Here is a 57,671-nt window from a genome sequence, read left to right as displayed (position 1 = left end):
CATGCGTTCAATATGAGGCATAAAGCCAACAGCTTCACCTTGATAGGTAGGTACCACTTCATAAATACCGTCGCCGAATAAAAACCCGCGGTCCATAGGTGAAATTTTAGCTTGTTCTTGGGGGAGATATTCCCCATTTAAAAATACGATGCTCATAGTTAAGACTCAAAAAAATAGCATTGGAAGAAGGGCTGTTGAATGCGGATTATGCCACGAATTTTTATAATGAATTAAGCTACTTTGTTAGCAAATTTGAATTTTTACCGTGAATATCCTTCATATCAGGTACAATAAGGTTCGCTTCTATTGCTCAACACAGACAGGTTTTATGCTGCAAATTGGTAAGTTCAACTCATTAAACGTAATTAAACAGGTACCCTTCGGATTTTACCTTGATGGTGGAGACGATGGTGAGGTTCTGCTCCCCACGAAGTTTGCTGCCGAAGATTGTAAGATTGGTGATACCTGCCACGTCTTTATTTATCACGATAGCGACAGTCGCTTGATCGCCACCACGCAAACACCTTTGGCTGAAGTAGATGAATGCGCCTTCTTAAAGGTGGTGAGCGTAAATAATGTAGGCGCGTTTTTAGATTGGGGTATCGATAAAGACATTCTGGTGCCCTACAGCGAGCAAGACTTCCCGATGGCAGAGGGCGTGTCTTACGTGGTATTTGTGTATTTTGATGATGAAACAGGCAAAGTCGCTGCATCCACGCGTTTACGTGACTTTTTATTTGAAGAAGGCCAGAACTTTGCGCCTAAACAAGAAGTCGATTTATTGATTTGCGGTCGCACCGATATGGGATACAAAGCGGTGATAAATGGCAGTCACCTAGGTTTGATATTCAAAGATGAAGTGTTTAAACCTTTGCGTATAGGTGAGCGCACGACAGGCTTTATTAAACGTATCCGTGAAGACAACAAAATCGATCTGTGTTTTCAGTTTCACGATGATGGCGCACGCAAAGATTTAGCAGAACAAATTATTGACGATCTCGAGGCCCATGGCGGTATATCAACCTTAACGGATAAAAGCTCAGCACAAGAAATATCAAAGCGCTTCAATGTCAGTAAAAATGTATACAAGAAGGCGCTAGGCGCTTTATACAAGCAAAAACGCATATTGCTTGATAAGAGCAAAATCACCTTAATTAAATAGAATGTAAGCAGTAGTTATTTGCATTGGAGTAAAAAATGAAAGCGACCGTTAGTTGGCAGTCAGATATGAAATTCGTTGGTGAAACTGACACAGGAAAAACCATCGAAATGGACGGTGATGGCAGTCAGGCGACCCCTATGGAAGCCGTATTATTGGCCGTTGGCGCGTGCTCATCTATTGATGTAGTAGAAATTCTTAAAAAATCACGCCAAAGGATTACCGGCTGCGAATGTCAACTCGATGCTCAGCGAGCAGATGAAGCCCCAAGAGTGTTTACTGAGATTCATGCCCATTATGTTGTCAGTGGCGAAAACCTAAGTGAGAAGCACATTCAACGTGCCGTTCAACTGTCAGCTGAAAAATACTGCTCAGTCATGTTGATGTTAGAAGGAAAAGTTAAGATCACGACCAGTTTTAGTATACAGCCCTAGTTAAAAATCCGAGTACCGTAAACGAGTTGAACAAGGTCGCTACGTTCAACTCGTCATTTATTCATCTCACCAATAAAGTCAGCGGAGACTTACACCAGTGCGGTAAAGGCTTGCTCGAAGTCCGCAACGATATCGTCTACATCTTCAATACCAATCGAAAAACGCAGCATATTATCATTAATACCCATATCGGCTCTTTGCTCGGCAGTGTTCTCAAAGTAAATAGTTTGGGCGACGGGTAAACCTAATGTACGGGTGTCCCCTAAATGTGTTGCGCACAACACTAACTTAAGCTCATTTAAAAATGCGAGCGGGTCGATATGCTCAGCTAGGTCGATACTGACTATTCCCCCATAACCTGTGAATAGCTCTCGCGCTATATAATGTTGTGGGTGGTCCGCTATACCCGGATAGTAAACGTGCTGAACGTGTTCATGACCATGTAAGTACGTCGCCAGACGCAGCGCATTTTGGCAAATTCTCTCTACCCTCAAAGCCAGCGTTTCAATACCTATGGATATGCTGTGGGCCGCATCAGGAGATAACGTTGCCCCCATGTCTCTAAGGCCGCGTTTCTTAATTTGCGTCAGTCCCCATTGCTGGGTATCCGCTGTGCGGTAAATAGGTAATATGTTGTTAAACCCACTCCAGTCGAATAAACCAGTGTCGACAACGACACCGCCCAGCACATTACCGTGCCCTGATACATACTTAGTTAATGAAGCGATAGTCAGTGAAGCCTTGACGCTTTTGGGATCAAAAATATTGGCAGGCGTCATGGTGTTATCAACGATAAACAGCAATTTTTGTTCGTTACATAACTGACCTATGGCACTTAAATCAGATACTTGGGTGGCAGGGTTGGCTATGGTTTCGGCATACACTAATTTGGTATTTGGCTTTATAGCTGCAATCACGTTTTGCACATCTGTTGCGTCAACGAAGCTGATCTCTATACCCAGTCCTTGTAATGTGCTGGCAAGGCTGCTGGTATTGCCAAACAAGAATTGGCTCATAATGATGTGGTCGCCAGCGCGAAGCAAACTTAAAAACGTTGCACTGATGGCTGCCATTCCCGTAGAAAAGGTAATGGCACCCACGCCACCTTCTAATTCATTAAGAATATTTTGCAATGACACACTTGATGCAGAGGATGAGCGTGAATATACGTGACCTGCTGCTTTGCCTTGAAATACATCGACTAGGTCTTGCGCGTTATCAAATGCAAACAAAACGGAATTATTTGTTGCTTGATGCACCGCTCCGTTTTGCGGTTTATTGATTACTCTATCTGCGTGTACTAAACGGGTGGTAAAACCTTTGTCTTTCAATCTTTGTCTCCGCTTGGGGGCGTTAAGTTGGTCGCTACTTTATCAGGGAATTTAGCATGCACAGTGTGATAATGCTGATAAATGCGTTGTAGTTCTAATGGTATATTTTCACTTATTGTTAGCACAGGGCCTAATTCAATTCGCTTTTTCTTATAATCAAATGCGACTAAGAACACGGGCATGTCAGCTTTATAAGCGATGTGTAAAAAGCCTGTTTTCCAATTTTCGCGTTTACCGCGCGTCCCTTCAGGGGCGAGGCACAGAATCATGTTATCTGCTTGGCGAGCTTCTTCCGACATTTGTTCTACCATGCCATGTGCTTTTTGGCGCTTTATAGGTAGCCCACCCCAGCGACGGAGTAACACCGAAAATGGTGGAATAAATAAGCTGCTTTTCGCGAAGAAAGTAATTTTAAGCTTGAGTGTAAACGCGACGGCTATTCCGATCACGAAATCCCAGTTCGAAGTATGTGGAGCCACGGCGATTATCATCTTTTTGTGTTTGGGAAATTCACCACTAAATTGCCAACCCATAAGTTTAAGTGTTGCTCTGCCGATCGAACAACTAAAGGCGTTACCAATGCGCGGTAAATCTTCACTTAACTCAGGAGTATTTAATTTGTTAGCCATTTCTTTCTTAGCTGTACCACTTTACACTAGATGAATGATCCGTCATGTCATCGGCATTGTCGAGTGCCAATCCTACTTATGCACTCCTGCGGCTCCAAGATATAATAAAAAAGGAATATAGAATTTTGAGATATATGTTTTTCGCGCTGGCCTTATACAGCGCAATGGGCTTTGCTCAGCAGACGGCGCAAAATCTTTTTAGCCATTACCAAAGTGCACTATATCAAATTCGAATTATTGAATTGGGTTCAGGTAACAAGTCTTCAATTGGCTCTGGGTTTCAAATAAATGACTCAGGTGTGCTGGTAACGAATTACCACGTTGTCTCTGAATTCGTTTATTTTCCTGAAAAATATCGTATTGAGTATCTCGCTGCTGATGGCTCTGTTGGTGATTTGTCGCTGGTTAACATTGATGTGGTTAATGATCTTGCGTTAGTGCAGGTCAAAAGTGGAAGTAGCAGCGCGGATTTCTTCTCATTATCTGCCTCATTACCCGAGCAGGGTAGCAGTATATACTCACTTGGTAACCCGCATGACTTAGGCATGATTGTGGTACCAGGTACCTTCAATGGTATTAAAAAGAACAGTTTCTATCAGCGTATTCATTTCACTGGCTCGATTAACCCAGGCATGAGCGGCGGTCCTGTTGTGAACCCTGAAGGCCAAGTTGTTGGTGTCAATGTCGCAACAGCGGGTAACCAAATCGGCTTTCTAGTGCCCTTGACTAAAATCCAAACATTAATTGACGCAGACGATTTCACCCCGTTAGCGCCAGACGATTACAAGAAGGTTATTGCCTCTCAGCTAATGGTGAATCAACAACGTTTGTTTGAACGCCTTGAACGGGGTGTATGGAAATCAAATGAATTAGGCGGCGCGAAAATACCCACCCTAGAAGGCGCATTACTTTCTTGTTGGGGAGATTCAAACAGCGCGGATCAAGAAGCGTTATATTTGTCAGTAGAAAATAGATGCAGTTTAGATGAAGAAATATTCCTTCATGGCGGTCTTCGTACTGGCGGTATAGAAATAGAATTTGAATGGCTTGAAAGTGGCGAATTTGGTGCACACCGCTTTTATGACTTCTTTAGTGGCAGCATTTCAGGTGCTGGTGCGGGTAATCAAGCTAGCAAAAATGATGTGAGCAACTATCAATGCAAACAGGATATTGTAGCCAATACTCACGATGTTAAAACCAAAAGTATTTTATGTTTAAGGGCATATAAAGAATTCGCACATTTGTACGATGTTTTATATATAGGAGCCACATTGAACCACGAGTCCCAAGGGTTGATAAGCCACTTTACCCTAGCTGGGGTGAGTCAGGAATCGGCTACGCGGTTTACTAAGCAATTTGTGGGAGCAATAGCATGGCAATAGTGCTTGAGTTGCTTTCACGTAAAGACCAAACATTAAAATACTTTAAATTTAATAAGTCAGAGATTTTGGTGGGTCGTGATCATCATTGTGATTTGCGTTTGGAAGACCCTTATATTAGTGCCGAGCATGTGCGCATAACGCAAGACAGCCAAGATCAATCTATCTTCTTTGAAGATTGCCAAACGATAAACGGCACGTTGGTAAATAAGCAGTTAATGACGAGCGGTAAACTGCACGGTAACGATATTTTAAAACTGGGTCGTACACGCTTAAAAGTCGTCAATACGAATCAGCCAGTGTCAGCCGCTTTACCATTGAGCCAGTTAGAAGAGAGTTTGAATTGGTTGTCCAGTAGTGCAGTGGCGATTTTGCTTACGTTAGCTTATTTAGTGTTGTCCATGGTGTTTGAGTTCACCAATAGCGTTGAAGCCTACAATGTATTTGACATGTTACCTAAAGAGATGGGGCAAATGGCTTTGTTAAGTGCTTGGCCTATCGGCTTCGCTGTAATGGGCAAGGTTTTTAACAAAGAAAGCAGAGTAGTGAGTCAGTTTTCTATTCTCTGGCTTACATTGTTTATATTTTACGGCTTATATTTGTTAGGGAAATTACTTTCTTTTAACTTTAATGCACCTGAAGCATTGGTATGGGTTGAGCTAATTGTGTATTCACTGGTGTTGTTTGGTTTTATTTGGTTGTCTTTGTTTTTTGCTTTTCACCAAACCAATACACGGCGCAATCTCGTGGGTTCAATGATGACCTTAGTAATAGTAGTACCAGTGGTCAGTATAGGTATGTTAGGTAGCAGCGACTTTAGCGCTAAGCCTGATTACAACAGTATCATGTTGCCACCTATCTATCAGCTGCGCCCAGCATCAGATGTAACGACATTCGTTGAAAATTCACGGACCTTGTTTACGGAACTTGATGAACGTATCGAACGTGAAGGCCTAGCTGAGCAAAGCGCCAATGATTAGCACATCAAACAAGTAGTGTATTTTTATGTGTATTTTATTTATTGCTGTAAATCAGCACCCTGATTATCCTCTTATTGTTGCAGCGAATCGGGATGAGTTCTTTGAGCGACCAACACGCGAGTCGTGTTTTTGGGAAGGGCAGCCGAACATTCTAGCTGGGAAAGATCTGCGTGCTGGTGGTACTTGGATGGGTATTAATACCCAAGGTAAACTTGCAGCACTAACCAATATTCGCGATCCCAAGCGTAATCTAGCTAATGCAGTGAGTAGGGGGGAATTGGTTAGCCAGTATCTGCAACACTCTCCTAGAAGCGACGTTTACCTTTCCAAGATGTTAGCGGATGCCGAGAACTATAATGGCTTTAATTTATTATATGGTGATTGGAATAACTTATATGTATTTAACAACCATACGCTTCAATCTGAGAAATTAACAACGGGAGTTTACGGCTTATCCAACGCAAAGTTAAACACCCCTTGGCCAAAAACTTTACATGGCATGGCACAGTTAACCGAATATTGCCAAAACCCTCATACGTTAGAAGTTGAAAGCTTATTTGCTTTACTTAAAAACCAGACCAAAGCCCAGGATGATATATTGCCGCAAACCGGTGTGCCTCTCGAGTGGGAGCGTAAGTTATCCTCGATTTTTATACAAAGCCCAGAGTATGGCACTCGTTCATCCACGCTACTTTTAGTGGATAAGCAGCAGCGTGTATCATGGCAAGAACGAACCTTTAATCATGAGGCTCAATGTATTGCTGAAAATAGCTATCATTTCGATATAAATTAGCAGTATTTTAAGTTCGAAAAATCATCAGTCGGTGGCATAATGTCTGCCGTTTAGCCTATCCAACATAAATTTAGAGGAACATCATGTTTGAAGTATTGCCCCAGTTACCCGCCGATCCTATTTTGGGATTATCAACTGCATATAAAGCGGACCCTAATCCACTGAAAATTGACTTGGGCGTAGGCGTTTATAAGGACGAGCAAGGGCATACACCTATTTTATCTTCTGTAGCCAAGGCTCAGCAGATATTACTAGCCAAAGAAGACTCTAAAACCTATATCACACCTCAAGGGGTGCCAGGGTATATTGACGGTATGCTGCAATTGTTACTAGGCAAGGGCAGCAAGGTGATGCTTGAAGATCGCGTAGCTGCGGTTCAGGCGCCTGGTGGTTGTGGTGCACTGCGTATTCTGGCTGAGCTTATCAAACGCTGTGACAGTGAACTCACTGTTTGGGTAAGCGATCCAACTTGGGCAAACCATATTCCGCTCATTGGTAATGCAGGCCTTAAAATTGAGACTTACCCCTACTTCAATAAAGCGGATGCGAGCATCAATTTTGACGGTATGGTCGAAACTTTAGCGCAAGTGAAGTCAGGTGATGTAGTGTTATTACATGGATGCTGTCACAACCCAACGGGTGCCGACTTAACACCAGAGCAATGGAAAACTGTATTAGAGCTCGCACAAAAAACCGGTTTCATCCCATTTGTAGATGTTGCCTATCAGGGATTCGGCGATGGTCTTGAGCAAGATGCTTATGGACTTCGTTTACTAGTCGAAAATTTACCAGAAGTGATAATCGCCGCTTCATGTTCTAAAAACTTCGGTTTATATAGAGAGCGTGTAGGTTTAGCTGCGATGATTACGGCCAACACACAAACGCGTAAAGCGATTCAAACTCAAATTCAGTCAATTGCTCGTGGTATATACTCTATGCCACCTTCATACGGTGGGGCACTAGTTGATATCATATTGAGCGACGAATCTTTGCGCACAGAATGGCAAGCAGAAGTAGAAGCAATGCGCACGCGAATGAAAACACTACGTGGCTTATTGGTAGACAAGCTCAAAGAGAAAGGTGCCCAGAGAGACTTTAGCTTTGTGAATCAACAAAAGGGCATGTTCTCTTATTTATGTATTACTCCTGAGCAAGTTCAAGAGATGCGTAATAAACATAGTGTTTATTTCGTTGATTCAAGCCGCGTGAATATTGCAGGTATCAGTAAAGGTAACGTTGACGCATTAGCCACTGCATTAGTATCAGTACTATAATTATCGATAGTCAGTTACGTCAAAACACAAAAAAGCCGATGCATGCATCGGCTTTTTTATTATCTACGTATTATAGCAGTGGCTTATTCTTCGACTTTGTCTTTAGCCATGCGTACTTTCAACGTTCTTTCTTGAAACTCAGAATCATTCAAGTTTTGAATCGCTTTCTCAGCACCAGCAGCTGTCATTTCTACAAAACCATAGCCCTTGCGTTTACCTGTGCGGCGATCTTTCATCAAACGAACGGAGTGAACCTGTCCTTGCAATTCAAAATGTTGTTGAACAGCTTGTTCATTCGCACGATAAGGCAAGTTGCCAACATATAGTGTTTTACTATTTTCTTCATCGGCCTGTTGTGCAACAGAAGAAGTACCAGAAAATTGGCTACCAATGATGGGGACGAGAATACCGCCAAGCAATAAACCAATAGCTAGCGCGAGGCTAGGATCAAGGTTAGCCGCCATGACAGGTAGTAGTAAATAGCCTGCAACAGCAAGAACGACGGAAAGAATTATATTTATTATAGTGGGTGAGTTCATGTATCTACCTAAAAGATTGTGTGTTTGTAAGAATATAAGGCTTAGCTATGTTAACCATTTATTACAAAATCGCCAACTAATAAGCCTTTACATTTATCCATATAGAGTTAAATACCATCATATAGGCCTAAAGTTAGTCAGTTCGTTTGTTAAATCAGCAGTTGAACATTTTTTTGAAATAAACACTTGCGATCAAAAAAGGGATCTCTATAATGCGCCTCTCGCTTCGGGACAGCCGCTAAAACAGCTGCACTGACACTGGTTTTCACCAGGTGAATTAAGCCTTTTATAAAGACTTTAATCAGCGTGATGTAAGGCGGTTTAGTTTGGTTTTTCAGTTTGTGATTCACGTCATAAATTGATTTGAAATTAAATAAAAATAACGCCTTGACATCGAAACTTGAGAGCGTATTATACGCCTCCCGCTTAAGAGGGTCCACGGACAGCATCTTAAGCCGCTTCTAAGGAAGCACGCTACTTCGGTAGCACTGTTCTTTAACAATTAATAACAAGACAATCTGTGTGGGCACTCACTTGATGAGTGTCTACCAAAAAAAATTCATGTTCGATAAATATTTAATTGAAGAGTTTGATCATGGCTCAGATTGAACGCTGGCGGCAGGCCTAACACATGCAAGTCGAACGGTAACATTTTTAGCTTGCTAGAAGATGACGAGTGGCGGACGGGTGAGTAATACTTAGGAATATGCCTTTGTGTGGGGGATAACTATTGGAAACGATAGCTAATACCGCATAACGTCTTCGGACCAAAGGGGGCTCCGGCTCCCGCGCAAAGAGTAGCCTAAGCGAGATTAGCTTGTTGGTGAGGTAAAGGCTCACCAAGGCGACGATCTCTAGCTGTTCTGAGAGGAAGATCAGCCACACTGGAACTGAGACACGGTCCAGACTCCTACGGGAGGCAGCAGTGGGGAATATTGCACAATGGGGGAAACCCTGATGCAGCCATGCCGCGTGTGTGAAGAAGGCCTTCGGGTTGTAAAGCACTTTCAGTTGTGAGGAAAGGTTAACGGTTAATACCCGTTAGCTGTGACGTTAGCAACAGAAGAAGGACCGGCTAACTCCGTGCCAGCAGCCGCGGTAATACGGAGGGTCCGAGCGTTAATCGGAATTACTGGGCGTAAAGCGCACGCAGGCGGTTTGTTAAGCTAGATGTGAAAGCCCTGGGCTCAACCTGGGAATTGCATTTAGAACTGGCAGGCTAGAGTTTTGGAGAGGGGAGTGGAATTCCAGGTGTAGCGGTGAAATGCGTAGATATCTGGAGGAACATCAGTGGCGAAGGCGACTCCCTGGTCAGTAACTGACGCTCATGTGCGAAAGTGTGGGTAGCGAACAGGATTAGATACCCTGGTAGTCCACACCGTAAACGCTGTCTACTAGCTGTTTGTGGATTTAATCCGTGAGTAGCGAAGCTAACGCGATAAGTAGACCGCCTGGGGAGTACGGCCGCAAGGTTAAAACTCAAATGAATTGACGGGGGCCCGCACAAGCGGTGGAGCATGTGGTTTAATTCGATGCAACGCGAAGAACCTTACCTACTCTTGACATACTAGAAACTTTTCAGAGATGAATTGGTGCCTTCGGGAATCTAGATACAGGTGCTGCATGGCTGTCGTCAGCTCGTGTCGTGAGATGTTGGGTTAAGTCCCGCAACGAGCGCAACCCCTGTCCTTAGTTGCCAGCCTTAAGTTGGGCACTCTAAGGAGACTGCCGGTGACAAACCGGAGGAAGGTGGGGACGACGTCAAGTCATCATGGCCCTTACGAGTAGGGCTACACACGTGCTACAATGGCGAGTACAGAGGGAAGCAAACTTGCGAGAGTAAGCGGATCCCTTAAAGCTCGTCGTAGTCCGGATTGGAGTCTGCAACTCGACTCCATGAAGTCGGAATCGCTAGTAATCGCAAATCAGAATGTTGCGGTGAATACGTTCCCGGGCCTTGTACACACCGCCCGTCACACCATGGGAGTGGGTTGCAAAAGAAGTAGCTAGTTTAACCTTCGGGAGGACGGTTACCACTTTGTGATTCATGACTGGGGTGAAGTCGTAACAAGGTAACCCTAGGGGAACCTGGGGTTGGATCACCTCCTTACTATTAGGTTAGGCCTCATCAGGCTGAGTGTTCACACAGATTGTTTTGTTGTTAGTAAAGAAGAGCAAAAAAGAAGTGCTTGGGATATTCAAGCAACTTGTCGCAATGTTCGAAAGAAGATTGCGAAGTGGATTTGTTATTGAGGCAACGCCGCGAAGAATTTGTCGCCGGGAGTTAACGTCTGTTAATGACCAAGCAAATTCTGCAGCAAGGCAGTATCAATGACAAAGACCGAGCAAGAGGCTTGTAGCTCAGCTGGTTAGAGCGCACCCCTGATAAGGGTGAGGTCGGCAGTTCAAGTCTGCCCAAGCCTACCATTTCGCATTTATGCGGTGTTGGACACCTCGTCGTTTAGCAGGCTAAACGTCCTCGGTATCCGCCTAGCCTAAATACGAACTGGCCAAAAAATAAAATCCTCAATGATTTTTGAGGGGCTATAGCTCAGCTGGGAGAGCGCCTGCCTTGCACGCAGGAGGTCAGCAGTTCGATCCTGCTTAGCTCCACCACTTTCTAAGAAAGTGATTTTTGCTCAAAAAGATTAAGTAGCCTTAATCAATACGCATTACATTAAATGTTTATTGATTAAGGTTTTTTAAACCTTAATTGTGCGTACTTCGGTATCACAATGTTCTTTAACAATATGGAAAGCTGATAAAAGTAATCAAAACTAAGAGAACTCTTTAAGAGCTTACTCTATCTGATTTGAAAATGAATACTTGTCACGCATACACAGTAGATACGCTGATAACTTCGGTTATGAGTAACGTCTATACGTCAAATATTGAAGGTTATTTGGGGTTGTATGGTTAAGTGACTAAGCGTATACGGTGGATGCCTAGGCAGTTAGAGGCGATGAAGGACGTGTAAGTCTGCGAAAAGTTGTGGGGAGCCGACAAAATGCTTTGATCCACAAATGTCCGAATGGGGAAACCCACCGCTTCGGCGGTATCATACAGTGAATACATAGCTGTATGAGGCAAACGAGGGGAACTGAAACATCTAAGTACCCTTAGGAAAAGAAATCAACCGAGATTCCCCTAGTAGCGGCGAGCGAACGGGGATTAGCCCTTAAGCTAATAATAAGCGAGTGGAAGGTGTTGGAAAGCACAGCGATACAAGGTGATAGCCCTGTACACGAACGCGAATTTTAAGTGAAATCGAGTAGGTCGGGACACGTGTTATCTTGACTGAACATGGGGGGACCATCCTCCAAGGCTAAATACTCCTAACTGACCGATAGTGAACTAGTACCGTGAGGGAAAGGCGAAAAGAACCCCTGTGAGGGGAGTGAAATAGAACCTGAAACCGTATACGTACAAGCAGTGGGAGCAGACTTGTTCTGTGACTGCGTACCTTTTGTATAATGGGTCAGCGACTTATATTTTGTAGCAAGGTTAACCGAATAGGGGAGCCGTAGCGAAAGCGAGTGTTAACTGCGCGTTTTAGTTGCAAGGTATAGACCCGAAACCCGGTGATCTAGCCATGGGCAGGTTGAAGGTTGAGTAACATCAACTGGAGGACCGAACCGACTAACGTTGAAAAGTTAGCGGATGACTTGTGGCTGGGGGTGAAAGGCCAATCAAACCGGGAGATAGCTGGTTCTCCCCGAAAGCTATTTAGGTAGCGCCTCGGACGAATACCACTGGGGGTAGAGCACTGTTAAGGCTAGGGGGTCATCCCGACTTACCAACCCTTTGCAAACTCCGAATACCAGTGAGTACTATCCGGGAGACACACGGCGGGTGCTAACGTCCGTCGTGAAGAGGGAAACAACCCAGACCGCCAGCTAAGGTCCCAAAATTATTGCTAAGTGGGAAACGATGTGGGAAGGCTAAGACAGCTAGGAGGTTGGCTTAGAAGCAGCCACCCTTTAAAGAAAGCGTAATAGCTCACTAGTCGAGTCGGCCTGCGCGGAAGATGTAACGGGGCTAAGCAATATACCGAAGCTGCGGACGCAAAGTTTACTTTGCGTGGTAGGGGAGCGTTGTGTAAGTGGCTGAAGGTGAACTGAGAGGTTTGCTGGACATATCACAAGTGCGAATGCTGACATGAGTAACGATAATGCGGGTGAAAAACCCGCACGCCGGAAGACCAAGGTTTCCTGTCCCATGCTAATCAGGGCAGGGTAAGTCGGCCCCTAAGGCGAGGCAGAAATGCGTAGTCGATGGGAAACGGATTAATATTTCCGTACTTGGTATATCAGTGATGGGGGGACGGAGAAGGTTATGCAAGCATAGCGTTGGTTGTCTATGTGAAAGTGTGTAGGGTTGAATCTTAGGTAAATCCGGGATTCTACATGCCTGAGACACGAGACGAGATTCTACGGAATTGAAGTTGCAAATACCCTGCTTCCAGGAAAAGCCTCTAAACTTATGATATATCGAACCGTACCCCAAACCGACACAGGTGGTCAGGTAGAGAATACTAAGGCGCTTGAGAGAACTCGGGTGAAGGAACTCGGCAAAATCGTACCGTAACTTCGGGAGAAGGTACGCCCCTGTTTGTGATGAGACTTGCTCTTTGAGCGAATGGGGGCCGCAGTGAAAAGGTGGCTGGGACTGTTTATTAAAAACACAGCACTGTGCTAAATCGAAAGATGACGTATACGGTGTGACACCTGCCCGGTGCCGGAAGGTTAATTGATGGGGTTAGCGCAAGCGAAGCTCTTGATCGAAGCCCCGGTAAACGGCGGCCGTAACTATAACGGTCCTAAGGTAGCGAAATTCCTTGTCGGGTAAGTTCCGACCTGCACGAATGGTGTAACCATGGCCACGCTGTCTCCACCCGAGACTCAGTGAAATTGAAATCGCAGTGAAGATGCTGTGTACCCGCACCTAGACGGAAAGACCCCGTGAACCTTTACTATAGCTTGGCACTGAACATTGACCCTACATGTGTAGGATAGGTGGGAGACTTCGAAGCGTGAACGCCAGTTTGCGTGGAGTCAACCTTGAAATACCACCCTTGTACGTTTGATGTTCTAACGTTGTTCCCTTATCGGGAATGCGGACAGTGCCTGGTGGGTAGTTTGACTGGGGCGGTCTCCTCCCAAAGAGTAACGGAGGAGCACGAAGGTTGGCTAATCCTGGTCGGACATCAGGAGGTTAGTGCAATGGCATAAGCCAGCTTAACTGCGAGACAGACACGTCGAGCAGGTACGAAAGTAGGTCATAGTGATCCGGTGGTTCTGTATGGAAGGGCCATCGCTCAACGGATAAAAGGTACTCCGGGGATAACAGGCTGATACCGCCCAAGAGTTCATATCGACGGCGGTGTTTGGCACCTCGATGTCGGCTCATCACATCCTGGGGCTGAAGTCGGTCCCAAGGGTATGGCTGTTCGCCATTTAAAGTGGTACGCGAGCTGGGTTTAGAACGTCGTGAGACAGTTCGGTCCCTATCTGGTGTGGGCGTTGGATGATTGAGGGGAGCTGCTCCTAGTACGAGAGGACCGGAGTGGACGAACCGCTGGTGTTCGGGTTGTTTTGCCAAAAGCATTGCCCGGTAGCTACGTTCGGAATCGATAACCGCTGAAAGCATCTAAGCGGGAAGCGAGCCCCAAGATGAGTCATCCCTGGCAGTTTAACTGTCCTAAAGGGTTGTTGAAGACTACGACGTTGATAGGCAGGATGTGGAAGCGTTGCAAGGCGTTAAGCTAACCTGTACTAATTGCCCGTGAGGCTTAACCATACAACGCCCAAATGACTTTGGATGTTGTTTGTATGACAAGTATTAAAATCAAGAGTAAGACTAAAGAGATTTAGCGATGATTACAGCCAGACCTTAACAGGAACGGCATCAGCTTTTACATATTGATTTATTGAGCTACGGCTTGATAAATAACAGTTTATGTCTGGCGGCCATAGCGATGCGGCCCCACCTGATCCCATCTCGAACTCAGAAGTGAAACGCATTAGCGGCGATGGTAGTATGGGGTTTCCCCATGCGAGAGTAGCACACTGCCAGACTCCCATTTAGAATGAAGCCACCTAATCGGGTGGCTTTTTTCGTTTCTGCTATAGAAAAATCAACTGTAGTCGAAATCGCATTTTAAAGCTTGTTAACGAAGTAGACGCCTAGGTGTCATACTTCCCTGTAGTTCAGTCCAGCCCGACATCCATGTCGGTCGTTCAAACGGCTGGAGCGGTGCTCCACAGAGCCGCGTTTTCATCCATCAAGGGCTTTCAACTCTAGTGCTTTGCATGAAAGCTGAAGAACAACCCATCCCTGGTGTTGCGCACCAGCCACGCCATCCATGGCGTGTCGTTCAGTCGCGCAAAGCTGCGCTTCGCAAAAGCCTCCGCCTTCGCCCCCATGCGAGAGTAGCACACTGCCAGACTCCCATTACACGAAAAGCCCTGACCAAAAAAACGGTCAGGGCTTTTTCGTATATGCGCTTCGCGCAAAAGCGACTCAGCAACAAACCTTCAGGGGTGTATCAACTACGATATAAACACGTCCATGATGAAGCATTCCCCGCAACAAAGTGGCAGCCACGCCTTCCTTGGTGTGTCGTGCGGCTGGACGTTGCTGTGCAACTAAAGATACCAGCCTTACCCAGACTCCCATTTAGAATGAAGCCACCTTAATAGGGTGGCTTTTTTCGTTTCTGCGACACAGAAAATACCAAAGGCAACCGAGACTACACCTCCAAGGTGACTTCATTCTAAGCGCTGTCGCGCAACGCTACCCACACATGGATAAACCAAATCCCTCGAATGTCATGCGGGGCATCCCATGCAATAGCTGAGAAAATATTAAGCTACTCGTTGCCACCCATCCATGGGGCTACCTCCAGTGCAGCATCCATGCTACCCGTTCAAGCTGTAGGAACTACGCTCCTAAAAGCCCCGCTTTCACCCCCATGCGCGGCATCCGATGCGCCAACCGCGTTGCGCTTGCATTCCAACAACTGCACTGTGCAATCAGCGTTGCAGATCACTTGATGCGGGGAAACAAATTCGCGAGGGACGAGATTTTCGCACAGAAAGCATCAAAGCCCGTTTTTCAATTCGTCTGATAGTATGTATGTCAGAGAGTATGAACCTCAACCACGTGGCTCAGTCGGGCTTTTATGATCCGTCTGAAACGATCAGCAAGTTCTCGAAAGAACACTCGTGACGGTGAAGTGTTTCGCCAAGCGAGGGCGTGTTGGCGTAAAATAGGCTTGTTTTTTATTTCACATACGTGAAGTGATTCGGGTACGTGCATTTCTGAGTGTACATACAAACCCGGTAGAAAAGCTGCCCCCATACCCATAACCACCATTTGCCTTAGGGTATCTAGACTGGTTCCTTCATAATCACGTTGAAGCTCGGCACCCAATTCATTGCAAATATCTAATACCTGATGATGAAAGTGATGTTTATCTTCAAGCGTTAAGATCCTCTGTCCTCGCAGATGCTTGGGTTCAATAAGTACATCCTTGCTCATGGGGTGCTCACTCGAAAGCACTAGTTTTAGCGGCTCTGTAAATAAAGGCTCCACGATGAAGTCGTTTGGCATGCCTGCAAGGGGAGAAATAATTAAGTCGTAATCCCCCTTATATAAACCTGTGTGCAATTCGCTAGGGGCTGATTCTCTTACATAGAATTTTAATTTGTCGTATAGCTGATGCAATTGCGGTAACACGAAGGGTAATAAATAAGGCCCTAAAGTGGGAGGAATGCCTAGTTTGAAGGTCGTTTTGGGACCTTGAGCGAGCTCTCTAGCAATACTTTGGAACTCTGTCATCGTTTGCAGAATATGCTCTGCGTGATTTAACAGCTCACGACCATCAGGCGAGAGCATAGTGCCATTTCGTGATCGTTCAAACAGGGTTAGCCCTAAACTTTCTTCGAGCTTAACGATCTGATTCGTCAATGTGGGTTGACTGATATGCAATTGATAAGACGCTCGTCTAAAATTCAGTGTGTGGGCGACTGCGACAAAGTACTTCAGCTGTTTCAAGGAAGGCTGTAGATGAGAATTCGGCATAATCAGGATGTCCAAATGTGTCTTTGATAGAAATAGGCTATCACGAGCCTATATATTTTTCTATAAAGCTATCAGGCAATATGGCCTGTATATATTGTGATAACGGGTTTTACCGAATTTTAACATTAGGAGTTGGTTATGGATCATGTGATCTCAGGTGTAGCGAAGTTTCAACGTGATGTTTTTCCAAAAAACAAAGAAGTCTTTCAGAAACTAGCGACGAGTCAGAATCCAGAAGTTTTATTCATTACTTGCTCTGATTCACGTATTGACCCGAACATGGTCACGCAAACAGGTCCCGGGGATTTATTTATCTGCAGAAATGCGGGTAATGTAGTGCCCCCTCACAGCAATCAAACTGGTGGCATGACCGCCTCAATTGAATTTGCTGTGGCTGCATTGGGCGTTGAGCATATTGTTATTTGTGGTCACACAGACTGCGGAGCGATGAAGGGGGCTTTAGCGCCAGAAGCATTAGATGAATTGCCACATGTAAAAGAATGGTTGGGTCATTGCCGTGGTGCAACTGAAGTCGTTAAACACAAGCATGGCAGTGTGGGCAGTGAGCATCTCGACGAAGTCACCAAAGAAAACGTCTTGTTGCAGATACAACATCTTAAGACACACCCCTCTGTTGCAGGGCGACTAGCGTGTAAGGAAGTGCAAATTCACGGGTGGGTCTATAGTATCGAAACGGGAGAAGTCCTCTGTTACGACAATAAATCAGAAAGCTTCAAGCCTATGGTTGAATGTTACGCTAGCGAAACAGCGTTTAAATCGGCCATTGGTCTTTAGTAAACTGCAGGATATTTAAATAGATGAAATTCGATTTATCAAATTTACGAGGTGATGTAACGGGTGGTATCACCGCCGGTATCGTTGCTTTACCGTTGGCTTTAGCGCTAGGTGTTGCTTCAGGATTAGGTCCTTTGGCAGGCTTGTACGGCGCTATCGCAGTGGGTTTCTTTGCGGCCCTATTTGGAGGTACACCTTCACAAATTTCTGGCCCTACAGGGCCGATGATTGTTGTGCTTGCAGGACTATTTGCAAGCTTGTCTGGTAATGTTGAGCTTATATTTACCGCGGTGATGTTGGCCGGTGTTTTACAGGTGCTATTTGGGTTCTTAGGCGTAGGTCAATATATTCGCTTGGTACCCTACCCAGTGATATCTGGTTTCATGTCAGGTATCGGTGCGATCATTATCATTTTACAGTTCGGTCGTTTACTTGGTCATGAGCCTCCTGGTGGCACATTAGGAGCATTATCATACTTGCCGCACGCGCTTGCCAACACCAACTTTGTCACGCTAGCACTGGGTGGCCTTACACTGGCTATAGCATATTATTGGCCAGCTAAATTAGGTAAGTATTTGCCTGGCGCACTTGCCGCGTTGATCATTGGCACGCTTGTGAGTTTAGCAGTAGCCAGCGTACCAGTTCTAGGTGCAATACCAAGCGGGCTTCCTAGTTTACACCTGCCGGTGTTTGAGCAAAGCCATTTTTGGCTAGTGCTGGAAGCCGCGTTTATTCTTGCCGTATTAGGCGCGATTGATAGCTTGTTGACGTCTTTGGTGGCTGACAACATGACGCGTACACGCCACGACAGTAGCAAAGAGCTAATTGGCCAAGGTATTGGTAATACGATTGCTGGCTTGTTTGGTGGTATTGCAGGTGCTGGCGCTACCATGCGCACGGTAGTAAATATACGTTCAGGAGGTAAAACGAAGATATCGGGCATGGTACATGCGCTAGTGCTTCTTGCTGTGGTACTAGGGTTGAGCCCACTTGCAGCTAATATACCTCACGCTGTATTAGCAGGTATTTTGGTGAAAGTAGGTCTGGATATTATTGATTGGCGTTACATCAAGCGCGCGCACAACGGTCCGCGTTGGGATTTCGCATTAATGATATTAGTACTGGGTTTGACAGTCTTTGTTGACCTAATAACGGCTGTTGGGGTCGGTGTTGTACTCGCTGCGCTAGCGTATGTACGCCAGATAGCACAGATTCAAATTACTGAATTACGCGCATTGCCTGAAGCTTCTAACAAGCCAGAAGAAAAAGCGTTGCTGGAAGAAGGGCATGGCAGAGTCAATGTGTTCAACTTCTCTGGCCCATTAAGCTTTGGCGCTGCTGCTGACTTAGGGCATCACGTTCGTCAGCATGTCGAACCTGGGTCTGAAGTTCTAATACTCGACTTCTCTAGAGTGCCGGCAATGGACGTATCTGCGGCGATGGCCGTGGACACTATCGCATCAGATAGTCATGCTGCGGGTAAATTACTGTATATTTGCGGTATGAATGAGGAGGTCAAAGAGGTGTTAATTGCAATTAATGGTAGTACCCTTGCTGACTTCGAAAGTGATACCTTGATTGATGCACTTAATACTGCGCTCAAAGCGATAGAAAAATAGCCTCTGTAAATGGTCAATAAAGCGTCGAATATGCTTATAAATTGATCATCCTAGCCGTCTCCTTCGAGGCGGCTTTTTTCATTTTATAACCCACATATTTAGAGCATTTAATGCAATATACTCGTCCGGTTAGTATATTATACATATGTATTTCATATAGTTACGACTAAAGTTTAGTAACGCCTCTGTTTTTTGTAAGTGTATTATATCTGTACAATAATAAAAAAAGTCTAATACCAATGAAAACTATCACCTTAATAGCACTTTGCCTTTATTTGTCTATTGGCCAAGCTCAAGCTGGATTAATTCAATGGGATGCTTTCAACGCTGGTGACGAGTTGGCGGTGAAAGATGAATCAACTGGCATTGTTTGGTTAGACTTAACTCTGACAGCAGGCAGGCATCACGACACTGTTAGTTCGCTTTATGAAGGATGGGAGCTGCCAAGCTTTAATATTGTTGAAGAGTTACTAGTGACTGCTTTCTCAACAATCAACATAAGTGGTTCGTTGGGTGAAAGAAACAAGTTTGAACAAGAGTGTTCAAATACGAGTGTCTGCTTTAATAACGCAGAAATATGGCAAGGTTTATTTGGTTCAATATCGGGCGTGAACCGAAGCTATCAGCAATATTCTTACGGATTATATTCAGACAGCGAGAATGTATTAAGAATGGGCGGCACATTCAAAAACGGCAGTGGTAGTGCCAACCTCTACAGCACTGAATTCAACGTGGGTTATAGCTCAGACTATGAAAGCAAGTACGCTAATGGCGATTTCAACTATTTCGGTTTTTTCTTAGTCAAGAGTGAGCCCAACCTTAGCGCTCAGCCTAAATTACTGCCTATCAATGAAGCATCTGCGCCAACTACATCTTCACTCTTTCTTGGGTTGAGTGGATTGCTAATATTGCTGACGAGAAACGTGAGAGCTAAATTTTTCAGTCAACGATGACAGTTAAGTACGCATTTTTAAGTGCTAAATAGCCCGAATACCATGATATTGTAAGCCTCACTGTGTTTCCTCTAGTAGATCAAATTAACGTTAATCTACCGCGTACCACGTCGTTTTTAACAACGTTTACCAAAAGTAGCGGTTTGAACGAACAGTCATCTCATTTGATTAAGAAGTTTATGGTCACCTTTCTTTTATACTAATCCAATTAATAAGCTGTAGCTCATTAACGTGGAATGGTTTTAACGCCTTATAAGTCTGCGAAAATTACGCTCTATAGCAAAGTAAATTGCAGCTTTTAGAGATCGATATTCGACACTTAGTTGGCGACCAAACTTACATATAAGCACATGTCTATACTACTTAAGTAGATTTGCTTTGAATTAGCTATTCGAGCATGATGGAAAAATAATAATAAGAAGAAAAATATCAGTAGTCGTATGTCATCCAGTTTGGCAAAAAATTCGAGCCTAACGCTTTTAGCTAATTTGTCGTTCTCGCTAACGAATTGGTTGCTGTTAGTGGTGATTGCCAAAGTTTATGATGCCGCATTCTTAGGGCAATTTGTACTTGCTCTATCTATCGTCTCCCCCGTTTTCTTATTGTCTAGCCTAAAATTACGCACCCTCATAGTTGTAGATGTCGATAAGGAATATAGCCTCGAGCAGTATTTAGGCACTAGGTTATTACTTAGCTCTATCGGTTTGACACTTTCAATACTCTTAGGGATTAGCTTTTTTGATAATGTGCCCTTTTTGCTAATGTTACTAATCGGAATATATAAATGGTGCGATAGTTGGTGCGAATTATTTTATGCTTATTACCATCGAACTGGTCGGTTCGATACAGCGACCTTTTCACAATGTGGGCGCTCAGTGCTCAGTATCTCCGTCGTTATTATTATCGCGCTGCTAAGCGAGTCTGCCATTTTAATGGTGAGCGGTTGGGTAGCGACAACGGTTATATTTAGCGTTGTCGATACAGTGGTTTTCACAAACCTTCGACGAAGAAGCGAAACCATAAGTACCAATTGGATTTCGCTTTTATCGGTGCAATATGCAGTGCGCACCCCGCTACGTATTCTGAAAAAGTATTACACCCTGAGTTTATCTCTTGTGGTCGGTGCTTTATTCGTCTACATACCCAATTTTGTGATAGAGAAATATTCGGGCGTAGAGGCTGCAGGGGAGTTTGCTGCCGTGAGCTACTTTCTTATTGCAGGAGGTCTTCTCATTCACAGTGTATCGCAAGCGAGCTCACCTCGACTTGCAGTTTTTGCGAAGCAAGGAAACGGGAAAGAACTCATTAACCTTACATTTAAGATGTGCCTTATTGGGGCCGCTATCGGTGTATCTGGTGTGATCGTGGCGTTGGTTGCTGGTGAGTTTTTCCTCGAATTATTTTATAACCCTAAAATAGCTCTTTTATCTGAGGAGCTAACTTGGGTGTTGGTCGCCGCTGCAATTCGATATATCTATATATTCATTGGTACCGCAATGAACGCACTAAAACAATTTCATACGCAAACATATATTTATGCGGTTGGTACTCTATGCGTATTAGTCGCCTGCTTATTTTGGGTGCCCGAATACGGCTCATTAGGGGCGGCAAAAGCAATGGTATTCGCTACCTGCATAGAATGCGTTTTGTTCGGTTTTTTCTTTTGGAGAAACGTGAGAATAAAGGGAAAAACTCATGACTAAAAAAGTATTGCACGTGTTTGGCATTATGAATCGTGGCGGTGCTGAGCTTAGGACCTTATCTACGCTAGAAAAAATGCGCAAGCTGGGCGTTGAATACGAGTTCCTAGTGCTAAGTGGTCAGAAAGGTGTACTTGACCAAGAAATTACTGAACGAGGTAGCAAGGTTCACTATTGCCCTTTAAGTCTCACTTTCTTTTTTCAGTTCATGTCTATTTTAAAAGCGGGAAAGTATGACGTTGTGCATTCTCATGTTTCACTCGTCTCGGGAGTTATATTGTTTATCTCGTGGTTAGGCGGAATAAAAAGGCGCGTTGCACATTTTAGAAGTACTCATGATGTAGAGAATCCAAGTGTATTAAGGCGTATAAGGGACAAGCTTCTTAGGAGATTACTGCTGACTTTCTCGCACTATATTGCTGGTGTATGTGAAGCAACGTTAGATGCATTCTGGCATGTTGACTGGAGAGCAGATAGCCGTTTTAAAGTGATCTATAACGGCTTTGAGCAGCATAATGTCGTGCACCGAGAGAATTTTTGGCAGGATGATTTAGGTATCAGCGCTGATAATAAAATTATTATCAATGTGTCTCGGATGCATGAGCAAAAAAATCATCCTCGGTTAGTCGAAATTTTTTGCGAATACTGCCAAAAAAATAATGACGCCGTTCTAGTCTTGGTAGGAAAAGAAGACCCAGAGATAAAACAGCAACTACAAAGAATGAGTGCTTTAAATAACGTAGACGAGCGCATTTTTTATTTAGGCGAAAAAGCTCAAGTATTACCATTTATGAAGCACGCAGACATAATGCTTTTTCCGTCGAAATGGGAGGGATTGCCAGGTGCGGTATTAGAAGCGGCTAGTTTAGGTGTTCCTGTTTTAGCATCAGACATCCCGGGAGTACTAGAGATCGCACAGCAGCTTGATGTGGTGCATTACTTCCCGTTAGCACAAAGCGATCAGAGCTGGGCGCAGCAGGTTACACAGTTGTTGTCACAACCTGTGGATCACGAGGTAGGACGACAGACCTTTAAAAGTAGTGTGTTCCAGTTAGATAACAACGTTAAACAACTGCATGCACTTTACGCTTGATACGGGATTAATTAAAAAAATAATCGGGATTTGGGTTCTCGCCATGGGCAGCGTGTTTGTGTTCGCTGGGTACATTGACGTTTTTGAGACACCTCGGGCCGAGTTGGAGTCTTTTACCACTTTTACATGGTTGTTAGTGTCAATCATTTTGGCAAATACTTTGCCTAAAGGTATTTGGTCTATTTGCTATATATATTTCATTGTCTTTGGCATTTTTCACGGAGGCTTAATATTAGTTAACTCAGTTAACTTGATTACCGATCACGATACGCTTTATCAAATTAGTTTCTGGTTCAATAGTAACCAAACTGAAAATGCTATTCATATGATAAATCTAGCTTTTTTGGGATTTGGCATTGGCGCAATGGTGTTTTCTAAGGTGGTTAGAACTGAGCAAAATGTTAGCCCAGGGGACGAAGAGTATAACCGTCGTTTGTATCATATCGGTGGGGGCATATTAGTTGTTTTTATTGTTCTGTTTTTTCTCGTCGCTATCGCAACAGGGGCGATATATTCATATGGCGCTTATCTTCGGGTGGTAGACAGCAACCCACTGGTTGGAATTATCTTCACTTACATTTATGTGTTCATATCTTTGGCCTTAGTTTTAGTGGCAGTGGCGCATGACAAAGCGTTTGGTTATCTATATTTTGCTTTTTTTGGTGTATGGGCCTTGTTCGCATTCAAACTGGGCTTACGTGGTGAAGTCATGTTCCCCAGTGCCGTAACAGCATGCATGTTAGGCAGAAAAGGTCGTGTAATGAATGGTTTTTTGTTGCTAGCAATGATTGTCGTATTTTTAGTTGCAGCAGGTATTGTTAAGAACGCTCGTGTCTCAGGAAGTTATGAAGGAGGTGCGGATTTTAATCCTCTAAACGCTGTTGCAGAAATGGGCTCAAGTTTACGGGCCGTACAAGAAGTGATTAGCTGGCGTGAAAAAGGAGATGATCTATTACTTGGTGCAAGTTACTGGGCGCCTATTGAAAGGCAACTTGCACTCGTTATTCCGCAATTAGATAGAGTAAAAGCTGAAGATGATGATCGGCTTCTAAATGTCAAAGTCATCAAAGTGGCTGGACCGATCGGCTTTTCACCCGTAGCGGAAGCCTATCTCAATTTTGGCGAAAAAGGGGTACTGATTATATTCTTCTTGTTTGGCGGTTTGATGGCCAAGTTAGACAATATGCCCTCTAGTACTAAAACTGATATATTGATTGGTGTTGGCTTGGCGCCGCTATTTATCATGATTAGAAATAGTTTCGCTCATGTACCAGTGCAGATAATATTTGGCTGTGCATTTGCAATGTTTTTTATGTTTTTAGCCCACAAAAGAAAAGAATAATAATAATGGAAGTAGTGGTGACTTGTGAGTTTCGTTTTTATCGAACACCTGATCAAAAGGTTTGGACGAGCAGCGCGTTTTTATATCATTTTTGGCAGAGATACTTAGCTACGTTCAAAAAAGTGATTGTGGTTGCACGTATTCAAAATGTTGACGCTCCTCAGCAAAGTTGGCACTTATCCAGTGGGCTTGACGTTACCTTTGTAGGGCTACCCTACTATGTAGGTTTTGCCGGGTTACTAAGAAACTTTCGCAAAATTCGAATGACAATTAACGCTGTTGTCACTCCTCAAAGAGCTGTTATCTATCGAGTACCCTCTCAGTCAGCAATGTTAGCGAGCTTTGGAACCGCTGCCAAACAAAGGTTTGCATTAGAAGTCGTTGGTGACCCTCTTGACGTATTCAATGCTGGTATAACAAATGGCCCATTAGACAAAATCTTAGGTTGGGTTAGCTACATTGGCCTCAGGTATATGGCAAAAAACTCACTTGCCGCTTGCTATGTGACGAAGGAATACTTGCAACGTCGCTACCCAGTATCAAATGGTGCTCTGAGTGTTGGCTGTTCGGATATAGAGTTACCAGCTGCTAGTTATGTCACCCAAGCTAGGGTGTTTAATACTCCAGGAAAACAGTTAGTTTTCGTGGGTTCTTTTTCGCAAATGTACAAAGGGCCCGACCTTCTCATCCACGCTATTTCGCATCTTAAAAAGCAGGGGCTGACCTATAACGTCACTATGCTAGGTGGCGGGATTTTTTTGCAAGAAATGCAAGCTTTGGCGGAAAAGCTCGAATGTAGCGAACTCATACATTTTGCCGGCGAAGTGGGGCATGCCGACGTTATTCAATATTTGGATAATGCAGATGCCTTTGTGATGCCATCTCGCACTGAAGGCTTACCAAGAGCCTTAATTGAAGCAATGGCTCGTGGCTTGCCTTGCATCGCCTCAAATGTCGGTGGGATCCCCGAGTTACTCGATAACGCCTCTTTGGTTGAAAATAACAACTGGTCGCAACTAGCTGAAAAGATTCAAGGATTACTATCATCGCCAGAATCAATGTCTCAAGCTTCTCAGCGGAATTTGGAATGTGCAAGACGTTATGAAATGGAATTATTAGCTAAAAGACGGGGGGACTTTTATCAATCATATTTTGATTTGAAGTCTAATTACTCATGAAAGTTCTGCATTTATTAAAAACTGCAGTGGGCGCTAGTTGGGCCTTACGCCAAACTTCCGAGTTGGTAAAGCTAGGTATTGAAGTACACCTTGTTTTACCAGAGGGACCGATGGTTGGGCGTTATAAAGACGCTGGGGTCGTGGTGCATATATTCGATCCTTCGATAGTGCTTAAACAGCCATGGAAAAATATCGCAAGGGCTAAAAAACTGCGCCAAATAGTCGAGGAGGTTAAGCCTGATATCATTCATAGTCACTTTGTCGCTACTACGCTACTGATGCGTTTAGCGCTTCGAGGCTACGCTATTCCGCGTATTTTTCATGTACCGGGGCCGTTGCACCTTGAGCATTGGGGCTTTCGCCAAGCCGAGTTAGCCACTGCCAATAGTGATGACTATTGGTTGGCATCCTGCCTTTGGACAAAAAATGCCTATAAGTCATACGGCATTGATTCACAACGGGTAGGATTAGCGTATTACGGTGTAAACGCGGATGATTTTTCATTTACCTCGCCAGCTAATGACAACCTCGCATCTCAATTAGGGTTGGCACAAGATACCTTTATAGTCGGGATGGTGGCTTATTTTTACGGACCTAAAGCGTACCTTGGGCAAAAACGTGGGTTAAAAGGGCATGAAGACTTAATTGATGCTATCGCCATTGTTCGAAAGCGTTATCCGAATGTGAAATGCCTATTTGTTGGTGGTCCATGGGCAGGTGCTGACAAATACTTCACGCAAGTGCAACAGTATGCACACCAGCAAGCTCCTGATAGCTGCGTATTCATGGGCTTACGAAACGATGTGCCTAAGCTGTATCCGCAATTTGATTTAGCGGTTCATCCCTCGCATTCTGAAAACGTCGGCGGTGCAGTAGAGTCAATGTACGCTGGGGTAGCAACGCTGACTTCAAATGTTGGTGGCTTTCCTGATTTAGTTGAAGATGGCGTTACTGGTTATATGGCACCAGCAAAAGCACCTGAACTGCTTGCACAGAAAATAATACAGGCCATTGAGCACCCTGAGGAGCGAAAAAGACTGACTGCAAATGCCAGTATTCGTGTCGCTAATATTATGAATGTGCAGCTTAACGCTAAGCAGATCACTGAGTTTTATCAACAAGTATTGTCTCAAAGAACTGAGCCTGTGGTATTGCCTGAGCGGGGCGACCGAAATGCTTAAACGATTGCTAGATGTACTGCTGGTGTGCATGGCTTTACTGCTGCTTTGGCCTGTTATTCTGACCACTGCTTTACTCGTGCGTGTACTTTTAGGCGGTCCTGTGTTCTTTAGGCAACCACGACCCGGGCGCGACGATCGTGTGTTCAATATGATTAAATTTCGCAGCATGACCAATGAAACCGATGCGAATGGCCAATGGTTACCCGATGAAGTCAGGTTAACGTCGTTCGGACGATTTTTGCGCCGTAGCAGTTTAGATGAGCTCCCCGGATTACTAAATGTACTTCGTGGGGACATGAGTTTGGTCGGCCCTCGGCCACTGCTCGTTGAATATTTACCGCTCTATAATGCAGAGCAAAAGCGTCGCCATGACGTGCGTCCAGGCATTACTGGTTGGGCGCAGGTCAATGGGCGTAATAATTTATCTTGGGAAGATAAGTTCACACTCGATGTGTGGTACGTGCAAAATCGCAGTGTTGCACTGGATATTAAAATTCTATTTTTAACCATTCTTAAGGTCCTACAAAGGGCTGATATAGAACAAGATGGGCACGTAACCATGGCCAAATTTACTGGCTCTGGAAATACTAGGGGCGAGCAACATGATCAATAAACTCATTATTATAGGAGCAAGCGGTCATGGCAAAGTCGCGGCTGACTGCGCTGAAGTGAGCCGCCGATTTAGCGATATCCGCTTTCTAGATCAAGCCTACCCGCAGCAGCAAGCGAATGCCCACTGGAACGTGGTAGGGCATGCGGATGACGCCGCGAAATATGTGGCAAGCGATACGTTATTTTTTGTGGCCATTGGCAATAATGCCATCCGTGCGAAAGTAACGGCCGAATTGCTAGCGCAGCATTGCTCTTTTGCCACGCTGGTACACCCAAGTGCGCACGTCAGCCGGCACAGTGAAATTGGCTTGGGTTCGCTTATCTGCGCCAATGCGACAGTCAATATCGCCAGTAAAGTAGGTCAAGGGTGCATTATTAATACAGCGGCCAGTATTGACCACGACTGCGTGTTAGGTGACTTCGTGCATGTTGCCCCTGGCTCACGGCTGGCGGGCAATGTGACTGTAGATGAGCAAAGTTTTATCGGCATAGGTAGTGCCGTTATTCAAGGTTGCACTATTGGCCAACGCAGTATAGTGGGAGCCGGCTCCACTGTGCTTTCAAATGTTTCTGACCACACGGTTGTAGCTGGTAGTCCAGCTAAGAAAATTAATAATAATAATTAAGCATCTTAGATGATGCGAGGTAACACTATGTTAAACGGACCTTTTTCCCCTTGGCCGAACTACGATGAAGCTGAGAAGTCAGCGGTGTTGTCAGTCCTTGACTCTAATAAGGTAAATTACTGGACGGGGCAGCAGTGCAGAGAATTTGAGAAAGCATTTGCGCATTATACTCATTGTGAATATGCGGTCGCAGTGGCAAATGGGACCGTCGCATTAGATTTAGCATGGCAGGCGCTGGATATGCCAAAAGACAGCGAAGTCATTGTTACCTCACGCACGTTTATTGCGTCTATTTCATCCATTGTTTTGGCCGGTTTAGTGCCTGTTTTCGCAGATATAGAGCTTGACTCTCAAAATATCAGCGCCGAGACCATACGTCAGAAAATTACTCGCAACACCAAAGCTATTCTGTGTGTACATCTGGCTGGTTGGCCTTGCGAAATGGACGATATTTTAGCCTTAGCGAATGAGCATGACCTCTATGTGGTAGAAGACTGCGCCCAAGCGCACGGCGCGACCTACAAAGGCAAGCCGGTAGGCAGTATCGGTGATATCGGCGCGTGGTCTTTTTGTCAGGATAAAATCATGACGACGGCCGGTGAAGGTGGCATGGTAACGACCAACAATAAGTCACTCTGGGAAAAAGTCTGGGCATTTAAAGATCATGGCAAATCTTGGTCAGCGGTATATGAAAAAGAGCATCAACCTGGCTTTCGTTGGTTACATGAAAGCTTTGGTACTAACTGGCGAATGACTGAAATTCAGGGGGCTGTAGGCTTACAACAACTGAAAAAAATGCCAACTTGGATGCAGCAGCGCCAAGCGTACGCTAAACAAATTTTTGCAACCGCCGGAAAGTCTGATGCCTTGTATGTTCCGCAAATTCCCGCGTATATCGAACACGCGTTTTATAAGTGCTATGTGTACGTGCGACCTGAAAGTCTCAAACCCGAGTGGAGCCGTGATCGTATTATCGATGCAATTAACAAGCTCAATGTGCCGTGTTTCTCCGGCTCCTGCTCAGAAGTTTATCTAGAAAAGGCCTTTGATGATTCAGGCTATCGCCCAGCACAGCCTTTAGTCAATGCAGTCACTTTGGGTCAGAACTCGTTAATGTTTCTGGTGCATCCCACATTAACCGACGATGAGATTTCGCGCACTTGCCAAGCCATTGAGCAAGTGATGGACGAGGCTACCCAATCATGAAACTCGATAGGCTGTTTTCACTGAGCTCTCGAGCTAAATTTTCACTGTCTGTTGGATGGGACTTAGGCGCATTGTTTGCAAGTATTTTGGTGGCATATTGGTTACGAATCGGCATCGAAGACTGGCATTTTGCTGCAAGTGAGTGGTTGGTCATCATTTTGAATTGTATTTTCGCCTTGAGTCTTATGACGTTTTTCGGCCATTATCAACAAATGGTGCGTTACATCGACTTACGCGCGATTTACCTTATTTTTATCGCGCTGAGTTTATCCGCCTTGTATTTATTTGCGGCGCGCTATGCCTTTCAGGCTTTTGTTCCCACCACGGTACCTTTCATCTATTTGACCTTGGCGATGTTCTTAATTGTCGCTCCACGGTTGCTGATACAAACCACTGTTCAAACACAAAATTATAAAATTCGTGAAAAATGTATTATCTTCGGCGCCTCTCAAGCAGGGCGCTCTTTAGCCCAAACGCTGCGTACGGGTAATGATTTGTTGCCCGTTGCATTTGTCGATGACAAGAAGCTTTTTCAAGGGAAGCAGGTGATGGGGTTGCAGGTGTATGCTCGAGAAGATATCCCCGAGCTGGTTCGAAAGTATGGCGTCAACAAGATGTTACTAGCCGTAAATAACTCATCCCATGGGCGCCGAAAAGAGCTTATCGCCGAGTTAGAACCCTTTGCCATTGAGCTGTTGAGTATCCCAAATATTCAAGATATTTTGTCGGGCAAACGAAAAATCGATGAGCTGCGGGAAATCAAGATTGAAGAACTGTTGGGACGCGAGCCTGTGCCACCGATCGTTGAGTTACTGGATACCAATATCCGTCGCAAGCGGGTTATGGTGACCGGGGCTGGTGGGTCTATTGGCAGTGAACTGTGCCGACAAATCGCTATGTCTAACCCCGAGTCTTTAATATTATTTGAGTTATCAGAATTCAACTTATACCAAATTGAAGGTGAGCTTTCTAAGCTTTACCCTGATATTAAGATTGTTCCTATTTTGGCCAGTATTCAAGACAACGAAATACTACGAAGCGCCATTGACGCCCATAAAATACAAACTATCTACCACGCGGCAGCGTATAAACATGTGCCTATGGTGGAGTCGAATCCTTTGGCTGGGCTGCGTAACAACGTATTTGGCACCGCGAATGTAGCGCTAGCAGCCATAGAGTTTGATGTGGAAAAATTCGTACTGATTTCAACGGACAAAGCGGTGCGCCCCACCAATGTAATGGGCGCCACTAAGCGCTTTGCGGAATTGATCGTACAAGGTATTGCCGATCTCGAGTCTTCCACTCAGTTCGCCATCGTCAGATTCGGTAATGTCCTTGGCTCATCAGGCTCGGTTGTGCCCTTATTCACTCGGCAGATACAAGCAGGCGGTCCTATCACCGTTACCCACCCGGATATTATTCGCTTTTTTATGACCATTCCAGAAGCCGCTCAACTGGTGATCCAAGCTGGGGCAATGGGCAAAAAAGGCGAAGTGTTTGTGTTGGATATGGGCGACCCAGTGAAAATAGTCGATTTAGCGCAAAAAATGGCGCATTTGATGGGACATACGCTGAAGACTGAAACGCAGCCAGATGGAAATATAGAGCTTAAATTTTCCGGTTTACGACCAGGTGAGAAGCTCTATGAAGAGTTACTAATTGACGATGCTGATACCACTACAAAGCACCCCAGAATTATGGGCGCCGATGAGAGTAAATTGCCTTTCGAGGAAGTAGTGATGCTGCTAGATGAGTTGAATTATGAGTTGACCCAGCAAAATGAAGCTAAAGCGAAGGAAATCTTAATTGATGCGCCACTTGCTTATGCGCCAGCGGCGCATTAATTGTCATGTATGTCGTTCTATGGTCGATACAATCAGGATGTGCTCATTATCTCACTGCTAAGGCCTAGATTTTTGCGAATACGTATTTTATTCATAATCATGCTGTGTATCTCAACGCTCTCGCAGGCTCAGGAAAGTACGTTTTTCATGGGCACTGGAGACGTTATCGTGATTAACATTTATGGTGAGCCAGATTTGAATCAACGTGTGCGCATTGATAAAACGGGTGACATACGTATGCCTTTTATCGGAATGGTAAATGCCATCGGTAAAACCGCCAGTCAACTCGCCGCTGAAATAGAGGCTGCCTATCTCGATGGTTACCTTGTTGAGCCAAATGTGAATGTGGTAATCGAGCGTTTTCGCCCTTTCTTTATCAAAGGAGCGGTAAAAAACGTGGGTGCTTACGATTTTCAGTTTGACCTCAGTATTGATGAAGCAATTGCTGTTGCGGGTGGCCTTAAAGAGCGAGCGTCTAAAAGTAAATGGTTCATTATCCGCGGCGCAGATAAAAAACGTATCCCCGTACAAGCAGAGAAAATGGTGCACCCAGGTGACATTATTATTATCGAAGAAAGCCTATTTTAACCATGGATGCCAATCGAGACTTTACCTTAAAGCAGGAACGTTCATTAGATATCTTCGATATCTTGACTTTCTTGTGGCGTAAAAAGTTTCGAATCATCATCACAGCTGGGCTGCTGGCATCGTTAGGTGCTTACTACGTCATCCATCTACCAAAAATTTACGTTGCCAGCAGCATCCTGCTATTGAGCGCCAAAGACAGTGGATTGACCTTACCCTCAAGCCTATCTGCCATTACCAGTGGTGAAGACACTCGCCAAGATACCTACATTGAATTCATGCGCTCTCGCCAATTCGTGCAAACTGTTGTGGATGATTTAGCTCTGTACAATTTGCATGAATATCAACAGTCGACCGACGGCGGCTACGTCTCAGAGAAAGACTATGCGACTACCAAGTTACTTAAACAATTCAGCGTTTCAAAACTAAGCAATACTGATATGTTGAAGATCACGGTTGAGTCGTTAACACCCAGCAGTGCCGCTGAGATTGCTAATCACATAGGGCCAGCCTTTTTTGCTTATTATGCGCTTATCAATCGTCAAAAAGCAGACTCGAAATCCCAATGGTTAAATGACCAATTAAATGAATTAAAAACCAGTTTAAGTCAGTCAGAAGAAAGGCTACTGACGTTCTTGCGCGATAATGAATTGGTTGATGTAGAGAGCCAGGTGGACCTGGCAAAAAGTGAGATTGCAGGGCTCATCTCTCAGAAAATTCATATTGATAGAGCGGTCGCTGAATCACAAGGCAGTATGGTGCAATTAGCGACTATCTCGGGAGGGCAACAAGATTATTTGCAGATACCCGCTATTCAAAACAACGCTCTCATCCGTGATTTGCGTATTCGCCGAGGGCAACAGCAATTACTCATGGAAGGGGTAACGAAACGGTATTTACACAAACACCCTAAATATATTGCCGCAAAAGCCGGGCTAGAGGCGATTGATACTGAATTTACTATGCTGATAAACCAATTGGTTAACGGTTTACGCAATAGCAATGAAACACTCAGAGCGCGGCAACGCGACATACTCGCGCAAATTCAAAAAACCAAAGAGCGCCACGCCAATTTAGGTAAGCATTCCATGCAGATATCTCGCATGCAGCGTGAAATCGAGTCAACACAGCATTTATATGAAATGTTTCTGTCGCGCTTGCAAGAAACTGAAATTCTAAAAGATCTAGATGACGGCGATGACTTTGCCATTGTCGACTCCGCATCGGAGCCAACGTTTCCCGCTAAGCCAAAAGTGGTTATGGGTATCGCACTGTCAGTTATATTTTCATGTGTATTTAGTTTTGGCTTTTGGCTTATTTTGCACTTGATCAGTGACAAATATACGCGTTTCAAAAGTATGTTATCTAACTTGGATGTGCCCATTTTGAGTATGGTGCCAAGAATTAAGCAGACCAAAGCTAATAAAGGTAAACCATTTGCACTGTCAATGCATTCAGAGGGGGAGCGCAATTATCAATATTTCGAAGCTATACGCTCATTGCGTACTGGACTGCTGGTAAAAAATAATCAGCATAAAAATGCGGTTATTGCCGTGACAAGCATTGGTGAGCGAGACGGCAAAAGTGAAATATCGACCAGCTTGGCTGATTCATTCAGCAGGATGGAAAAAACTTTGTTAATTGATGTGGACTTACGAAAGCCTAAAATTGCTGAAATGTTTGACATTGATGCTAATTTACCCGGGCTTACCAGCTTTTTGGGAAATAAAAGTAGCTTCAGCAAATGTATTCATGCCGTTCACAGTAGCCCATTGATGTTAATGCCTAGTGGCCCTCTACCACCAGATCCATTAGCCTACATCTCTAAACCCCGATTTGCGGCATTTTTACGTAAACTAAGAGGGTATTATGAGCGCGTGGTAATAGAAACGCCGCCAATTAACACTGTCAGCGATGCAATCGCTGTCGGTAAGTTTGTCGATGGTGTCATTATTGTTTGTGACGCGGAAAGGAATGAGGGGGCCGATTTATTATTAGCCTTGCAAAGAGTCCACGAAGCCGAATTGCCTTTACTAGGGGTGGTGTTTAATCGAGTAAAAGACTTGCGTTCGAACATGAATAAGCGGCAAGGTCTTGTTAGCCGGCTAAAACGTGCTTTTGGCATACGCTAGTGGCATAAATTAGCGAACTGGATCACGCCTTTGTTTTTTGCTCGCCCTTGGCTAAAATAGCGCAAAATCGCCAATCGGTTGTTATATTGAAATCTCTGCAACAGCTCCACACCTTTGGGTTACCCGCACACTGTACTGACTTTGTCAGTATTAAAAGTGTGCACAGTGCACACACCTTTATCGCTCAACACCAAAAACAGCCCTTTTACCTGTTAGGACAGGGCAGCAATACCGCCTTTGTGGCTGATTATAAAGGCACGGTGGCAGAAGTAGCGCTTAAGGGAATTTGCGTGCAAGAGAATGAATCGCACTACATCATTAAGGCAGCCGCGGGGGAAAGTTGGCATGAACTGGTCGTTTATTGCCTGAAACACACCATGTATGGATTTGAAAATTTAGCACTTATCCCAGGTACTGTCGGCGCAGCGCCAATTCAGAATATTGGTGCTTACGGTGTTGAAGTTGAGCGCTTTATTCAATCTGTTCAATATATCGACTTGAAGACGAATCAAGTTCACAGTATTGCAGCAAAAGATTGCGAGTTTGGTTATCGAGACAGTATTTTCAAGCATGCCCTATGGCAAAAGGCCATGATTGTGGGGGTAACCTTCTTATTGCCAAAAGCGTGGCAGCCCGTTGTTACTTATGGTGAATTAGCTGCTTTACATGCCCCAAGTGCACAGGACATATTTAACAAGGTAGTAGAAGTACGCCAAGCAAAATTGCCCGATCCTAATGTATTGGGCAATGCTGGTAGTTTCTTCAAAAATCCCATTATCAGTTGCGATAACCTTGCAGCATTGCACCAGCAGTTCCCATCAATGCCTTTCTATCCCTTAGATACTAGGACAGTAAAAATACCCGCCGCATGGCTAATCGATCAGCTAGGTTTTAAAGGGCAGTTTGAAGGCGGGATTCGTTGTCATCCCAAACAAGCGCTCGTATTAACAAATGCCGAGCAAGGCACAGGCGAGCAACTTTTATCGCTAGCTAGGCGGATTAAAAATGCTGTTGCAGAGCAGTTCAGCATTGACTTAGAGCACGAAGTACAACTTATTGGCGCCAAGGGAAGGATTTTATTATGAAGCAGGGCATGAGCAAACAGTCAGATATCTTTCGTAATCATATAGTCCAGGCATTGGCAAATGGGCAGTTCTGCTCAGGGGAATTGTTGGGAGAGCAGCTTGGCATATCCAGAGCGGCGGTATCTAAATATATAAAATCTCTCACAGAACTTGGATTAAACATTTTTAGCGTCACGGGTAAAGGATATCGACTCGCGGAGCCAATTCAGTTGCTTGATGAAGCGTTAATCAGCAAACATTGTGAGCACTTTGCTCCTACTCAACTAACGCTGTTAAACGTGGTCGACTCCACTAATCAATACCTAAAGGAGCGTATTGGGTCCTTACATAATGGTGATGTGTGCTTGGCGGAAGCGCAAACCGCAGGGAGGGGAAGGCGAGGTCGCACTTGGGTTTCCCCTTATGGAGCGAGTTTGTATTTATCGCAGTTTTGGCAGTTTGCTGGTGGTTATCAATCGATTGGAGGTTTGAGCTTGGCAGTCGGCGTGGCCATCACTCAAGCATTAGAAACCGCAGGCTACCAAGATGTGCAGTTGAAATGGCCTAACGATATTTATGCCCAAGGCAAAAAATTAGCGGGGGTATTAATTGAAGTGGAAGGGCAAATGGGCAGCGCTTGTGATTGCATCATCGGTGTTGGACTTAATATGGCACTTGATATGGGCTGTGAGCGCATAGACCAACCTTGGATTGATTTAGCCACTCTAAACCCAGACGGCTTTGATCGTAATCGAGTCAGTGCGCTGCTATTAGATGAACTTACCCGCTGTGCTGACCTCTTTAGCCAAGCTGGGCTAGAGCCTTTCCTTGAAAAGTGGCGAAACAGAAACGTGTACCAGGATAAACCCGTTTATTTAATAATCGGTAACAAAACCGTGCATGGCATTTGTAAAGGTATTGATAAAACCGGGGCACTTTTATTAGAGCAAGAAGACGGCATTCAAGCGTACAGTGGTGGAGAAATAAGTGTCAGAGCAAGCTAACGCGCTTTTATTAGATATAGGCAACAGCTTTATTAAAAGCGCTCACGTCAAAATCAGTGAGCGGGTATTTGAGCAGCCGCTTATTGTCACTCGGTGCAATGAGGTGAGCAAACTTCGCGAGCAGATTAAAGCAAGTCAGCGGGTCGTTGCTGCAGCCGTCGGTCAGGGTCAACAAGTCAAATTACTGGAATCGCTGTGCGCCGAGCTTCATGTGCCTCTGACCTTAGCTAAATCCCAAGCTCAGGCTTTTTCGATGCGGTGTGCATATCGCAATTTTTCGACATTAGGTGTGGACCGATGGCTAGCGGTAATTGCAGGGCGGCGAATAAGTAACACAGATGCGTATTGTGTTATTGACTTAGGCACCGCAAATACCTGCGATGTAGTGATTGGGCATCAACATCTCGGTGGCTGGATTGCTCCTGGTTTTAGCTTAATGCGCGATAGCCTGATTAAAAATACTGAATTGGTGTTCGCCAACGATGACTTTCCAAATAATTTAACCCTAGGTGAGCAAACAGTCGATTGTGTGAATATGGGGTGTGCCGCAGCCGTAAATGGATTTATTTACGCCGCTGAACAAAAAATGCGTGAGAGAAAAAGCGAATATACAGTGATCATCACAGGCGGCGGCCAAGAGCTAATCAAAAAAAACGCACCTAAACATTACTATTTTCATAAAAATTTAGTTTTATTGGGCTTACTCGAATATTTATTTACCTAAATATCGCTTATTTATCTGCTGTAAAAACAAACAAAAAGGCCTTATAAAGGCAAATTAGCTGCAATTTTAGCCAAACGATACAAAAAAAGTAATTTTTTAATAATTGCCTCTTGCGTGATCGGAAATGTTGCTCTAATATCCGCACCCACTTGATGACGTGCCGACTTAGCTCAGTTGGTAGAGCAACTGACTTGTAATCAGTAGGTCACCAGTTCGACTCCGGTAGTCGGCACCATCAATCTGGAGGGGTACCCAAGCGGTCAACGGGATCAGACTGTAAATCTGACGGCTCAGCCTTCGCAGGTTCGAATCCTGCCCCCTCCACCACTTTTTCAAAAGTGAAGTGGCTAGAGAGAATGTGATGTGCGGACATCGTATAAAGGCTATTACCTCAGCCTTCCAAGCTGATGATGAGGGTTCGATTCCCTCTGTCCGCTCCAATCAGTGCTGATATGGCTCAGTTGGTAGAGCGCACCCTTGGTAAGGGTGAGGTCGGCAGTTCGAATCTGCCTATCAGCACCACTTTCTCTCCCCAGTTCAAAAAGTAAACACAATTTCTTATCACAATTTGCTGGGGAATAGACAATGGCAAAAGCAAAGTTTGAACGCACTAAACCGCATGTAAACGTCGGTACAATCGGCCACGTTGACCACGGTAAAACCACTCTAACAGCAGCAATTACTACTGTACTAGCAAAAACGTACGGTGGTGCAGCATCTGCATTCGATCAAATCGATAACGCTCCTGAAGAGCGCGAGCGTGGTATCACAATTTCAACGTCTCACGTTGAATACGATACGCCTACTCGTCACTACGCACACGTTGACTGTCCTGGACACGCCGATTATGTAAAAAACATGATCACTGGTGCTGCTCAAATGGATGGCGCGATTCTAGTAGTAGCAGCGACCGATGGTCCTATGCCACAAACACGTGAGCACATCTTGTTAGGCCGTCAGGTTGGCGTACCTTTCATGGTTGTTTTCATGAACAAATGTGACATGGTTGACGACGAAGAATTGTTAGAATTGGTAGAGATGGAAGTACGTGAATTGCTTTCAGAATATGAATTCCCTGGCGACGACTTACCAGTAATCCAAGGTTCAGCGCTTAAAGCCCTAGAAGGCGAAGAGCAATGGGAAGCAAAAATCATTGAGCTTGCAGAAGCTCTTGATAGCTACATCCCAGAGCCAGAGCGTGACATCGACAAGCCTTTCCTACTTCCAATTGAAGATGTATTCTCAATTTCAGGTCGTGGTACGGTTGTAACAGGTCGTGTTGAGCGTGGTATCGTAAACACAGGTGATGCAGTAGAAATCGTTGGTATGAAAGATACAACGACTTCAACGGTAACTGGTGTTGAAATGTTCCGTAAATTGCTTGACGAAGGTCGTGCTGGTGAGAACATCGGTGCATTGCTTCGTGGTACTAAGCGTGAAGATGTTGAGCGTGGTCAAGTACTAGCTAAGCCTGGTTCAATCAACCCACACACTCAATTCGAAGCTGAAGTATACGTACTAAGCAAAGACGAAGGTGGCCGTCATACTCCATTCTTCAAAGGTTACCGTCCACAGTTCTACTTCCGTACAACTGACGTAACAGGTGCTGTAGAGCTTCCTGAAGGCGTAGAAATGGTAATGCCTGGTGACAACTTGAAATTCGTAGTTGAATTGATTGCTCCTATCGCGATGGACGAAGGTTTACGCTTCGCAATCCGTGAAGGTGGCCGCACAGTAGGTGCAGGCGTTGTTGCAAAAATCATTGCTTAATTACTAGCAAATTGATTTGAAAAAAAGGTCACTTCGGTGGCCTTTTTTTATGTCTATACAAAATGGGGTTTAATCCGTCCATGGTGATGCGGCCAGCCCGATATCCGTATCGGTCGTTCAACCGGCTGGCGCAGTGCGCCAGAAAGCCTCCTGTTTCACCCTTTTTTGTGCCTGCACGTATAGTGTGGCTCCAAGCGGATTATTCCGTGACAAAATCGTCGGGAACGATTTTGAACATGCGAAGCATGGCCCGTAGGGCGTAGGGCAGGATGCCCGGAGTAACGTGGCCGCACAGTAGGTGCAGGCGTTGTTGCAAAAATCATTGCTTAATAGCTAGCAAATTGATTTGAAAGAAAGGTCACTTCGGTGGCCTTTTTTATGTCTATACAAAACGGGGTTGAACCCGTCCATGGTGATGCAACTAGATGTCACTGCGCACAAAGCGGGGGTAATCCTTCCTCAGTGGTGGGGCCCGCTTTTAGAGTGATGTAGCTATATGTAGCTGTGTACAAAATGCGGTTTAACCCTTCTCTGGCCACGCGGTCCAGGGCACACAATCCTGTCTGCCCGTTCAATCAGGCGGCGCAATGCGCCTAAATAAACTGATTTCACCCATGCCAGTCGTTCAACCGGCTAGTGCCGCGCGCCAGAAAGCCTCTGATTTCATCCTTTTTGGTGTTTGTCATAAAGTTAAATGTAGAGGTTGGCGCCTTCCAGATTGATAATTTGCCTGTACTTTGAAGTGGTGTTAAGTATTATCCGATAAGTAACACTAAGTGGCAGACGTGATGATAAAGCAGGTAATGGTAGTTCTCTTTTTAAGCTTGCTATCACTTATCATATTGGCAAAAGCCACCCAGCAAAATATTACTCTGCGCGTTGGCGTCCCTGCGGTACCTCCTTTCGCTTATATAGATGAAGACCAACAGCTCGTTGGCTCTGTTGTCGGCTTAGATGATAACCTACAAATGATAGGTAAAGATTTCAGTGATTTTGGAGAGCGATTTGAATTAATCGAGCAAGAAACTTGCTTGCATTTCTCTAAGCAATCACAATCTAGAAGTACCATTAGTAAACTTGAAGCAGCAATAAAAGCTCATTACAAATCAGACCGTCTGTACGATATTTATGCGGGAGCGTATCCATTAAATAGGTATGGTGGTTCACTAGTTATGATAGATAATGAAAGTACTCATTGCTGACTGCTTTAAAATGCCATGTCATGGCAAATGTGAAAACCAAATAAGGAATTTAGATGAATTATTCAGCGTTAGGTCGCAGTGGCCTATCCGTTTCCCGCGTGTGCTTAGGATCAATGACATGGGGTGTACAAAACACCCAACAAGATGCAGATGAGCAGATTGAATATGCGCTATCTCAAGGTGTAAATTTTATTGATACCGCCGAGCTGTATCCTGTGCCGCCATCAGGAGACAAGTACGGTCATACAGAAATGATCATCGGGGATTGGTTAAAGCGTAATCCATCGAAGCGTAAGGACATTATTTTAGCGTCTAAAATTGTTGGCCCAGGTCTGAGTTATATTCGTAGCGGTAGCAAAATATCTGCGGAGTCAGTTGTTCAAGCTGTTGATGCATCCTTGAAGCGCTTAAACACTGATTATATTGACCTTTATCAGTTGCATTGGCCGAATCGTATCTCTCCACATTTTGCTAAACATGCTGTGGGTCGCGTGCGGTTTTCTGATACAGACAAAGCCGCTGAAACCGCGCAGATGCTCGCTATCCTAGAAGCACTTAACACCTGTATTAAACAAGGAAAAATCCGCTATTGTGGCCTTTCAAATGAAACGCCATGGGGCTTGCAGCAGTACCTGAATTTAAGCAAAGAACACGATTTGCCGCGCATGGTTTCCATGCAAAATGAATTTAGTTTATTACACGCTAAAGATTGGCCATACCTGATTGAAAGTTGCGTGGCAGAGGATATAGCGTATTTGCCTTGGTCACCTTTGGCTGGAGGTGCACTAAGTGGTAAATATTTAAATAACCAGCGCCCCGAAGGCAGCCGTTGGACGTTCGAACAACGCAACGGTATTTTCAGAGACACCAAAGGTACAGAAGCCGCTATTCGTGGTTATGTTGAGGTGGCCAAAGCCCATGGCTTAACCCCCTGTGAATTGGCCTTAGCTTGGTGTGACAATGTGGAAGGTATTACATCAACTATCATTGGTGCAACGAGTATGTCTCAGTTAAAAGAAAACATTGCAGCCTTCGCCAAGCCTTTAAATGAACAAGCATTAAAGGATACCAGCGATGTCCTTAGGCAATACCCTGCGCCCTTCTAGTCGTTGTAATCGTTCCGCAGCGCTAGCGACATGGCTTTTAATAAGCAAAAATTAACGAGGTACTATGAGCAGACAAGCGACCCCTATTTTTAACTGGCAAGATCCGCTTGCGCTGAACTCACTTCTGCATGAAGACGAAAAGCTGATTGCAGATGCAGCGCATGAGTACTGCCAGCAAAAACTCATGCCCAGAATATTGCATGGTAATCGTGGTGAATACTTCGATCGTGACATTATGTATGAAATGGGCGAGTTGGGTTTGCTAGGAAGTACTTTGCCTCAAAAATATGGCTGCGCTGAGGTAAACCATGTGAGTTATGGCTTGATAGCCAGAGAAGTCGAGCGAGTCGACAGCGGTTATCGTAGTGCCATGAGCGTGCAATCTTCTTTGGTGATGTTTCCTATCTACGCTTTTGGTAGCGAAGCGCAGAAGCAGCGCTATCTGCCAAAACTAGCTAGCGGTGAATGGGTGGGCTGCTTTGGTTTGACTGAGCCGAATTCTGGTTCTGATCCCGCAAGTATGTTGACGCAAGCTAAGGAGGTCGATGGTGGATATTGTCTCAATGGCAGTAAAATGTGGATCACTAACTCACCGATCGCTGATGTGTTTGTCATTTGGGGCAAGCTCAATGGCGCGATCCGGGGCTTCATATTAGAGAAAAATATGCAGGGTTTGAGTGCACCAAAAATAGAAGGTAAGTTTTCATTGAGGGCGTCTGTGACCGGTGAGGTTGTGATGCAGGATGTGTTTGTTCCCGTTGAGAACATTTTGCCAGACGTGGAAGGCCTCAAAGGGCCGTTCAGCTGCCTAAATAAGGCACGATATGGCATTGCGTGGGGCAGTTTAGGAGCAGCTGAATTCTGTTGGCATCAAGCAAGGCAATATTGTTTGGACAGAGAGCAATTCTCGCGCCCATTGGCGGCTAACCAACTGATACAAAAAAAACTGGCTGATATGCAAACAGAAATATCAATTGGTCTCTTGGCGTGCTTGCAGGCTGGCCGGTTAATGGACACAAACGCCTTACCCCCTGAAGCGATTTCATTAATCAAACGCAACTCGTGTGGTAAGGCATTAGATATTGCACGTACGTCAAGAGATATGCACGGGGCTAATGGCATTTCTGATGAGTTTCACATTATTCGCCATGTACTCAACCTTGAAGCGGTGAATACCTACGAGGGGACTCACGATGTGCATGCGCTTATTCTGGGAAGGGCGCAGACGGGGTTATCAGCTTTTGTGTAGGGCTGGCACTTAGGTACTCACAAAATTGCGCAAAGGGTAACGGGCGGCTGAACAAATAGCCCTGGGCAAGATTACAGTGATTGAGCTGCAAAAAGTTACGTTGCAGCTCAGTTTCAACACCTTCGGCAATAACATTCAACTTCAAGCTATGGGCCATGGCGATAATCGCTAAAATAATGGCTTTGTCGTTTTCGTCACTAACCAAATCCTGCACGAATGAGCGATCAATTTTTATATGATCAATAGGCAGCTTTTTAAGATAGGAAAGTGAACTATAGCCAGTGCCAAAATCATCTATCGACACGCTGACACCGAGTTTTCTTACCTCGGTTAGTAAGTACTGCACCTTGTCGTAATTATCAACTAATACACCTTCTGTTAACTCTAGCTCCAATTGATTTGGCAGGATATGACTGTTCTGGATCGAGCCTCGAATAAACTCTAATAAATGACGATCACTGATTTGCCGAGGCGACAAATTCACGGATAACTTACAGCTGTAACCCCTATGGTTTAGGGTGCTTATCATTTCACATGCCCGAGAGATCACCCATTTACCAATAGGCACAATGAGACCCGTTTGCTCTGCAATCGGGATAAACTCATCAGGCCCGATGCGCTCGCCGTCTAAACGGTTCCAGCGTAGCAATGCTTCTGCTTTTAGAATGGTGCCGCTTGTTAGGTCCAACATAGGTTGCAAAAATAGCTCGAACTCATGATTAGTGATGGCGCTTTGCAAAGCGTTCTCTAATTCAATGATGCGCTGAGAGGCTTCTTTCAATTCTTGAGAATAAAATTGAACGCTGCTTTTAGAGGCTTTTTTAGCGTTGAAAACCGCAAGATCAGCAAACTTCATCAAGGTTTCAGCGTCATCAGCGTCTCGGGGGAAGCTAGCAGCACCAATGTTTAAACCGATTTCACAATGTGTTCCGTTAGGCAAAAAGAAAGGCTGAACAGCGGCGTCAATCAGCTTGTGACCAAGATCAATACATTGCTGTTCAGTAACAGTTTTTTGCCTAATAATCGCAAACTCGCCTCCGCCGATACGGGCAAACATGTCACCTTCGCTAATATGCGGCGTAATGCGCTCAACCAATTCTTTAATAATTTGGTCACCTCGGGAGTGACCGTGAATTTCATTAATACGCTTAAAGTTTTTTATGTCCAAATACAGGACATAGAAAGGCATTGCATTATTAACTGACTGCTCCAATTGCATCCAAAAATATTGGCGATTCGGAATATCGGTCAGGGCATCATAATAGGTTAGCTTCTCGTTATTCTGCAGAAGATGCTTCACCTGAGAAATGTCACTCAGCATAAACACCCAGTGGGTAATTTGTTGAAAGTCGGCTTTTACTGGGTAAATGGATAACTTAATCCATTTGCCTGTGCCCGGTGGTTTTAACCAAAATAGCTCGCCGCTCCAGCGGCTGCCTGTACTAATGACCCTTTCAAACTCGGGGTATTGCTTCTCGAATAGCTGCAAAATAATTTCGTAAGGCTGAGTTTCTGGCTGCGTTATATGAGTATCAAAGAGACTGTATAAAGCAGGATTTTGGCTTATAGGTTGCAAATTGGGTGATAATATTGCGACCCCTATATCGGTTTTTTCGATCACTTCATTGATCGGTTGCTGAATGCTTTTTAGATCAGAAGACTGATTCAGCATGTCATCCAAACGTTGATGAACATATTCTTGCTGGGCGACAATTTTATCATTTGACAGGAGGAGTTCACGGGCTGACTGAAGTGTTTGTTGGCGCTGCTGAAATTGCTCAATCACATTATGAATTACGATATAGCAATCACCCTTGTCCATGCTCGCGTAGGCATTGAGCTTAAGCTCGTTATCTTCTATTTCTTCGTTCCAAATGCCTGATTCAATTTTTCCATAATCAGCGTACTCCCAAAACTCTTCTGCTTGCATCAAAAAATCGTCTAAAAAGGGGCTGTCAGTAGGTGTGGTGAATGCTTTGTTATCTCTTGCACCTGGAAGCAGTAAATCTATCCATGCATTTTCTGCGTAAACGGTTTCGAAATGTTGTGCGTCGATACGTTTAAAAATACAACAATCGATAATTCCAAGTGCTTTCAAAAGAGATAATTTCATTGTTCAGCCTCACTTAGTAACTGTTGAGCCAACGTTGAAAATAGAAGCTCTACATTGTCTCCCGTCTTCGCGCTTGTCCGGAATGTATGACTGAACGGGCTTGATAACTCTGCTAACTCATCTTCTTCCCAATGCCACGCAGTACTTAAATCCGCTTTGTTAATGGCCAAAATGGCCGGTATGTTGGCGACGTCTTTTGCTAAATTGTAGATTTCTATGCCTTCAATCAGTGATTGCGAGCGCGTATGATCGACCACAATGATGATAGCGGCTGCGCCTCTGAGATACTTAGGCTGAAAGCCGCAATAGCGGTCGATTCCTTCAATGTCCCACAGCATGAACTGAACTGTGTTGCTTTCGCATTGGACTTGCTTCTTGTCTATCTTGACGCCAATCGAAGTGAGGTATTTTTCAGAAAAAATACCCTCAACGTATTGTTTTATGAGGCTAGTTTTCCCCACTCCAGAGGCACCGAGTACACATATTTTTTTTTGGATCATAATTGTCTAGCTGTCCATTACGGCTGTGTGGCATGAGTTTTTATAACATTAAACAGCACCTTACGAGCACCATTGCCTGCTGCGGGCACGTCAACAATGCCAATACCGATAGCATTTAACTTATCGGCTGGGATCCCACGCATCTGCAATGCATTTTTTACTGTCTGGGCACGTTTGATGCTCAACACTTCATTATAGGACCGTGAACCTTGTGCGTCACTGGCGCCAATAACGATGAAGCTCATTTCTTGCTCCGTTTGCTTGGCAAGATTCAATAGTGTTTTACCAATCTCTGCGACAGTGCTGATACCATCTTTCGCTTCAGGTGTCAGTTGTGAGCTATTGATGGCAAACTCAATCGAAGCACCGTTAAATTGGTTAATTTTGAGGTCGATAAGCGTCTGGATGCTCTCAACGTCATCCATTTGTAGCGTGAGTGGGTCGGTAACACTAATTTGCCCTAGCACACTCTCGCTATCCAGCATCCCCGGCAACTGCTGAACACGATTTCGTAAGTCAAAATACTGCTGTTGATCAAGCTCACCACTGATTGAATTGTTCGCTAAAGTTAAGCTCGGATATTGCACCAATACGTTACTAAGGCGACTTTGCATGATGGGCTCTTCAAGAGACAGATAAGGCTTTTCAGTCACACGCACCATCTCCTGTGGAATATTTTGCTCAGCCAACCAACTGTTGATTTTTTCGGCGTTAGGGTCTCGCAGTATATCTATTGATATGTCTTTAATGCCGTTCCGTTGGGCCTGTACGAGCATGATCCCAGCCTCTTGATTGATACTAGATATTTTCTGTACGTAGTTTTGTATTTGCCACAGTTTGTAACTGTAATAGCCAGCCCCAATCGCGATAAAAAGCAATATCCCCCATGCCATCCAAGGTTTTGACTCTTTTGCTTTCTCGCTGTCTTTTAACTCAGAGACCAAGCAGTCAGCAAGTTGTTGGTCGCAATCGGCAAAGGCCGACGCATCGCCCTTGAATTCCCTCAACTGAGGCTCATATAGCGTATGAATTTCTTCAATCGTTTGCTGTAATTGGTTCGCTACTTTTTGCGGCATATTTCCCGTTACCGCAGCAACTAAAATGGCACTTGGCCCTGCTTTGAGAACTAAGGTGAAATCGTCGGTTTTGACAATATCTAAGCCTTGCTCTTGACCGTCTTTATTTGGCCTGAAGGAGTCTGAAACGAAATCATTAATGGCCGTCAGCATGGACGATATCAAGTCTGCATCAGCTGACGATTGCTGATTGTAGGCAAGGGTATTAAGCAGTAAACCAGTTTCCCTATGGATTAAAAAGACCTGCTCTACACGGTAGTTAAATGTTTGACTGGCAATATAAGTGGCGTAGGGTATCCCTGCTTGTCGAGCTTGGAAGCGCCATGTGAGCCCTTTGATAGTTAGACTGTTTTCAAGTAGTTGGTTGGTTCGTTCGATAAACTCGGTCAAAAATGCCGTAACGGATTTTCTTACTACACTGCCAACTATGGGGTACAGATAACCGACAAATTGCTCTTTACGATTGGATACAGAGTACTCAACTGATTTGTCGACTAACGGCGCCATCACTTTTTTTACACTACCGTCTTTGTCTTGGCGATCTTTGAAGGCTTCTGAAAAGACCTCACTGACAATCGTTCTAGCATTTTGACGAAGGGCTTGGGTGATGTGTTGATTATCTCTACCAAACAGAATTCTCCGCAGCTCTTGAAGTTGCGGGTCGTGTTCAGACTCGTTACTACTTCCCTGAGTCGACATGATAAAGGTTACTCATCATCGCCAGTTTCTAAGTTTGAAGCTACAGTAGACAGTAATTTAGCCAAGGTTTTGCGATCTGTTTTGCTGGCATTGAGCTCATTTGAGACTTGAGTAAGCTGAGCCAAAGCTTGTTTGAGTTGCTCAGAGAACTTATTCGACAATGTCGCTAAGTCGTGATCGATACGCTTATGTATTTCATCTGTTTCTTGTTTGTTGGCTGCCTCTGCCATTTCCAATTCACTAGAGAGATTCTTGTTCAGTGTGAACAACTCGCTTGCTTTGGCATCTTGGTCTTTATCCGCGTTGAGGAGTTTATCTTCCAACTGATGAACATGCTTTTCTAAAGCAGCTTGAAGTTGCGAAAATTGACGGGAGGTTTGTTGTTCTAGGTGTTTTAGTTGGGCTTGTAAGCTTTGTCCTAACTGGTCGATTTTTTGCTCTAAGTCCTGTTGAGCATCACCAAAAACGATTTGCCGAAGTTGCGCTAATTCAGTTGTAGGATTTTGCTTATCAGTTTTGTCTTGGGACTGCTTATTTGTCATCTGAATTTCCTTGTGGCAGCAACAATAAAAAGTCTAATTTTTTATACAACAATAAAGCGTTCTGTCTGATATACAAACACTTTTTTATCAAAAAGTAGACGTTGTGGCTAATAAAACAACAGTAAATGACTGCCTTTGCCTGAACTCTAACGTTTGTTTAGCGAATTAGGTACTATATGCGTGTAACTGTGAAAGCAGATAAGAATAATTAAGGAGTCGGTTTGCAAAACGCTAACGATCAGAAAAAACAAACAAGCCAAGAGAACCCGACAGGGTGGTTTTCGAGGTTTCTCGCAACAGTAGAATGGCTTGGAAATCTACTGCCACACCCTATTACACTGTTCGCTTTACTTGCTACAGCGATTGTCATTATCAGTGGTGTTTTAGGCTACTTTGACGTCAGTGTAGTCGACCCTCGCCCGCTTGATGCGAAAGGGCGTGCACCGGATGGCATGATAGAAGTGGTATCGCTGCTTAACGCAGAAGGTTTGCAAAGAATAGTCACACATTTAGTCACCAACTTTACAGGCTTTGCCCCGTTAGGAACGGTGTTAGTGGCCTTGCTAGGGGTGTCCGTTGCTGAACATTCAGGCTTATTGTCAACCGCAATGCGTGCCATGGTCATGAATGCCTCTAAGCGCATGGTAACCGTGGTTATTGTACTGGCGGGTATTTTGTCAAACACGGCTTCAGAGTTGGGTTATGTGGTGTTGATACCGCTGGCGGCAATGATATTTCATTCTTTGGGGCGTCACCCTCTTGCTGGCCTTGCGGCTGCATTTGCTGGTGTGTCTGGTGGTTATAGCGCCAATCTATTACTCGGTACGGTCGACCCCCTCTTGTCAGGTATCACTGAAGCGGCAGCCCATATGATTGATCAAGATTATGTGGTGGGCCCAGAAGTGAATTGGTACTTTATGTTTATCAGTACTTTCTTAGTGGCGGGCCTAGGGGCATTTGTAACGGAGAAAATCGTAGAGCCGCGTTTAGGCCAGTACGACCCAAGTGAAGCCTCAATCGAGTTGGGCAAACAAGAAATGAGTGCTCCAACAGCCCTAGAGAAAAAAGCGTTGCGCTGGGCAGGTGTAAGTTTTGCGCTACTGTGTGGTGTGTTGGCGCTGACCATAGTTCCAGAAAATGGCATTTTAAGACACCCTGAAACTGGTGCCGTTGCTGGCTCGCCATTTTTAAAAGGGATTGTTGCTTTTATTTTTATTACCTTTGCTGTACCTGGATTCGTGTATGGGAAAATCGCTGGTACCATGAATAATGATAAAGACGTCATCAATGCGATGTCTAAAAGTATGGGAGCGATGGGGCTGTACATCACCTTAGTATTTTTTGCCGCGCAGTTTGTGGCTTTCTTCAATTGGACAAATTTGGGGACTGTACTTGCCGTCAAAGGTGCTGAGTTAATTCAAACGATTGGCCTTGACGGCCCTGGCGTATTTATCTTCTTTATCTTGATGTGTGGCATGGTGAACTTGTCCCTTGGCAGTGCTTCGGCCCAATGGGCGGTTACTGCTCCTATTTTCGTTCCCATGTTGATGCTGGTGGGTTTTGCTCCAGAGGTAATTCAAGCGGCGTACCGGATAGGAGATTCAGTGACGAATGTGATTTCACCCATGATGAGTTACTTTGGGTTGATATTAGCTATCGCCGCTCAGTATAAAAAAGACTTAGGCATGGGTACGTTAATTGCCACCATGTTGCCTTACAGTCTTGTATTCATGGTGGGTTGGACCTTGTTATTTTATGTGTGGGTATTTCTTTTAGGCATGCCGGTAGGGCCTGGGGCAGAGACTTATTACACTGGGTAAGTGGCATTTATGTCGCGGTAATAATTACAGCGCATTAAGTCTAATTTGGTGCTTGCAACGTACTTGATGCATTGACGTCTTTAACACAAGTAGAGTGAAGAAATGAAATACCGTTCTAATGAAACGTTTACCCATAAGCAGGCTGATAAAATTGGTGTACTGATCACTAATTTAGGTACACCAGAAGCGCCCGAAAAAGGCGCTTTGAAACGCTATTTGCGCGAGTTTTTATCAGACCCAAGAGTGGTTGAAGTGCCTAAACTAATTTGGTGGATGATTCTTAACTTAGTGATCCTAAACATTCGGCCTAAGCGATCGGCCCATGCTTATAGCACTGTATGGACCGATCGCGGCTCGCCGCTTATGTTTCATACGCAAGATCAAACCAATGCGCTTGCCACAAGTATGCAGCAAAAGTACGGCGACAAAGTAGTGGTAGATTTTGCTATGCGCTATGGTTCGCCGTCGATTGAATCAGTCACTCAGAACATGCTTGAAAAGGGGGTGCGTCAATTGCTGGTGCTGCCGCTTTATCCTCAGTATAGCGGGGCAACGAATGGTTCGACTTTTGATGCCTTGGGCGAGGTATTGCGCAAAACTCGTTGGATACCAGACGTTAGGTTCATCAGTCACTATCATGATTTTACGCCTTATATCGACGCAGTAGCAGGCAGCATTACCGAACACTGGGCCACTCATGGACGAGCCGATAAACTCATATTTACCTATCATGGGATCCCAAAACGGTATCTGACCGCTGGCGACCCGTACCACTGTGAGTGTTATAAAACCTCGCGTTTAGTGGCGGAAAAGCTTGGTCTTGGTAAACATGAGTATATGGTGACGTTTCAATCTCGCTTTGGTCGAGAAGAGTGGTTGCAACCTTATACCGATCATACCCTTAAGTCTTTGCCAGAGCAGGGTGTCAAGTCAGTGCAAATGATTTGCCCTGGTTTCTCCGCTGATTGTTTAGAAACGATTGAGGAAATCGGCATTGAGAACAGAGACTATTTTCTGGAAGCTGGTGGGCAGCGCTACGAATACATCGCTGCGCTCAATGCCCAGCCACAACACATTGCCGCGCTTGAGAGCTTGATTGAAAAGAACCTAGGGGGCTGGGAGTGCCCAGACCGAAACAGTCAATTAAGCGCTGACTTAGCCACCGCCATGGGGAGTGATAAATAATGACTACCCCACAAACACTTAAAGCGCCAGCCGCCTTACGTAAAGCACAAAAAATGGCACATTTGCTTGATACTGCTGTGGGCATACCCTTCACTAAAATCCGTTTCGGCTTAGACAGTATTTTAGGACTCGTACCTGGTATGGGGGATTTAGCAACTGCGGCGATGTCTGCACACATTATTCATTTGGCTGGGCAAATGGGTGCGCCCAAAACACTTCGTATAGCCATGGTGCGCAATGCCATCTTCGATTTCCTGATTGGTTTAATTCCATTTGTTGGGGATATTAGTGATATCTTTTATAAAGCGAACCGCAAGAATATCCGCCTGTTAGAAAACTGGTGGGTTCAAACCCATCATCAGACACTTAAATCCCAAGCTGCTGAGCACCTAAGTCGCTGGGAGAACGAGTCAAACTGATGTAAATACGACTAAAGTTAGCGTTAAACCGCTTTTGTAGTGTAAAAAATCGTCTTTTGTCTAATGTGCAAAATCGGTTAAAGTATTTAGCATTAGTAAGTATTATTTGCGGTTTTGTAGGGATGAATTAGCAGCGCGGCGCTGTATATCTTTGAAGCCCTTTACAACTTGCTTGAGCTGGACATGTATTTATATGAGTAACATCATTAACATCCTATGGGGAGTTTTATTCTTTCTTAGCTTTTCGGCGATTGCTCAAGCACAGCAGGTACTGTCTGTAGCGGTTTTGACCACAAACGAACGTCAAAGTCATATATACCGCGGGGCGTTCAACGACTTTTCATCCCAATCTAGCCAATACGATGTCAAGGTAACCTTCTTTAGCGATAAAGAATTCAAACGCTTATTACCTCGGTGGCTTGAAACGGGTGAATTCGACTTACTCTATTGGCAGGCAGGAGAGCGCCTTCGCTCGCTGATTGCACAAGATGTGATACAGCCAATAGACTCTTTACTGCCAAGGAAAGAGTTACAAAGGTCTATTCAACCCGCGGTATTGCACAGTGTCACGCAGCAAAGCGTCTCCAATGAAGACGCTGCAACTTACGCGCTTCCTATCGCACAATACGGCTGGGGTTTTTACTACAACAAAGCCGTTTTTCAGGAACTCAACGTAAAACCACCCAATAACTGGGAAGAATTCATAGCCCTTTGCCAGCGCATAAAAGAGCAAGGTGCAAATCCATTGGTCCAAGCAGTGCAAGAAGGCTGGCCCGCCCTTGCGTGGTTAGATTATTTGTCGTTAGACGCGGGCGGACTCGAATTTCGTCAGCAAGTCATTGATGGGCAAGCATTGGCAGGCCCAACGACAGAAACGTTTTTAAAACAATTTGAGCAGTTACTTTCAAAGGAATGGTTTTTTGCGCCGCAGCACCACTGGACTTGGCAACAAGTAATGAAAGTAGTCGAAGCTAAGCAAGCAGCAATGACGTTAATGGGACAATTTGCAGAAGGGACTATCGACCCCTTGCGGAACAAAGATATCGGCTTTTTCTCGTTCCCTAAGGCTAATCAAATGAACCAAGCCGAGGTCGCTCCGCTGGAGATATGGGTGGTGCCCCGCTCAGCTAAAAACAAGGCTCACTTGGCGCCATTGCTACGATTTCTGTTGGCCAATAACAAAGAAATGGCCATGGGGTTTGATTCACTGCCTGTGGTAAATACTCAATTTACTCAAGATTTGCCCAGCGACCGAGTTAAGACTGCGGCCAATTCAATAGCAAACTCAAGTACATTGGTGCAGTTTTTTGATCGTGAAGCCAAGGATGATATTGCGAAAAATGCTGCGAGAAGTATCGCTAAAAGTATTTACGAAGATAACTCAGCCCCCTTGCGTGAGGGAATATTGAAGCGCACTCATGTCGATTATGAGATGAATACTTATGCGCAAGCCGCTGAACTTCCTCAACTATATTTTGCTTCAGTCACTGGATTGAAAGAGTCGTTTTTTGCCTCAAACTTGATGCAAGATATTTATCAGCAATTGGGCTATGGCATATCAGTCACGCGGTTTGGCTCCCTTGAAGCGTCTCTTAACGCTTATCGATTTGGCGGGGATGGAGAGTTAATCCGAGTTGACGGTTACAAACATCTTGCTCCTTCTTTGCAGCAAATACCGGAACCTTTAGCCAATGTATCGTTTTACTTGGTATGTAAAGATCTCGATATGTGTGCCACTAGCCTGCCAAAAGCGAGTGAAGTATCCGTTATTAATGATTTACTGGTCGTTAATAACTGGGCCAACGAGAATCAGGTTAAGCTCAAAAAGTACGATACGGTCGAGACCTTATTTCGTGCGTTCAATGACAATGAACAAGGGTTAATGGTGCTCGGTGCCAGCGAGATTATCGACAACAAATTGCTCATCAGTAACAGCACCTACAGAACAATTATTACTGTACCCCTTTATCACTATGTGCATAATAAACATAAGGAATTAATTCCTTTGATTGACAGTGCACTAAAAGAATATAAAAAAACTGAGCAATACCAAACGCTGAAAAACCGATATTGGTTACAGCATAACTAATTACATGTGTTCATTGCCCAGTGCAGCAACTGACACTGGAGCCGTGAAATGAAAATATACGAAACGCAAACCGCACCTACGCCCCGTCGAGTGCGTTTTTTTCTGGCCGAAAAAAACCTTCCCATGGAGTACGTTCAAGTCGACATACAAGGCGGTGAAAATTTAAGCCCTGCTATGCGCGCCCGTAATCCCATGGCTAAAGTGCCTGTGCTGGAACTAGACGACGGCACGTGCATCTATGAATCTGTCTCAATTTGTCGCTACTTCGAAGAGCTGCATCCAGAAAGCCCCCTAATGGGCAGCACGCCATTAGAAAAAGCACAAATCGACATGTGGCAGCGCCAGTGTGAATTCGGCCTTTTCATGCAAATCGGCATGTGTTTTCAACACTCTACGGGATATTTCAAAGATCGTATGACGCCTGTGCCTGAGTATGGAAAAGTCGCCGGGCAAGACGCCGCTAAGTTTCTCGACATTTTAAACAATCGGTTAGCTGAGCATGAATTTATCGCGGGCGATAGATTCAGTATTGCGGATATCACAGCGGTATGTTCAATCGATTTCGGTCGAGTGGTTAATGTGCGGATTTCACCAGAGCAAACACACTTACAACGTTGGTACGATGCCGTTAACGCACGCCCAGCCGCTAAAGCATAAAAAGGATACTTCATGTTTGATTTGTATACCTCGTCTACTCCTAATGGCTGGAAAGCCTCTGTCGCACTTGAAGAAATGCAGTTGCCTTACCAAGTGCACAACATCAACTTAATGGAGCAAGAACAGAAAACTCCTGCATTCCTAGCACGTAACCCCAATGGAAGAATCCCGGTGCTGGTGGACAAAGATGAAGATCATTTCGCCGTGTTCGAGTCCGGCGCGATCATGCTGTATTTAGCTGAAAAAACGGGGCAGTTCATCCCCAGAGATGCCAAAGGCCGTTCGCAAGTTATCCAGTGGTTAATGTTTCAAATGGGCGGGGTAGGGCCAATGATGGGTCAAGCCAACGTGTTTTATCGTTATTTCCCTGAAAAAATTCAACCGGCTATCGAGCGTTACCAAAAAGAAGGCCGACGTCTGTTCGAAGTATTAGACGGACAATTAGCGAAGCATGAATTCCTCGCAGGGGATTACAGCATTGCCGATATGGCAAATTGGTGCTGGGTACGCACGTACGAATGGTCAGGCATCGATATTTCAGGCCTGGATAATTTAGTACGTTGGAAGAACAGCATCGAAGCCAGACCATTGGCCCGTAAAGGCACCCAAGTACCGGATAAAATTGACAAAGAAAATTTGGTCAAAGGGGCACAAACCATTGTCACTCGGTAATTCCTCTGACGTAGAACAATGCTTATATCAAAGAAAGCACGAGGGACAGCGTAATGTCTAAATTACGCTCGTCTTTTGATATCACCAGTTATGGCATATACAAGCACTGGGGTGAACATGACAAAGCCTTGCCCAAGATAAAAACCTTCACCACGGACATTCCAGCCGAACTGGATATAGAATTCGGTTTTATTATTAACTGTAAAAAAGCCAAGGGCAAAAAGCTTACGTACTGGATTTATCATCCAGATATTCCTGACGACAAAGGAAACATCATGCCCCCGTTCCAAGGCGAGGTGTACGTAGACAACAACGACTGGGACTTCTATCTAGGGGACACCATCTGGCCGCCTATAGAAAATAAAGTGGGAGACTGGCGAATGGTGATAGAACTAAATGGCAAAGTATTAGCAGAAAAAACCTTCAGCGTACTAATAGAACACGGTGATGGCGAAATTCAATTCTGGAAACGTCGGGGGTATTGAAGAAGAAAAATAAAGCCGTATTTACCCAGAGAGTATTTCTGAGATTCCCTCCTATAGACCTCACTTTTTTTCTAGACGATGGAGCATTGTCCTAATTCGCTGTTTGCGCATAGTTAATTCGCCCTTTTACGGCCAATTGTTTAGGTGAATGTGACAGCCGCTTGATATAGCACGATTTTCTTCTTCGGTTACGTTTTCGGATATAAGGCACCACAATAAGTAAGCAGCAAAGCTGTGCGCCGTGGGCAAAGGCGATAGGTGTCCGCAGGACATAAAAAACAAGCATAAAAAAAGCGCCAAATTGGCGCTTTTCACGTTCTTTTCAAAGAGCCTTCTACACAGCTCTTATAAACAAGATCAATTTTTGCCTGTTTCGTTCTTCATGTACTTAAAGAAGTCACTGTCAGGCTCAAGCACGATAACGTCTTGCTTGTTGCTGAAGCTGTTCTTGTATGCATCCATACTACGTAGGAAGTTATAAAACTCAGCGTCTTTGGTATAGGTTTTAGCGTAAATTTCAGCGGCTTTTGCATCCCCTTCACCACGTAATTTACGAGCGTTACGTTCTGCGTCAGCAAGCATTACGGTCACTTTTGCGTCCATATTTGCTTTGATGAATTCAGCTTTCTCTTTACCTTCAGAGCGATGCTCACGGGCAACCGCGTCACGTTCAGTACGCATACGTTGGAAAATGTAGTTACGTACTTCCAGCGGTAAGTTGATTTGCTTAACACGTACGTCAACAATTTCGATACCGAGTTCATCTGAGCTATCTGATGCTTGCGCCATCGCTTCGTCCATCAACTCTGAGCGCTCACCAGATACGATTTGCGAAATGGTACGAGTACCAAATTCAGAACGTAGTCCGTTGTTTACTTTTTGTTGTAAAAGGATTTCAGCGTTGTCTTTAAAGCCACCTGTTGCCAAGTAGTATTTAGCAAAGTCTTTGATTTTCCATTTGACGTATAAATCAACGATTAAGTCCTTTTTCTCTGACGTAACAAAACGGTCAGCTACTTCATCCAATGTTTGAATACGTGCGTCTAGGGTTACAACGCGGTCAATTAGCGGTAGCTTAAAGTGTAAGCCGGGCTCGAAAACCACGGTTTCACCGCTGTCGCTATCACGTTGAACTTTACCGAATTGAATCACGATGGCCTTTTCACCTTCGTCCACGACAAACAGTGAGCTAAGGACCAATGCACCTAGTGCGATAATGATGACGATTAAGAAATTTTTCATCGCTTAGTTTCTCCCACTACGTGAACTGCCACTACGAATGCCGTTATCTTGTGAGCCACTATTTGATACTGGATCTTGATTACGTAAACCTTCTAGCGTTCTACGGTTTGTTGATGGCGATGTGCTGGAGGCTTGTTTTTCCAGGATTTTGTCTAGTGGTAGATAAAGCATGTTGCCACTACCTTTGGTGTCTACCATGATTTTGCTGGTGTTAGCGTACACTTCTTCCAACGTTTCCAAGTAAATACGGCTACGCGTCACTTCAGGGGCTGCTTTATATTGAGGAAGCAACTCTTCGAAACGTGCAACTTCACCTTGCGCCTGCAGGATAGATTGCTCTTTATATGCTTGCGCTTCTTCCGCCATACGATTGACTTGACCACGAGCACGAGGCTCGATTTCACGAGAATAAGCTTCTGCTTCATTGATAAAGCGTTGCTCATCTTCTTGGGCGGCAATAGCGTCATCAAATGCGGCTTTCACCTCTTCTGGAGGGCGGGCATCTTTAAAGTTCATATCAACTATTGAGATCCCCATATCGTAGGGTTCTAAAATTGCTTGAAGTTCGTCACGTACATTTTGACGTGCCACTTCACGGCCGCTGGTGAGGATGTCATCCATTTTTGAATGACCCACTACGTAGCGAATGGCACTGTCAAACGCTTGGCTCAAGCTTGTTTCTGGGCTAGTCACCGAGAAGCTGTACTTATACGGTTCAAGAATACGGTATTGTACTTCCATCTCAACCCGCACCACGTTTTCATCTTCGGTCAGCATAGAGCCAGAAGAAGGCAGTGAACGTACCGTTTGCACGTCAACGGGTAACACACTATCAACGAACGTCGGTTTCCAGCGTAGGCCAGGCTCAACAAAGTGGCTGAACTCACCGAAACGCAATACCACACCGCGCTCAGCTTCACGTATGGTGTAAAAACCACTGATGAACCAAACGATAACTAAAAGGCCAACAACCAAACCAAGACCCAAACCGAAGCCTTTGCCGTCAGAAGAGCCGCCTTTTCCACCACCGAACTTTCCGAATTTATTTAAAATATTTTTAAATACTTCGTCTAAATCAGGTGGACCTTGATCGCGACCACCGCGGTTCTTCCACGGATCGTTATTGTTACCACCGGGCTCATTCCAAGCCATCTTTACTCTCCAAATAGTTAATCATATATATTTTGTTTATAAATTCTACGTACCGGATAACCGCTATGCTTCAGTGCTTTTCACAATAAGGGCTGCTAAATCAGCATCAGAGTGTTTTGCCAAACGCTGCCAATCTGCAAGAGGCATATGTATCTCTACTAACCAGTCACCATTATCGGCATAAGATTCTTTAGAGATGCAGTTTAAATTAAACAAATCACCTCGTAGTTTACCTTCTTGCGGTGGAATGCGTAACTGATGCCGCACCATATTCTGTGCTAGACAATCGCTCAGTGCTTCGAACAATAATTCAGTTCCTAAGCCTTGCTGTGCCGACATCCAGACGCGAGTTGGTACGCCGTTTTCATCTCGATCGATCCGTGGCTCAACGCCGTCCATGCGATCAATCTTGTTACAAATCATTAATTGGGGTATTTCGTCAGAGTCAATCTCGTCCAATACCTCATTAACCTGATCGATATTCTCACGAAATTGGTCATCGGAATAGTCAACCACGTGGAGTAATAAATCTGCCTGCTGCGTTTCTTGAAGTGTTGCCTTGAAAGCGGCGACCAAATCATGAGGAAGATGGCGAATAAATCCAACCGTGTCAGCCAATATTGCTGGGCCAACGTCCTGTAACTCAATTCGTCTCAATGTTGGGTCTAACGTGGCAAATAGTTGATCCGCTGCGTATACCTCAGACTGAGTGATCGTATTGAACAAGGTCGACTTACCAGCATTGGTATAACCCACAAGCGCTAGGGTCGGGATTTCAGCCCGCACTCGCGCGCGCCTGCCTTGTTCACGCTGTTTTTGTACTTTGCGTAACCGCCCCTGAATACTTTTAATACGCGCACGCAGCAAACGTCTGTCGGTTTCTAATTGTGTTTCGCCTGGACCACGCAAGCCTATCCCGCCTTTTTGACGCTCAAGGTGAGTCCAGCCGCGGATAAGACGTGTAGAAATATGTTTAAGTTGGGCGAGCTCTACTTGTAACTTACCTTCGTGGGTACGTGCACGTTGCGCAAAAATATCTAAAATCAATCCGGTGCGATCCAGCACACGGCATTTACATAATTGCTCTAAGTTACGTTCTTGAGATGGCGATAAACTGTGATTAAAAATAACCACATCAGCTTCAGATGCTCTAACGGTGTTCGCTATTTCTTCTGCTTTGCCACTGCCGACAAAATAGCGCGTATGAGGAGCATTACGGCTGCCAGTAACGACATCAACCGCGTTTACTCCCGCAGATGTGGCCAACAACTGAAGTTCTAGTAGATCTTCTTTGCTGTTGTCATCAGAAAAATCTATATGTACTAATACAGCCTGTTCGCCTGCTTCATAACGGTCAAACAAGCCGTTCTCCTGGGACCTTCACTAACTATTGGTTCTCGTCAGCATCCGCATGAGGATTAGTAGCAGCAAC

The 57,671-nt window shown here is 44.7% G+C and carries 48 protein-coding genes, 6 tRNA genes and 3 rRNA genes (2 of these 57 running past the window's edge); 43 read left to right on the top strand and 14 right to left on the bottom strand.

Annotation, left to right across the window (positions count from 1 at the left end):
- Positions 1 to 156, bottom strand: partial view of a D-amino acid aminotransferase gene (locus tag AC0L6N_RS18555; RefSeq protein ID WP_473476705.1) — the 5' portion only. 702 nt of this gene lie to the left of the window's left edge; only the first 156 of its 858 coding nucleotides appear in the window; it begins with the start codon at positions 154 to 156; its stop codon lies beyond the left edge, outside the window.
- A 172-nt stretch (positions 157 to 328) separates the two neighbouring features.
- Here AC0L6N_RS18555 and AC0L6N_RS18550 point away from each other — a divergent pair, with 172 nt between their 5' ends.
- The gene (locus AC0L6N_RS18550) at positions 329 to 1,162 is read left to right on the top strand and encodes a CvfB family protein (protein WP_473476703.1); all 834 of its coding nucleotides are present in this window, start codon (positions 329 to 331) and stop codon (positions 1,160 to 1,162) included.
- A gap of 35 nt (positions 1,163 to 1,197) precedes the next feature.
- On the top strand, positions 1,198 to 1,593 hold the full coding sequence (locus AC0L6N_RS18545) for an OsmC family protein (protein ID WP_473476700.1): 396 nt from the start codon (positions 1,198 to 1,200) through the stop codon (positions 1,591 to 1,593).
- 89 nt (positions 1,594 to 1,682) lie between these two features.
- Here AC0L6N_RS18545 and AC0L6N_RS18540 read toward each other — a convergent pair whose 3' ends face one another.
- Positions 1,683 to 2,924, bottom strand: coding sequence for a cystathionine gamma-synthase family protein (locus tag AC0L6N_RS18540; RefSeq protein ID WP_473476699.1), 1,242 nt, complete (start codon positions 2,922 to 2,924; stop codon positions 1,683 to 1,685).
- Positions 2,921 to 3,553, bottom strand: coding sequence for a lysophospholipid acyltransferase family protein (locus AC0L6N_RS18535; protein ID WP_473476698.1), 633 nt, complete (start codon positions 3,551 to 3,553; stop codon positions 2,921 to 2,923). Before AC0L6N_RS18535 ends, AC0L6N_RS18540 begins: the two co-directional genes overlap by 4 nt.
- 125 nt (positions 3,554 to 3,678) lie before the next feature.
- Here AC0L6N_RS18535 and AC0L6N_RS18530 point away from each other — a divergent pair, with 125 nt between their 5' ends.
- From AC0L6N_RS18530 to AC0L6N_RS18515, 4 genes are all read left to right on the top strand, one after another.
- The gene (locus AC0L6N_RS18530; protein WP_473476696.1) at positions 3,679 to 4,935 is read left to right on the top strand and encodes a S1 family peptidase; all 1,257 of its coding nucleotides are present in this window, start codon (positions 3,679 to 3,681) and stop codon (positions 4,933 to 4,935) included.
- Positions 4,926 to 5,912 (top strand): FHA domain-containing protein, encoded by a 987-nt coding sequence (locus AC0L6N_RS18525; RefSeq protein ID WP_473476694.1) that lies wholly within the window; start codon positions 4,926 to 4,928, stop codon positions 5,910 to 5,912. Before AC0L6N_RS18530 ends, AC0L6N_RS18525 begins: the two co-directional genes overlap by 10 nt.
- A gap of 25 nt (positions 5,913 to 5,937) precedes the next feature.
- Positions 5,938 to 6,705: an NRDE family protein gene (locus AC0L6N_RS18520; RefSeq protein ID WP_473476692.1), complete on the top strand. Its 768-nt coding sequence runs from the start codon at positions 5,938 to 5,940 to the stop codon at positions 6,703 to 6,705.
- Between the two features lie 83 nt (positions 6,706 to 6,788).
- The gene (locus AC0L6N_RS18515) at positions 6,789 to 7,979 is read left to right on the top strand and encodes an amino acid aminotransferase (protein WP_473476691.1); all 1,191 of its coding nucleotides are present in this window, start codon (positions 6,789 to 6,791) and stop codon (positions 7,977 to 7,979) included.
- An 83-nt stretch (positions 7,980 to 8,062) separates the two neighbouring features.
- Here AC0L6N_RS18515 and AC0L6N_RS18510 read toward each other — a convergent pair whose 3' ends face one another.
- Positions 8,063 to 8,518 (bottom strand): RNA recognition motif domain-containing protein, encoded by a 456-nt coding sequence (locus AC0L6N_RS18510; protein WP_011576713.1) that lies wholly within the window; start codon positions 8,516 to 8,518, stop codon positions 8,063 to 8,065.
- Between the two features lie 149 nt (positions 8,519 to 8,667).
- Positions 8,668 to 8,958: a hypothetical protein gene (locus AC0L6N_RS18505; RefSeq protein ID WP_473476689.1), complete on the bottom strand. Its 291-nt coding sequence runs from the start codon at positions 8,956 to 8,958 to the stop codon at positions 8,668 to 8,670.
- Positions 8,959 to 9,095: 137 nt separating this feature from the next.
- On the opposite strand from AC0L6N_RS18505, the gene AC0L6N_RS18500 reads away from it, so the two are divergent.
- The 5 genes from AC0L6N_RS18500 to rrf all read left to right on the top strand — a co-directional run bounded on the left by AC0L6N_RS18500 (position 9,096) and on the right by rrf (position 14,595).
- Positions 9,096 to 10,628: ribosomal RNA gene (locus AC0L6N_RS18500) — 16S ribosomal RNA — on the top strand.
- A gap of 240 nt (positions 10,629 to 10,868) precedes the next feature.
- Positions 10,869 to 10,945 (top strand) — tRNA-Ile (locus tag AC0L6N_RS18495).
- Between the two features lie 113 nt (positions 10,946 to 11,058).
- Positions 11,059 to 11,134 (top strand) — tRNA-Ala (locus AC0L6N_RS18490).
- 298 nt (positions 11,135 to 11,432) lie between these two features.
- A 23S ribosomal RNA gene (locus tag AC0L6N_RS18485) occupies positions 11,433 to 14,317 on the top strand.
- Positions 14,318 to 14,479: 162 nt separating this feature from the next.
- Positions 14,480 to 14,595, top strand: a 5S ribosomal RNA gene (rrf, locus tag AC0L6N_RS18480).
- The 16S, 23S and 5S rRNA genes sit together here with 2 tRNA genes alongside, the layout of an rRNA operon.
- A 1,063-nt stretch (positions 14,596 to 15,658) precedes the next feature.
- Here the strand turns inward: rrf and AC0L6N_RS18475 are convergent.
- Positions 15,659 to 16,603 carry a hydrogen peroxide-inducible genes activator gene (locus tag AC0L6N_RS18475; protein WP_473476687.1) on the bottom strand — a complete coding sequence of 315 codons (945 nt, stop codon included), beginning with the start codon at positions 16,601 to 16,603 and terminating at the stop codon, positions 15,659 to 15,661.
- Between the two features lie 138 nt (positions 16,604 to 16,741).
- Here AC0L6N_RS18475 and AC0L6N_RS18470 point away from each other — a divergent pair, with 138 nt between their 5' ends.
- From AC0L6N_RS18470 to AC0L6N_RS18350, 25 genes are all read left to right on the top strand, one after another.
- On the top strand, positions 16,742 to 17,398 hold the full coding sequence (locus tag AC0L6N_RS18470; RefSeq protein WP_011576712.1) for a carbonic anhydrase: 657 nt from the start codon (positions 16,742 to 16,744) through the stop codon (positions 17,396 to 17,398).
- A 23-nt stretch (positions 17,399 to 17,421) separates the two neighbouring features.
- Positions 17,422 to 19,017, top strand: coding sequence for a SulP family inorganic anion transporter (locus AC0L6N_RS18465; protein ID WP_473476686.1), 1,596 nt, complete (start codon positions 17,422 to 17,424; stop codon positions 19,015 to 19,017).
- Positions 19,018 to 19,256: 239 nt separating this feature from the next.
- Positions 19,257 to 19,970 (top strand): hypothetical protein, encoded by a 714-nt coding sequence (locus AC0L6N_RS18460; RefSeq protein WP_473476684.1) that lies wholly within the window; start codon positions 19,257 to 19,259, stop codon positions 19,968 to 19,970.
- 440 nt (positions 19,971 to 20,410) lie between these two features.
- Positions 20,411 to 21,673 (top strand): lipopolysaccharide biosynthesis protein, encoded by a 1,263-nt coding sequence (locus AC0L6N_RS18455; RefSeq protein WP_473476682.1) that lies wholly within the window; start codon positions 20,411 to 20,413, stop codon positions 21,671 to 21,673.
- The gene (locus AC0L6N_RS18450; RefSeq protein ID WP_473476680.1) at positions 21,666 to 22,763 is read left to right on the top strand and encodes a glycosyltransferase; all 1,098 of its coding nucleotides are present in this window, start codon (positions 21,666 to 21,668) and stop codon (positions 22,761 to 22,763) included. Before AC0L6N_RS18455 ends, AC0L6N_RS18450 begins: the two co-directional genes overlap by 8 nt.
- The gene (wzy, locus tag AC0L6N_RS18445; RefSeq protein WP_473476678.1) at positions 22,747 to 24,105 is read left to right on the top strand and encodes an O-antigen polysaccharide polymerase Wzy; all 1,359 of its coding nucleotides are present in this window, start codon (positions 22,747 to 22,749) and stop codon (positions 24,103 to 24,105) included. The genes AC0L6N_RS18450 and wzy overlap by 17 nt, the downstream gene beginning before the upstream one ends.
- Positions 24,106 to 24,110: 5 nt before the next feature.
- Complete coding sequence (locus tag AC0L6N_RS18440; protein WP_473476676.1) at positions 24,111 to 25,283, top strand: glycosyltransferase; 1,173 nt, start codon at positions 24,111 to 24,113, stop codon at positions 25,281 to 25,283.
- A complete protein-coding gene (locus tag AC0L6N_RS18435) occupies positions 25,280 to 26,464 on the top strand; it encodes a glycosyltransferase (protein ID WP_473476674.1) in 1,185 nt (394 codons plus the stop codon). Before AC0L6N_RS18440 ends, AC0L6N_RS18435 begins: the two co-directional genes overlap by 4 nt.
- Positions 26,457 to 27,077 (top strand): sugar transferase, encoded by a 621-nt coding sequence (locus AC0L6N_RS18430; protein ID WP_473476672.1) that lies wholly within the window; start codon positions 26,457 to 26,459, stop codon positions 27,075 to 27,077. The genes AC0L6N_RS18435 and AC0L6N_RS18430 overlap by 8 nt, the downstream gene beginning before the upstream one ends.
- Positions 27,067 to 27,702, top strand: coding sequence for an acetyltransferase (locus AC0L6N_RS18425; protein WP_473476670.1), 636 nt, complete (start codon positions 27,067 to 27,069; stop codon positions 27,700 to 27,702). Before AC0L6N_RS18430 ends, AC0L6N_RS18425 begins: the two co-directional genes overlap by 11 nt.
- A 27-nt stretch (positions 27,703 to 27,729) precedes the next feature.
- The gene (locus AC0L6N_RS18420; RefSeq protein ID WP_473476667.1) at positions 27,730 to 28,908 is read left to right on the top strand and encodes a DegT/DnrJ/EryC1/StrS family aminotransferase; all 1,179 of its coding nucleotides are present in this window, start codon (positions 27,730 to 27,732) and stop codon (positions 28,906 to 28,908) included.
- Complete coding sequence (locus AC0L6N_RS18415; protein WP_473476665.1) at positions 28,905 to 30,752, top strand: polysaccharide biosynthesis protein; 1,848 nt, start codon at positions 28,905 to 28,907, stop codon at positions 30,750 to 30,752. Before AC0L6N_RS18420 ends, AC0L6N_RS18415 begins: the two co-directional genes overlap by 4 nt.
- A 99-nt stretch (positions 30,753 to 30,851) precedes the next feature.
- Positions 30,852 to 31,340, top strand: coding sequence for a polysaccharide biosynthesis/export family protein (locus AC0L6N_RS18410; RefSeq protein WP_473481376.1), 489 nt, complete (start codon positions 30,852 to 30,854; stop codon positions 31,338 to 31,340).
- Between the two features lie 2 nt (positions 31,341 to 31,342).
- Entirely contained in the window at positions 31,343 to 33,469 is a 2,127-nt protein-coding gene (locus AC0L6N_RS18405) for a GumC family protein (RefSeq protein WP_011576700.1), read from the top strand.
- A gap of 86 nt (positions 33,470 to 33,555) precedes the next feature.
- Entirely contained in the window at positions 33,556 to 34,554 is a 999-nt protein-coding gene (gene murB / locus AC0L6N_RS18400) for a UDP-N-acetylmuramate dehydrogenase (protein WP_473476662.1), read from the top strand.
- Entirely contained in the window at positions 34,551 to 35,537 is a 987-nt protein-coding gene (gene birA / locus AC0L6N_RS18395) for a bifunctional biotin--[acetyl-CoA-carboxylase] ligase/biotin operon repressor BirA (protein WP_473476660.1), read from the top strand. Before murB ends, birA begins: the two co-directional genes overlap by 4 nt.
- A complete protein-coding gene (locus AC0L6N_RS18390; protein WP_473476658.1) occupies positions 35,521 to 36,261 on the top strand; it encodes a type III pantothenate kinase in 741 nt (246 codons plus the stop codon). Before birA ends, AC0L6N_RS18390 begins: the two co-directional genes overlap by 17 nt.
- 159 nt (positions 36,262 to 36,420) lie before the next feature.
- Positions 36,421 to 36,496: transfer RNA gene (locus tag AC0L6N_RS18385), tRNA-Thr, on the top strand.
- Between the two features lie 7 nt (positions 36,497 to 36,503).
- Positions 36,504 to 36,588: transfer RNA gene (locus AC0L6N_RS18380), tRNA-Tyr, on the top strand.
- A gap of 38 nt (positions 36,589 to 36,626) precedes the next feature.
- Positions 36,627 to 36,701: transfer RNA gene (locus AC0L6N_RS18375), tRNA-Gly, on the top strand.
- A 6-nt stretch (positions 36,702 to 36,707) separates the two neighbouring features.
- Positions 36,708 to 36,783: transfer RNA gene (locus AC0L6N_RS18370), tRNA-Thr, on the top strand.
- Positions 36,784 to 36,846: 63 nt separating this feature from the next.
- Complete coding sequence (tuf, locus tag AC0L6N_RS18365; protein ID WP_011573501.1) at positions 36,847 to 38,031, top strand: elongation factor Tu; 1,185 nt, start codon at positions 36,847 to 36,849, stop codon at positions 38,029 to 38,031.
- Between the two features lie 776 nt (positions 38,032 to 38,807).
- A complete protein-coding gene (locus tag AC0L6N_RS18360) occupies positions 38,808 to 39,233 on the top strand; it encodes a hypothetical protein (protein ID WP_473476656.1) in 426 nt (141 codons plus the stop codon).
- A gap of 53 nt (positions 39,234 to 39,286) precedes the next feature.
- Complete coding sequence (locus AC0L6N_RS18355) at positions 39,287 to 40,339, top strand: aldo/keto reductase (protein WP_473476654.1); 1,053 nt, start codon at positions 39,287 to 39,289, stop codon at positions 40,337 to 40,339.
- 64 nt (positions 40,340 to 40,403) lie between these two features.
- Positions 40,404 to 41,588, top strand: a complete 1,185-nt coding sequence (locus tag AC0L6N_RS18350; RefSeq protein ID WP_473476652.1) for an acyl-CoA dehydrogenase — start codon at positions 40,404 to 40,406, stop codon at positions 41,586 to 41,588.
- On the opposite strand, the gene AC0L6N_RS18345 is transcribed toward AC0L6N_RS18350, so the two are convergent.
- The 4 genes from AC0L6N_RS18345 to AC0L6N_RS18330 are packed head-to-tail and all read right to left on the bottom strand — an operon-like array spanning position 41,545 to position 46,518.
- Positions 41,545 to 43,701, bottom strand: coding sequence for a putative bifunctional diguanylate cyclase/phosphodiesterase (locus AC0L6N_RS18345; protein ID WP_473476649.1), 2,157 nt, complete (start codon positions 43,699 to 43,701; stop codon positions 41,545 to 41,547). The two genes, AC0L6N_RS18350 and AC0L6N_RS18345, sit on opposite strands and share 44 nt — an antisense overlap.
- The gene (locus AC0L6N_RS18340; protein WP_011576692.1) at positions 43,698 to 44,201 is read right to left on the bottom strand and encodes a Rab family GTPase; all 504 of its coding nucleotides are present in this window, start codon (positions 44,199 to 44,201) and stop codon (positions 43,698 to 43,700) included. The genes AC0L6N_RS18345 and AC0L6N_RS18340 overlap by 4 nt, the downstream gene beginning before the upstream one ends.
- Positions 44,202 to 44,218: 17 nt before the next feature.
- On the bottom strand, positions 44,219 to 45,976 hold the full coding sequence (locus tag AC0L6N_RS18335; protein ID WP_473476647.1) for an OmpA family protein: 1,758 nt from the start codon (positions 45,974 to 45,976) through the stop codon (positions 44,219 to 44,221).
- 8 nt (positions 45,977 to 45,984) lie between these two features.
- On the bottom strand, positions 45,985 to 46,518 hold the full coding sequence (locus AC0L6N_RS18330) for a hypothetical protein (RefSeq protein WP_473476645.1): 534 nt from the start codon (positions 46,516 to 46,518) through the stop codon (positions 45,985 to 45,987).
- A gap of 221 nt (positions 46,519 to 46,739) precedes the next feature.
- Between AC0L6N_RS18330 and AC0L6N_RS18325 the strand changes: the two genes are divergently transcribed.
- From AC0L6N_RS18325 to AC0L6N_RS18295, 7 genes are all read left to right on the top strand, one after another.
- Positions 46,740 to 48,338, top strand: a complete 1,599-nt coding sequence (locus AC0L6N_RS18325) for an AbgT family transporter (RefSeq protein WP_473476643.1) — start codon at positions 46,740 to 46,742, stop codon at positions 48,336 to 48,338.
- Between the two features lie 102 nt (positions 48,339 to 48,440).
- Entirely contained in the window at positions 48,441 to 49,523 is a 1,083-nt protein-coding gene (gene hemH, locus AC0L6N_RS18320; RefSeq protein ID WP_473476641.1) for a ferrochelatase, read from the top strand.
- The gene (locus AC0L6N_RS18315; protein WP_473476639.1) at positions 49,523 to 49,942 is read left to right on the top strand and encodes a DUF4112 domain-containing protein; all 420 of its coding nucleotides are present in this window, start codon (positions 49,523 to 49,525) and stop codon (positions 49,940 to 49,942) included. Before hemH ends, AC0L6N_RS18315 begins: the two co-directional genes overlap by 1 nt.
- Positions 49,943 to 50,135: 193 nt before the next feature.
- Positions 50,136 to 52,031: an ABC transporter substrate-binding protein gene (locus tag AC0L6N_RS18310; RefSeq protein WP_473476636.1), complete on the top strand. Its 1,896-nt coding sequence runs from the start codon at positions 50,136 to 50,138 to the stop codon at positions 52,029 to 52,031.
- A gap of 48 nt (positions 52,032 to 52,079) precedes the next feature.
- Positions 52,080 to 52,688: a glutathione S-transferase family protein gene (locus tag AC0L6N_RS18305; RefSeq protein WP_473476633.1), complete on the top strand. Its 609-nt coding sequence runs from the start codon at positions 52,080 to 52,082 to the stop codon at positions 52,686 to 52,688.
- A 12-nt stretch (positions 52,689 to 52,700) separates the two neighbouring features.
- Complete coding sequence (locus AC0L6N_RS18300; protein ID WP_473476630.1) at positions 52,701 to 53,360, top strand: glutathione S-transferase family protein; 660 nt, start codon at positions 52,701 to 52,703, stop codon at positions 53,358 to 53,360.
- 53 nt (positions 53,361 to 53,413) lie between these two features.
- Positions 53,414 to 53,845: a DUF3859 domain-containing protein gene (locus tag AC0L6N_RS18295; protein WP_473476627.1), complete on the top strand. Its 432-nt coding sequence runs from the start codon at positions 53,414 to 53,416 to the stop codon at positions 53,843 to 53,845.
- Positions 53,846 to 54,202: 357 nt separating this feature from the next.
- Here AC0L6N_RS18295 and hflC read toward each other — a convergent pair whose 3' ends face one another.
- The 4 genes from hflC to hfq all read right to left on the bottom strand — a co-directional run.
- Positions 54,203 to 55,087: a protease modulator HflC gene (gene hflC, locus AC0L6N_RS18290; RefSeq protein ID WP_033185239.1), complete on the bottom strand. Its 885-nt coding sequence runs from the start codon at positions 55,085 to 55,087 to the stop codon at positions 54,203 to 54,205.
- A 3-nt stretch (positions 55,088 to 55,090) separates the two neighbouring features.
- Entirely contained in the window at positions 55,091 to 56,239 is a 1,149-nt protein-coding gene (gene hflK / locus AC0L6N_RS18285; RefSeq protein ID WP_011576681.1) for an FtsH protease activity modulator HflK, read from the bottom strand.
- A gap of 63 nt (positions 56,240 to 56,302) precedes the next feature.
- Positions 56,303 to 57,601, bottom strand: a complete 1,299-nt coding sequence (gene hflX / locus AC0L6N_RS18280) for a ribosome rescue GTPase HflX (RefSeq protein ID WP_473476625.1) — start codon at positions 57,599 to 57,601, stop codon at positions 56,303 to 56,305.
- A 25-nt stretch (positions 57,602 to 57,626) separates the two neighbouring features.
- Positions 57,627 to 57,671 carry the final stretch of an RNA chaperone Hfq gene (gene hfq, locus AC0L6N_RS18275; protein ID WP_006994043.1) on the bottom strand. The gene runs 207 nt beyond the window's last position, so only the last 45 of its 252 coding nucleotides appear in the window; its start codon lies off the right edge, out of view; its stop codon occupies positions 57,627 to 57,629.

It is taken from the genome of Paraglaciecola sp. G1-13 (assembly GCF_055809255.1).
This window is presented reverse-complemented; position numbering and strand designations above follow the sequence as displayed.

Coding starts and splice junctions, on each gene's coding strand:
- AC0L6N_RS18550 (WP_473476703.1), top strand. CDS start 329: ATGCTGCAAATTGGTAAGTTCAACTCATTAAACGTAATTAAACAGGTA.
- AC0L6N_RS18545 (WP_473476700.1), top strand. CDS start 1,198: ATGAAAGCGACCGTTAGTTGGCAGTCAGATATGAAATTCGTTGGTGAA.
- AC0L6N_RS18535 (WP_473476698.1), bottom strand. CDS start 3,553: ATGGCTAACAAATTAAATACTCCTGAGTTAAGTGAAGATTTACCGCGC.
- AC0L6N_RS18525 (WP_473476694.1), top strand. CDS start 4,926: ATGGCAATAGTGCTTGAGTTGCTTTCACGTAAAGACCAAACATTAAAA.
- AC0L6N_RS18520 (WP_473476692.1), top strand. CDS start 5,938: ATGTGTATTTTATTTATTGCTGTAAATCAGCACCCTGATTATCCTCTT.
- AC0L6N_RS18515 (WP_473476691.1), top strand. CDS start 6,789: ATGTTTGAAGTATTGCCCCAGTTACCCGCCGATCCTATTTTGGGATTA.
- AC0L6N_RS18510 (WP_011576713.1), bottom strand. CDS start 8,518: ATGAACTCACCCACTATAATAAATATAATTCTTTCCGTCGTTCTTGCT.
- AC0L6N_RS18475 (WP_473476687.1), bottom strand. CDS start 16,603: ATGCCGAATTCTCATCTACAGCCTTCCTTGAAACAGCTGAAGTACTTT.
- AC0L6N_RS18470 (WP_011576712.1), top strand. CDS start 16,742: ATGGATCATGTGATCTCAGGTGTAGCGAAGTTTCAACGTGATGTTTTT.
- AC0L6N_RS18465 (WP_473476686.1), top strand. CDS start 17,422: ATGAAATTCGATTTATCAAATTTACGAGGTGATGTAACGGGTGGTATC.
- AC0L6N_RS18460 (WP_473476684.1), top strand. CDS start 19,257: ATGAAAACTATCACCTTAATAGCACTTTGCCTTTATTTGTCTATTGGC.
- AC0L6N_RS18455 (WP_473476682.1), top strand. CDS start 20,411: ATGTCATCCAGTTTGGCAAAAAATTCGAGCCTAACGCTTTTAGCTAAT.
- AC0L6N_RS18450 (WP_473476680.1), top strand. CDS start 21,666: ATGACTAAAAAAGTATTGCACGTGTTTGGCATTATGAATCGTGGCGGT.
- wzy (WP_473476678.1), top strand. CDS start 22,747: ATGCACTTTACGCTTGATACGGGATTAATTAAAAAAATAATCGGGATT.
- AC0L6N_RS18440 (WP_473476676.1), top strand. CDS start 24,111: ATGGAAGTAGTGGTGACTTGTGAGTTTCGTTTTTATCGAACACCTGAT.
- AC0L6N_RS18435 (WP_473476674.1), top strand. CDS start 25,280: ATGAAAGTTCTGCATTTATTAAAAACTGCAGTGGGCGCTAGTTGGGCC.
- AC0L6N_RS18430 (WP_473476672.1), top strand. CDS start 26,457: ATGCTTAAACGATTGCTAGATGTACTGCTGGTGTGCATGGCTTTACTG.
- AC0L6N_RS18425 (WP_473476670.1), top strand. CDS start 27,067: ATGATCAATAAACTCATTATTATAGGAGCAAGCGGTCATGGCAAAGTC.
- AC0L6N_RS18420 (WP_473476667.1), top strand. CDS start 27,730: ATGTTAAACGGACCTTTTTCCCCTTGGCCGAACTACGATGAAGCTGAG.
- AC0L6N_RS18415 (WP_473476665.1), top strand. CDS start 28,905: ATGAAACTCGATAGGCTGTTTTCACTGAGCTCTCGAGCTAAATTTTCA.
- AC0L6N_RS18410 (WP_473481376.1), top strand. CDS start 30,852: ATGCTGTGTATCTCAACGCTCTCGCAGGCTCAGGAAAGTACGTTTTTC.
- AC0L6N_RS18405 (WP_011576700.1), top strand. CDS start 31,343: ATGGATGCCAATCGAGACTTTACCTTAAAGCAGGAACGTTCATTAGAT.
- birA (WP_473476660.1), top strand. CDS start 34,551: ATGAAGCAGGGCATGAGCAAACAGTCAGATATCTTTCGTAATCATATA.
- tuf (WP_011573501.1), top strand. CDS start 36,847: ATGGCAAAAGCAAAGTTTGAACGCACTAAACCGCATGTAAACGTCGGT.
- AC0L6N_RS18355 (WP_473476654.1), top strand. CDS start 39,287: ATGAATTATTCAGCGTTAGGTCGCAGTGGCCTATCCGTTTCCCGCGTG.
- AC0L6N_RS18350 (WP_473476652.1), top strand. CDS start 40,404: ATGAGCAGACAAGCGACCCCTATTTTTAACTGGCAAGATCCGCTTGCG.
- AC0L6N_RS18345 (WP_473476649.1), bottom strand. CDS start 43,701: ATGAAATTATCTCTTTTGAAAGCACTTGGAATTATCGATTGTTGTATT.
- AC0L6N_RS18340 (WP_011576692.1), bottom strand. CDS start 44,201: ATGATCCAAAAAAAAATATGTGTACTCGGTGCCTCTGGAGTGGGGAAA.
- AC0L6N_RS18335 (WP_473476647.1), bottom strand. CDS start 45,976: ATGTCGACTCAGGGAAGTAGTAACGAGTCTGAACACGACCCGCAACTT.
- AC0L6N_RS18330 (WP_473476645.1), bottom strand. CDS start 46,518: ATGACAAATAAGCAGTCCCAAGACAAAACTGATAAGCAAAATCCTACA.
- hemH (WP_473476641.1), top strand. CDS start 48,441: ATGAAATACCGTTCTAATGAAACGTTTACCCATAAGCAGGCTGATAAA.
- AC0L6N_RS18315 (WP_473476639.1), top strand. CDS start 49,523: ATGACTACCCCACAAACACTTAAAGCGCCAGCCGCCTTACGTAAAGCA.
- AC0L6N_RS18310 (WP_473476636.1), top strand. CDS start 50,136: ATGAGTAACATCATTAACATCCTATGGGGAGTTTTATTCTTTCTTAGC.
- AC0L6N_RS18305 (WP_473476633.1), top strand. CDS start 52,080: ATGAAAATATACGAAACGCAAACCGCACCTACGCCCCGTCGAGTGCGT.
- AC0L6N_RS18300 (WP_473476630.1), top strand. CDS start 52,701: ATGTTTGATTTGTATACCTCGTCTACTCCTAATGGCTGGAAAGCCTCT.
- AC0L6N_RS18295 (WP_473476627.1), top strand. CDS start 53,414: ATGTCTAAATTACGCTCGTCTTTTGATATCACCAGTTATGGCATATAC.
- hflC (WP_033185239.1), bottom strand. CDS start 55,087: ATGAAAAATTTCTTAATCGTCATCATTATCGCACTAGGTGCATTGGTC.
- hflK (WP_011576681.1), bottom strand. CDS start 56,239: ATGGCTTGGAATGAGCCCGGTGGTAACAATAACGATCCGTGGAAGAAC.